Annotated in this window: 56 protein-coding genes, 1 tRNA gene and 1 riboswitch (1 of these 58 running past the window's edge); of the genes, 45 read left to right on the top strand and 12 right to left on the bottom strand. The window is 47.0% G+C overall.

The features are described from left to right. From KTH89_RS18760 to KTH89_RS18735, 6 genes are all read left to right on the top strand, one after another. On the top strand, positions 1–77 hold the 3' portion of the coding sequence (locus tag KTH89_RS18760; protein WP_238722718.1) for an SOS response-associated peptidase. It extends 517 nt beyond the left edge of the window; the window shows 77 of its 594 coding nt (coding positions 518–594); the start codon falls outside the window, past its left edge; it ends in the stop codon at positions 75–77. Between the two features lie 97 nt (positions 78–174). Next, entirely contained in the window at positions 175–1,440 is a 1,266-nt protein-coding gene (locus tag KTH89_RS18755; protein ID WP_238722717.1) for a DNA polymerase Y family protein, read from the top strand. After that, on the top strand, positions 1,437–1,724 hold the full coding sequence (locus KTH89_RS18750; RefSeq protein ID WP_158343121.1) for a hypothetical protein: 288 nt from the start codon (positions 1,437–1,439) through the stop codon (positions 1,722–1,724). Before KTH89_RS18755 ends, KTH89_RS18750 begins: the two co-directional genes overlap by 4 nt. Positions 1,725–1,791: 67 nt before the next feature. Further along, complete coding sequence (locus KTH89_RS18745) at positions 1,792–3,078, top strand: hypothetical protein (RefSeq protein WP_238722716.1); 1,287 nt, start codon at positions 1,792–1,794, stop codon at positions 3,076–3,078. A gap of 79 nt (positions 3,079–3,157) precedes the next feature. After that, positions 3,158–3,469 carry a thioredoxin gene (trxA, locus tag KTH89_RS18740; protein WP_158343117.1) on the top strand — a complete coding sequence of 104 codons (312 nt, stop codon included), beginning with the start codon at positions 3,158–3,160 and terminating at the stop codon, positions 3,467–3,469. A 128-nt stretch (positions 3,470–3,597) separates the two neighbouring features. After that, positions 3,598–4,302 carry a Crp/Fnr family transcriptional regulator gene (locus KTH89_RS18735; RefSeq protein WP_238722715.1) on the top strand — a complete coding sequence of 235 codons (705 nt, stop codon included), beginning with the start codon at positions 3,598–3,600 and terminating at the stop codon, positions 4,300–4,302. Here the strand turns inward: KTH89_RS18735 and KTH89_RS18730 are convergent. Then, the gene (locus KTH89_RS18730; RefSeq protein WP_158343113.1) at positions 4,238–4,738 is read right to left on the bottom strand and encodes a YbaK/EbsC family protein; all 501 of its coding nucleotides are present in this window, start codon (positions 4,736–4,738) and stop codon (positions 4,238–4,240) included. The two genes, KTH89_RS18735 and KTH89_RS18730, sit on opposite strands and share 65 nt — an antisense overlap. Positions 4,739–5,233: 495 nt before the next feature. On the opposite strand from KTH89_RS18730, the gene abc-f reads away from it, so the two are divergent. The 8 genes from abc-f (at position 5,234) to KTH89_RS18690 (ending at position 13,551) form a co-directional block, all read left to right on the top strand. Next, on the top strand, positions 5,234–6,718 hold the full coding sequence (abc-f, locus tag KTH89_RS18725) for a ribosomal protection-like ABC-F family protein (protein WP_238722720.1): 1,485 nt from the start codon (positions 5,234–5,236) through the stop codon (positions 6,716–6,718). A gap of 111 nt (positions 6,719–6,829) precedes the next feature. After that, positions 6,830–7,759, top strand: a complete 930-nt coding sequence (locus KTH89_RS18720) for a magnesium transporter CorA family protein (protein WP_158343109.1) — start codon at positions 6,830–6,832, stop codon at positions 7,757–7,759. Between the two features lie 13 nt (positions 7,760–7,772). After that, positions 7,773–9,476 carry a GGDEF domain-containing protein gene (locus tag KTH89_RS18715; protein ID WP_238722714.1) on the top strand — a complete coding sequence of 568 codons (1,704 nt, stop codon included), beginning with the start codon at positions 7,773–7,775 and terminating at the stop codon, positions 9,474–9,476. A 49-nt stretch (positions 9,477–9,525) separates the two neighbouring features. After that, positions 9,526–10,359, top strand: coding sequence for an amidohydrolase family protein (locus KTH89_RS18710; protein ID WP_238722713.1), 834 nt, complete (start codon positions 9,526–9,528; stop codon positions 10,357–10,359). A gap of 10 nt (positions 10,360–10,369) precedes the next feature. After that, positions 10,370–11,824 (top strand): tRNA (N6-isopentenyl adenosine(37)-C2)-methylthiotransferase MiaB, encoded by a 1,455-nt coding sequence (miaB, locus tag KTH89_RS18705; protein ID WP_238722712.1) that lies wholly within the window; start codon positions 10,370–10,372, stop codon positions 11,822–11,824. A gap of 93 nt (positions 11,825–11,917) precedes the next feature. After that, positions 11,918–12,469: a 16S rRNA (guanine(966)-N(2))-methyltransferase RsmD gene (gene rsmD, locus KTH89_RS18700; protein ID WP_238722711.1), complete on the top strand. Its 552-nt coding sequence runs from the start codon at positions 11,918–11,920 to the stop codon at positions 12,467–12,469. A 12-nt stretch (positions 12,470–12,481) separates the two neighbouring features. Then, positions 12,482–12,982: a pantetheine-phosphate adenylyltransferase gene (gene coaD, locus KTH89_RS18695; protein ID WP_158343101.1), complete on the top strand. Its 501-nt coding sequence runs from the start codon at positions 12,482–12,484 to the stop codon at positions 12,980–12,982. After that, the gene (locus KTH89_RS18690; RefSeq protein WP_158343099.1) at positions 12,979–13,551 is read left to right on the top strand and encodes an ATP synthase subunit B family protein; all 573 of its coding nucleotides are present in this window, start codon (positions 12,979–12,981) and stop codon (positions 13,549–13,551) included. The genes coaD and KTH89_RS18690 overlap by 4 nt, the downstream gene beginning before the upstream one ends. On the opposite strand, the gene KTH89_RS18685 is transcribed toward KTH89_RS18690, so the two are convergent. Next, positions 13,484–14,446, bottom strand: a complete 963-nt coding sequence (locus KTH89_RS18685) for a transporter (RefSeq protein WP_238722710.1) — start codon at positions 14,444–14,446, stop codon at positions 13,484–13,486. The genes KTH89_RS18690 and KTH89_RS18685 overlap by 68 nt on opposite strands. A gap of 144 nt (positions 14,447–14,590) precedes the next feature. Here KTH89_RS18685 and KTH89_RS18680 point away from each other — a divergent pair, with 144 nt between their 5' ends. Continuing rightward, a complete protein-coding gene (locus tag KTH89_RS18680) occupies positions 14,591–16,039 on the top strand; it encodes an aminoacyl-histidine dipeptidase (RefSeq protein ID WP_158343094.1) in 1,449 nt (482 codons plus the stop codon). A 431-nt stretch (positions 16,040–16,470) separates the two neighbouring features. Here the strand turns inward: KTH89_RS18680 and KTH89_RS18675 are convergent, their stop codons facing one another. Continuing rightward, positions 16,471–16,797: a PPC domain-containing protein gene (locus KTH89_RS18675; RefSeq protein ID WP_158343092.1), complete on the bottom strand. Its 327-nt coding sequence runs from the start codon at positions 16,795–16,797 to the stop codon at positions 16,471–16,473. A 924-nt stretch (positions 16,798–17,721) separates the two neighbouring features. On the opposite strand from KTH89_RS18675, the gene KTH89_RS18670 reads away from it, so the two are divergent. From KTH89_RS18670 to KTH89_RS18590, 18 genes are all read left to right on the top strand, one after another. Beyond that, a complete protein-coding gene (locus KTH89_RS18670) occupies positions 17,722–18,687 on the top strand; it encodes a helix-turn-helix transcriptional regulator (protein WP_238722709.1) in 966 nt (321 codons plus the stop codon). Positions 18,688–18,885: 198 nt separating this feature from the next. Beyond that, the gene (locus KTH89_RS18665) at positions 18,886–19,752 is read left to right on the top strand and encodes a M23 family metallopeptidase (RefSeq protein ID WP_238722708.1); all 867 of its coding nucleotides are present in this window, start codon (positions 18,886–18,888) and stop codon (positions 19,750–19,752) included. 81 nt (positions 19,753–19,833) lie between these two features. Beyond that, entirely contained in the window at positions 19,834–20,646 is an 813-nt protein-coding gene (locus KTH89_RS18660; RefSeq protein WP_158343088.1) for a GTP pyrophosphokinase, read from the top strand. 16 nt (positions 20,647–20,662) lie between these two features. After that, the gene (locus KTH89_RS18655; protein WP_238722707.1) at positions 20,663–22,045 is read left to right on the top strand and encodes an RsmF rRNA methyltransferase first C-terminal domain-containing protein; all 1,383 of its coding nucleotides are present in this window, start codon (positions 20,663–20,665) and stop codon (positions 22,043–22,045) included. Further along, the gene (locus KTH89_RS18650) at positions 22,042–22,767 is read left to right on the top strand and encodes a pseudouridine synthase (protein WP_238722706.1); all 726 of its coding nucleotides are present in this window, start codon (positions 22,042–22,044) and stop codon (positions 22,765–22,767) included. Before KTH89_RS18655 ends, KTH89_RS18650 begins: the two co-directional genes overlap by 4 nt. Further along, entirely contained in the window at positions 22,752–23,456 is a 705-nt protein-coding gene (locus KTH89_RS18645; protein ID WP_238722705.1) for an HAD family hydrolase, read from the top strand. The genes KTH89_RS18650 and KTH89_RS18645 overlap by 16 nt, the downstream gene beginning before the upstream one ends. After that, on the top strand, positions 23,446–25,563 hold the full coding sequence (locus tag KTH89_RS18640) for a YgiQ family radical SAM protein (RefSeq protein WP_238722704.1): 2,118 nt from the start codon (positions 23,446–23,448) through the stop codon (positions 25,561–25,563). The genes KTH89_RS18645 and KTH89_RS18640 overlap by 11 nt, the downstream gene beginning before the upstream one ends. Positions 25,564–26,032: 469 nt before the next feature. Then, on the top strand, positions 26,033–26,794 hold the full coding sequence (locus KTH89_RS18635; protein ID WP_238722703.1) for an SDR family NAD(P)-dependent oxidoreductase: 762 nt from the start codon (positions 26,033–26,035) through the stop codon (positions 26,792–26,794). Between the two features lie 47 nt (positions 26,795–26,841). Further along, on the top strand, positions 26,842–27,399 hold the full coding sequence (locus KTH89_RS18630; protein WP_238722702.1) for a hypothetical protein: 558 nt from the start codon (positions 26,842–26,844) through the stop codon (positions 27,397–27,399). Positions 27,400–27,415: 16 nt separating this feature from the next. After that, on the top strand, positions 27,416–28,363 hold the full coding sequence (locus KTH89_RS18625) for an RluA family pseudouridine synthase (RefSeq protein WP_238722701.1): 948 nt from the start codon (positions 27,416–27,418) through the stop codon (positions 28,361–28,363). Between the two features lie 161 nt (positions 28,364–28,524). Continuing rightward, the gene (locus tag KTH89_RS18620) at positions 28,525–29,682 is read left to right on the top strand and encodes a cell wall hydrolase (protein WP_238722700.1); all 1,158 of its coding nucleotides are present in this window, start codon (positions 28,525–28,527) and stop codon (positions 29,680–29,682) included. A gap of 361 nt (positions 29,683–30,043) precedes the next feature. Beyond that, a complete protein-coding gene (locus KTH89_RS18615) occupies positions 30,044–31,813 on the top strand; it encodes an ABC transporter ATP-binding protein (protein WP_238722699.1) in 1,770 nt (589 codons plus the stop codon). Then, positions 31,806–33,593: an ABC transporter ATP-binding protein gene (locus tag KTH89_RS18610; protein ID WP_238722698.1), complete on the top strand. Its 1,788-nt coding sequence runs from the start codon at positions 31,806–31,808 to the stop codon at positions 33,591–33,593. The genes KTH89_RS18615 and KTH89_RS18610 overlap by 8 nt, the downstream gene beginning before the upstream one ends. 6 nt (positions 33,594–33,599) lie before the next feature. After that, the gene (locus tag KTH89_RS18605; RefSeq protein WP_238722697.1) at positions 33,600–33,857 is read left to right on the top strand and encodes a hypothetical protein; all 258 of its coding nucleotides are present in this window, start codon (positions 33,600–33,602) and stop codon (positions 33,855–33,857) included. A 226-nt stretch (positions 33,858–34,083) separates the two neighbouring features. Next, positions 34,084–34,239: riboswitch (FMN riboswitch) on the top strand. Between the two features lie 225 nt (positions 34,240–34,464). Further along, the gene (locus tag KTH89_RS18600; RefSeq protein ID WP_158343059.1) at positions 34,465–35,115 is read left to right on the top strand and encodes an ECF transporter S component; all 651 of its coding nucleotides are present in this window, start codon (positions 34,465–34,467) and stop codon (positions 35,113–35,115) included. A 284-nt stretch (positions 35,116–35,399) separates the two neighbouring features. Next, a complete protein-coding gene (locus KTH89_RS18595) occupies positions 35,400–35,774 on the top strand; it encodes a hypothetical protein (RefSeq protein WP_238722696.1) in 375 nt (124 codons plus the stop codon). Next, on the top strand, positions 35,746–35,856 hold the full coding sequence (locus KTH89_RS25250; protein WP_408639969.1) for a hypothetical protein: 111 nt from the start codon (positions 35,746–35,748) through the stop codon (positions 35,854–35,856). Before KTH89_RS18595 ends, KTH89_RS25250 begins: the two co-directional genes overlap by 29 nt. Before the next feature lie 110 nt (positions 35,857–35,966). Then, on the top strand, positions 35,967–37,853 hold the full coding sequence (locus tag KTH89_RS18590) for an SEC-C metal-binding domain-containing protein (protein WP_238722695.1): 1,887 nt from the start codon (positions 35,967–35,969) through the stop codon (positions 37,851–37,853). 185 nt (positions 37,854–38,038) lie between these two features. On the opposite strand, the gene KTH89_RS18585 is transcribed toward KTH89_RS18590, so the two are convergent. The 4 genes from KTH89_RS18585 to KTH89_RS18570 form a co-directional block, all read right to left on the bottom strand. After that, complete coding sequence (locus tag KTH89_RS18585) at positions 38,039–38,395, bottom strand: molecular chaperone Hsp90 (RefSeq protein WP_238722694.1); 357 nt, start codon at positions 38,393–38,395, stop codon at positions 38,039–38,041. Between the two features lie 74 nt (positions 38,396–38,469). Continuing rightward, positions 38,470–39,288, bottom strand: coding sequence for a hypothetical protein (locus KTH89_RS18580; protein WP_238722693.1), 819 nt, complete (start codon positions 39,286–39,288; stop codon positions 38,470–38,472). Positions 39,289–39,371: 83 nt separating this feature from the next. Continuing rightward, positions 39,372–40,163 carry a hypothetical protein gene (locus KTH89_RS18575; RefSeq protein WP_238722692.1) on the bottom strand — a complete coding sequence of 264 codons (792 nt, stop codon included), beginning with the start codon at positions 40,161–40,163 and terminating at the stop codon, positions 39,372–39,374. A gap of 8 nt (positions 40,164–40,171) precedes the next feature. Next, positions 40,172–40,537: a hypothetical protein gene (locus KTH89_RS18570; RefSeq protein ID WP_238722691.1), complete on the bottom strand. Its 366-nt coding sequence runs from the start codon at positions 40,535–40,537 to the stop codon at positions 40,172–40,174. A 524-nt stretch (positions 40,538–41,061) separates the two neighbouring features. Between KTH89_RS18570 and KTH89_RS18565 the strand changes: the two genes are divergently transcribed. From KTH89_RS18565 to KTH89_RS18555, 3 genes are all read left to right on the top strand, one after another. Next, complete coding sequence (locus KTH89_RS18565) at positions 41,062–42,309, top strand: collagen-like domain-containing protein (RefSeq protein ID WP_238722690.1); 1,248 nt, start codon at positions 41,062–41,064, stop codon at positions 42,307–42,309. Between the two features lie 307 nt (positions 42,310–42,616). Beyond that, positions 42,617–43,522, top strand: coding sequence for a DUF6731 family protein (locus KTH89_RS18560; protein WP_238722689.1), 906 nt, complete (start codon positions 42,617–42,619; stop codon positions 43,520–43,522). Between the two features lie 5 nt (positions 43,523–43,527). Further along, a complete protein-coding gene (locus KTH89_RS18555) occupies positions 43,528–44,067 on the top strand; it encodes a hypothetical protein (RefSeq protein WP_238722688.1) in 540 nt (179 codons plus the stop codon). A 579-nt stretch (positions 44,068–44,646) separates the two neighbouring features. Here KTH89_RS18555 and KTH89_RS18550 read toward each other — a convergent pair. Beyond that, positions 44,647–44,719: transfer RNA gene (locus KTH89_RS18550), tRNA-Thr, on the bottom strand. Between the two features lie 243 nt (positions 44,720–44,962). Here KTH89_RS18550 and KTH89_RS25245 point away from each other — a divergent pair. Beyond that, on the top strand, positions 44,963–45,244 hold the full coding sequence (locus KTH89_RS25245) for a helix-turn-helix domain-containing protein (protein WP_408639968.1): 282 nt from the start codon (positions 44,963–44,965) through the stop codon (positions 45,242–45,244). Positions 45,245–45,488: 244 nt separating this feature from the next. Here the strand turns inward: KTH89_RS25245 and KTH89_RS18545 are convergent, their stop codons facing one another. Beyond that, a complete protein-coding gene (locus tag KTH89_RS18545) occupies positions 45,489–45,674 on the bottom strand; it encodes a hypothetical protein (RefSeq protein ID WP_158343041.1) in 186 nt (61 codons plus the stop codon). Positions 45,675–45,914: 240 nt separating this feature from the next. On the opposite strand from KTH89_RS18545, the gene KTH89_RS18540 reads away from it, so the two are divergent. From KTH89_RS18540 to KTH89_RS18510, 7 genes are all read left to right on the top strand, one after another. Next, entirely contained in the window at positions 45,915–46,733 is an 819-nt protein-coding gene (locus KTH89_RS18540) for a hypothetical protein (RefSeq protein ID WP_238722687.1), read from the top strand. A 92-nt stretch (positions 46,734–46,825) separates the two neighbouring features. Then, positions 46,826–49,003 carry a DNA topoisomerase III gene (locus KTH89_RS18535; RefSeq protein ID WP_238722686.1) on the top strand — a complete coding sequence of 726 codons (2,178 nt, stop codon included), beginning with the start codon at positions 46,826–46,828 and terminating at the stop codon, positions 49,001–49,003. Between the two features lie 198 nt (positions 49,004–49,201). Continuing rightward, positions 49,202–50,773 (top strand): efflux RND transporter periplasmic adaptor subunit, encoded by a 1,572-nt coding sequence (locus tag KTH89_RS18530; RefSeq protein WP_238722685.1) that lies wholly within the window; start codon positions 49,202–49,204, stop codon positions 50,771–50,773. A 4-nt stretch (positions 50,774–50,777) separates the two neighbouring features. Further along, on the top strand, positions 50,778–51,527 hold the full coding sequence (locus KTH89_RS18525; RefSeq protein ID WP_238722684.1) for an ABC transporter ATP-binding protein: 750 nt from the start codon (positions 50,778–50,780) through the stop codon (positions 51,525–51,527). Position 51,528: 1 nt separating this feature from the next. Further along, a complete protein-coding gene (locus tag KTH89_RS18520; RefSeq protein ID WP_408639970.1) occupies positions 51,529–52,740 on the top strand; it encodes an ABC transporter permease in 1,212 nt (403 codons plus the stop codon). Positions 52,741–52,777: 37 nt separating this feature from the next. Beyond that, positions 52,778–53,473, top strand: a complete 696-nt coding sequence (locus KTH89_RS18515) for a response regulator transcription factor (RefSeq protein ID WP_158343035.1) — start codon at positions 52,778–52,780, stop codon at positions 53,471–53,473. Then, positions 53,466–54,821 (top strand): sensor histidine kinase, encoded by a 1,356-nt coding sequence (locus tag KTH89_RS18510; protein WP_238722682.1) that lies wholly within the window; start codon positions 53,466–53,468, stop codon positions 54,819–54,821. Before KTH89_RS18515 ends, KTH89_RS18510 begins: the two co-directional genes overlap by 8 nt. A 442-nt stretch (positions 54,822–55,263) precedes the next feature. Here KTH89_RS18510 and KTH89_RS18505 read toward each other — a convergent pair whose 3' ends face one another. The 3 genes from KTH89_RS18505 to KTH89_RS18495 are packed head-to-tail and all read right to left on the bottom strand — an operon-like array spanning position 55,264 to position 56,306. After that, a complete protein-coding gene (locus KTH89_RS18505; protein WP_158344266.1) occupies positions 55,264–55,527 on the bottom strand; it encodes a hypothetical protein in 264 nt (87 codons plus the stop codon). Between the two features lie 13 nt (positions 55,528–55,540). Next, positions 55,541–55,930, bottom strand: coding sequence for an SHOCT-like domain-containing protein (locus KTH89_RS18500; RefSeq protein WP_158344265.1), 390 nt, complete (start codon positions 55,928–55,930; stop codon positions 55,541–55,543). 4 nt (positions 55,931–55,934) lie between these two features. Further along, a complete protein-coding gene (locus KTH89_RS18495) occupies positions 55,935–56,306 on the bottom strand; it encodes a DUF2089 domain-containing protein (protein WP_158344264.1) in 372 nt (123 codons plus the stop codon). 278 nt (positions 56,307–56,584) lie between these two features. Between KTH89_RS18495 and KTH89_RS18490 the strand changes: the two genes are divergently transcribed. Further along, positions 56,585–57,181, top strand: a complete 597-nt coding sequence (locus KTH89_RS18490) for a hypothetical protein (RefSeq protein WP_238722681.1) — start codon at positions 56,585–56,587, stop codon at positions 57,179–57,181. Positions 57,182–57,671 lie beyond the last annotated feature (490 nt).

Here is a 57,671-nt window from a genome sequence, read left to right as displayed (position 1 = left end):
GAGGCATGCTGGCCCAGGAACCCTATCCGCTGGAGAAATTCTGCGAGTTCGAACAGGCCAGGCTTCCGTTTTTATAAACGGAAACGTCTATAAACAGAATCTTCCACTTCACAACAGAACATATGTTTGCTATGCTATAAATAGTAACGCTCATAGCAAAAAGGAAGTGAACATATGTGTGAAAAAATTATTTTCCATATCGATGTCAACGCAGCCTTCCTTTCCTGGGAGGCTGTTTACCGTCTGCGGGTACTGGGAGGAACGAAAGATCTGCGCGAGATCCCCTGCGCGGTGGCGGGGGATGTGAAAAAGCGCCATGGAATTATTCTGGCCAAATCAACGCCGGCGAAAAGATACGGCATTCAGACCGGGGAGCTGGTCGCAGAGGCGCTGAAGAAATGTCCCGGACTGGAGCTGGTTCCTCCCCACTATGATCTTTATGACACCTGCTCGGCGGCCTTCATGGAGATTCTGAGACGCTTTTCGCCTATAGTGGAACAATATTCCATCGATGAAGCTTACTGTGATATGACCGGGACCTGTGGGATGTACGGCTCGCCGGCAGCGGCCGCCCAGCTGATACGGCGCACGATCCGCGACGAGCTGGGATTTACCGTAAATGTGGGGGTATCCTCCAACAAATTGCTGGCGAAGATGGCCTCGGATCTGAAAAAGCCGGATATGGTCCACACCCTGTTCCCGGATGAGATCCGCCGGAAGATGTGGCCGCTGCCTGTCTCAGAGCTCTTTTTTGTCGGCCGGGCCACCACGAGAAAGCTGTTTTCTCTGGGAATCCGCACGATCGGGGAACTGGCGCAGGCGGACCCCTGTCTGCTGAAAGCACATTTAAAAAAGCACGGGCTTTTGATCCATCAGTTCGCCAACGGAATCGATAGCTCGGAGGTGCTGGAGGAGATCCCGGCCAACAAAGGATACGGGAACAGCATGACGATGCCCTTTGACGCACAAAGCCATGAGATGGCGGAACATGTGCTGCAGGCGCTGTGTGAAACCGTGGGCAGCAGGCTCAGAAAAGACAAGGTGCTCTGCGGCGTGGTGGCGGTGGACATCGTATACGCGGATTTTGAAAGGATTTCCCATCAGATGCACCTGGAGGAGCCGACCGACGTGACCCGCATCCTTGTCCGGGCGGCCGCCCGGCTGTTTCGGGAGAGCTGGAACGGTATGCCGGTCCGGCATCTGGGCATACACACCTCCGGGATCATTCCGAAGCCGGAGGAACAGCAGATCCTGTTGTTTGGGTGGGAGCGCTTGAAAAAGCTTCAGGATATTGACCGCACAGCCGATGAGATACGGAACCGGTTCGGGGAAGACTCCCTGAAGCGGGCCGTATATCTGAACAGCCCGATCTGCCATATGGCAGGCGGCATCAGCAGGGAAAAAAAGAGTGTAAATTATCAGGAGGTGAACGTTGAGTGAGAATCCCCATTGATGTGATCGCCACATTCAATACACTGGGGAAGATAAAACCGAATTATATCCGCCTGGAAGACGAAGAACATCAATTACGGACTTTCCGGGTGGAACAGGTGGAATATACAAAAGAGGAAAAATGGGCGGGAATACCGGTGATGGTATTCCTTTGTGATATCATAACCGGAGGCCTGAAAAAGCAGATCACCCTTTTTTACTACCGGGAGCAGCATAAATGGATGATCGACAGGGGAGAAAAGAGTTGGATGTGGGAGGAGAATCTGGTATGATGGAGAGCATACAGAGGTTTGGCAGCCAGGATGCGGGAGTAAGATTGGTAAGGAGGATAAAAGCGGCATGGAAGATAAGAGCGGCATGGAGAGATGGAAGAGCGCGCTGGGAAATGAAGGATTTGGAGTGAATGAGGCTTTGGAACAGGTGCTGGAGCTGTGGAAAGGAATTCCGGCACAGATAAGAACAGAAAAATTCCGCCTGGTCCCGGAAAAGCAGAGGGAAGAGAATGCGAAGAGGGGGGCGGCGGCCCTTGGCCGGATGAGGAAGCATGTGAAGGATTTCCCCCAGGCGATGGCCGCTCAGAAGAAATGGAAGGAACAGGGAGAGCGCACGGTGCTTGAGGCTATGGAGCATGATGTGATCTTTCAGATGGGAAAGCTTCCGGCGGAGGTAAGAAAACAGTTTCTGGAGGCGACGAAGGAATATTTCCGTCAGACCCGGCGGTATGACCGGGAACTGGGGATGGAAGAACTGGTGCAGGGGCTTAAGAATTATTTCGTCTATTTTATGCTGGCGCTGGCGGCGGGGGAAGGGGAATGGTTTCAGCGGGCCATCTGGAGCTACAGTCTTCTCTATCCCTATACGGATAATTTCCTGGATGGAGATTACAGCCCGGCGCAGAAAAAAAGGTTCAATGATATGCTGGTAAGAAAATTACTGGGGGAAGAGGTGCAGGTACAGGATGAGCTGGAAAAAAAGGTGTGCGGGCTTATCGATGTGATTGAGGAAGTATATCCCAGAAAGGATTTTGAAGACCTGTATGATTTTTTGATGATTATTTATGACGCCCAGTTGGGCAGCCTTTCGCAGCACGAAGCAAAAAAGCTTGGGGAGGAAGAATTGCTGCGGGTGTCTGTCTATAAAGGCGGCGCTTCCATCTATGTGGATCAGTGCCTGATAAATGGGTGCATGGACAGACGGGATATTTATTTTTTGACCGGGTTTGGGTTCTTCTTGCAGCTGGCGGATGATCTGCAGGATGTGCAGGAGGATCTGGAGAACGGGCATCAGACGTATATGACGAAGCTGGCGGAGAATGAAAAGCTTGCGGAGGCGGCCGGGCGGCTTCTTGGGTTTGCGGCGCGCCTGTTTGCGGATGACTGGCGGGGGAGCGGGGATGTCCGGGAATTTATGTTTGATAATTGCGTGCAGCTGGTATGTACGGCGGTGTTGCAGAAGCCCCGGTATTATACCAAGGCGTTCCTGGAGGAAATCGAACAGTTAGCGGTGCTGCCGGCTGAGTTCTTAAAACAGATGGAAAACGAGGGAAATGAGATGGCCGGCGAATGGGCAAGAGAGTCCATGGACCCGATGAAAATGCTGGATGTATGGGCGGATTGCGATATGTGACTTAGTTACAGAACCTTTTTCTCCTTTTGCGCTATTATAACAGTGTAAAATAAATTTATTCATAAAGGAGAGAACGATTATGGCAATCAAACATATTACGAAACAGAATTTTAAAGAAGAGGTACTGGAGAAGGAAGGAACCGTTCTGGTGGATTTCTGGGCAACCTGGTGCGGCCCCTGCAGAATGCTTTCGCCTATCGTGGATCAGGTGGCGCAGGAAGTGGAAGATAAAGCGACGGTGGCGAAAGTCAATATCGATGAACAGCCGGAATTGGCCGAGGCGCTGGGAATCATGAGTATCCCCACCCTTATGGTATTTAAAAACGGCAAAAACGTGGATAAATCCGTGGGAGTGCGTTCCAAAAAAGCAATCTTAAATATGATCGGCTAAAAACAGCCGTTTATGTGCGAATGGCAAAAAAATATCTTCTGACAGTGTTTTTCTGGCAATGTATCTGAATATGTTATATAATAGGTAACAGATTGATTGCCGGAATTCGTAAAAGGTGTGATGAAAAAATGCTGTCGGAAGCAGAGCTTGTATATGTAAAGGATACGCTTCCCTTCTGGGAAGAATTGAGCGGGCAGGATCAGAAAGAATTGGCTGACGCTATGAAACTGCAGGAATTCAAAGCCGGGACCTGGCTCCACCGGGGAGATCAGGATTGCTCCGGCTTATTCCTGTTAAAGAGCGGCCAGATCCGGACTTATTTTATCTCGGAGACCGGACGGGAGATTACGCTGTACCGCCTCTTTGAGCGGGACGTCTGCATCATGACCGCTTCCTGCATGATGAAAAATATCACATTTGAAGTGCACATCGAGGTGGAGAAGGATACGCAGGCGTATCTGCTTCCCATGACCATTGTATCAGGAATGTCGGATACGCTTCTTCCGGTGAAAAGCTTCCTGAACGAGCTGATGGCCTCCAGGTTTTCGGACGTCATGTGGGTGATGGAGCAGGTATTATTTACCAGCTTTGACAAACGGCTGGCTAATTTTCTCATGGAACAGATCGCCATCGAGGATTCCCTGACCTTACATATCACCCAGGAAAAGATCGCGTCTCATCTGGGGTCCGCCCGGGAGGTGGTGACCAGAATGCTGAAATATTTCCAGCAGGAGGGAGTCGTCCGGCTGTTCCGGGGAGGAATAAAGGTCATAGATGAGGAGCAGCTGTATCGGATGACGGATCCCAATTCTTACAGACATCGACCCAGCTAATGCTGTTGGCGCAGGCAAAAAGCTCGTCGCAGGTGAGTCCAACCGCGCTGTTGGCGCTTCCGGCCGCGGGATAAACGGTATCAAAACGCTTCAGGGAAATATCGGTATAAATTTCCGCCTTGGGTCCAACGCCAAAGGGGCAGACTCCGCCGATTGCATGATTGGTGTATAAAACGACTTCTTCCGGTTTCAGCATTGTGGCTTTCCGTCCAAACGTGTCCTTAAATTTACGGTTGTCAATCTTGGCGTCCCCGGCGGTGACCACCAGGATGCAGCCGTCTTCTTTTTGAAAGGAGAGGGTTTTCGCAATTTTGGCCGGAATGCAGTGAACGGCTTCGGCGGCCAGCTCTACGGTAGCGCTGCTAACCTCAAATTCCTGAATCCGGCTGTCCAGATTCCATTTTTTCAGATATTCCCTGGCAATTTCAATAGACATGATAGAGACCTCTTTTCTGTAGTGAATGTAGAACGCTCTGGAGCGAATATAGAACGCTGAATATAGAACGTTGAATTTATAGACCATTAAACCATATTTTGCGAAATATGACAAGACAGGGGTTGGGGAAGGCATGGAAAACGTATAGGAAAACAGGCAGTTGACAAGGGGAGTAGGGGAGTTTATAATCGTGATAGATTCTAAAATAGAACGGGGTGGAAAGATGCGGATTACTTCTTGCTAATAAGTAGTTGAATAAACGGAATATGTCAGGAACCGGTGAGAACCGGTGTTTTTGGCTGTTTCGGGCAAGAAGGCTGTATTCTTTTCCTCTTTTTTATTGATCGATATCATATGGGTCTGTTCGGTTCGCCGGGAAGTTTTTCAGGCGGGCCCGGACTGCGCTGGTATGGATGCGGGAAGCGGCTTTCTTGCATCATTTTTTTGCGTAAAAATTAGGGTTATGCGCACAGGTGCAGGAAACGGAGGTATATGATGTCATTGATACGTGTGACAAATTTAACGTTTGAATATGAGGGGAGTTACGACCCCATTTTTGAGAATGTGTCGTTTCAGATCGATACGGATTGGAAGCTGGGTTTCACAGGCAGGAATGGCCGGGGAAAGACCACATTCCTGAGGCTGCTCATGGGGCAGTACGAATATCAGGGGACGATTTCTACTTCGGTGGCGTTCGATTATTTTCCATTTGAAGTGACGGATTATGGGATGGATACGCTGGAGCTTGTGGAGGAAATCCTGCCGGATTATGAGTACTGGAAACTGAGCCGGGAGCTTTCGCTGCTGGAACTGGAGGAGGATGTGTTGTACCGTCCTTTTGGCACTCTGAGCAACGGGGAACAGACCAAGGTCATGCTGGCCGTTTTGTTTCTGCGGGAAAATCATTTTCTGCTGATCGATGAACCGACCAATCATCTGGATCTGCATGCCCGGGAGGTGGTCAGCGCTTATTTGGATAAAAAGAAGGGCTTTATTCTGGTATCCCATGACAGGGCGTTTCTGGACCGCTGTATCGATCACATTCTCTCGATCAACAAGACGAATATTGAGATTCAGCAGGGGAATTTTTCCAGCTGGCGGCAGAATATGGAATATCAGACCAACTATGAGCTGGCGGAAAATGAGAAGCTGAAAAAAGAAATCCGCCATCTGACCGAAGCGTCCAGACGAAGCGCAGGCTGGTCTGACGCGGTGGAAAAGACGAAGTACGGTACCCGGAATTCCGGGCTTCGGCCGGACCGGGGATTTATCGGGCACAAGGCGGAAAAGATGATGAAGCGGGCGAAGGCGGCGGAGGCCCGCAGGGAGAAAGCGGCGGAGGATAAGGCCGGCCTGCTGAAAAATGTGGAGAAAGCTCCTGAGCTGATCCTTCATCCGTTACCGCATCACAGCAGGAGGCTGATGGAAGCGTCGGGGATTGAGATCGCCTACTCTCAGAAGCAGGTATGCGGGCCCTTGGATTTTACCGTAAACGCCGGCGACCGGATTGCGCTGACCGGACGCAACGGAGCCGGAAAGTCCAGCATACTAAAGCTCCTGGCCGGTTATGAGATTCCCCACCGGGGACAGCTGACAGAAGCAAACGGGCTTATCATCTCTTATGTGGAGCAGGATACTTCTTTTTTAAAGGGGGAACTGGCGGACTTTGTGGAGCAAAATAATCTGGATGAAACTCTTTTTAAAGCTGTTCTGCGTAAATTGGATTTTTCAAGGGGGCAGTTCGAAAAACGGATCGAATCATTCAGCGCGGGCCAGAAGAAGAAAATACTCCTTGCCAAAAGTCTGTGTACGCCGGCGCATCTGTATATTTGGGATGAACCCCTTAATTATATCGACGTGCTGTCCAGGATTCAACTGGAGGAGCTGATTTTAAAATTCAAGCCGACCATGATTTTGGTGGAACACGATAAAACGTTTCTGGATCACACCGCTACCGGTTCCATAAGTTTGGACCGGTAAGGTTCACAAATCTGACCGGTAAGGCGGAATTGACTTTTACAGGCCCAGGAGATAAACTGAAATAGTATTGTTTGCGGAAAAACAGGATGACACAAAAAAGGAGCGGATCGTATGGCTGTATTCCGGCCGAACCATTATTACGGTATAAAAGATAAAATATACGAGACAGAGCGCTTTCCAAGTCCGGAGGCGGCGGTCAGCATCGCCGTAGTTGACGAGCCGGAGGCGGAACGGTTAAAGGTGATGACGGGAGAACAGCAAAAGCTGCTGGAAGCCGGTAATGCGGTCCGCTTTATAAAGTTTACGGATTATGAAGATTATTTGTTCTGCACCTTTCATATTCCCCTGCAGAAAAATATCCGGAAAGAGTATGCCAAGCTTACCATGCTGATCAGACAGAAGCTCCTGGTAATTGTGGTGCAAAACGAGGCGGCGGCCGTACTGCTTTCCTCCTTCACGCCCAGATACGGCGGGCGGCCGCTGACACTGGAGCGACTGCTGGCAGAACTTCTGGAGAGCTTTGTGCAAAACGATCTGGAATATCTGGGAGAGCTGGAGGACCGGATTACGGAGCTGGAAGAGCGTGCGATGGATGGGGAGGTGGCGGATTTTAACCATCAGATGGTACATATCCGCAAGGAACTGCTATATCTGCATAATTATTATGCCCAGTTTCAGGATCTGGCAGATTGTTTTCAGGACAGTGAGAACGATTTCTTCGCGGAAAACCGTTACTTTCGCTATCTGTCGGACAAAATGAGCCGTCTGTACGGCGAATGCCAGATGCTGCGTGAATATTCCATGCAGGTCCGGGAATTTTACCAGGCCCAGGTGGATGTAAAACAGAACACGATCATGAAGTTCCTGACCGGCGTAACGACGATTTTCCTGCCGTTGACTTTGATTACCGGCTGGTACGGAATGAATTTCGCGGGGATGCCGGAGCTCAGCTGGAGGTTTGGATATCCGCTGGTTATATTCGTCAGCGCATTGATCCTTCTGATCTGTATTTGGATATTTAAGAAGAAAAAGTTCTTCTGAAGGGATGACATCTATGATAAAAAATAAAAAAGAGCGGGTCATGCCCTTCTTAATCGGAATTGTCTGTATAGCGGCCATAGCGGTGCTGTTGTGGGTGGCAGGCCATTTTCAGACTCAGAATGTGCAGCTGATACAGGACGGCGTGGAGCCGCTTTCGAAAGGCTGGACTTATACCGTGGGAGAAGAATCCCATGCTATTACCCGGTTTCCTTTTTCCTTAACCCTGGAAGAAGGAGAAGAAGTCCTGCTGTCCTGCCTCCTGCCCGATGAACTGCCGGCAGAAGGCGTCATCATGTATATCGCCGATCACCAGAATATACAGGTGTATCTGGAAGGGCGGCTGATTTACGAATATGGAAACCGGGATCACACGCCGTTTGGGGATGTCTTTGGATCGGTGACGAATCTAATTCCGGTCCCCAAGGACGCGCAGGGGAAACAGCTCAGTATCCGCGCGGTCTGTCCCGGTAAATTCCGGCATTATAATTACAATTTTTATCCGGTGTACCTGGGTACCAAAAGCGCGGCGGTTTTTAACTTATTCCAGCAAAATTTCAGTTCCCTTTGTTTTTGTTTTATCATCGTCCTGCTGGGGATTACCTTTATAGTTGCCGGCGTATATATGAATACAAAGAAATATCCGTCCAATGGAAGCAGTTTCTTTTATCTGGGAGTATTTTCCCTGCTGGCCGCGGCCTGGATTCTGACCGACTCCAATGTTATGCAGCTGTGGTACGGAAAAGCGCCGGTCATCTATATCGGTTCCTTCTTTGCTTTTATGCTGATGACCATTCCGTTTCTGCAGTATATCCGCCAGATATTTGTGGGCGGAAAGCGTCTGTTAAATGTGCTGAGCCTGCTGTTTGTATTGAACTTTGTCCTGTCAACCATTATATATATTCTGGGGGCCGCGGAACTGTTTGAAACCAATCTAATGACCCATCTGTTGATGCTGTTCAGTATCGGCTGTATCGGGATTCTGTGTTATCGGGAGAAAAAGGTGTATCATAATCGTGAGATCCGGGGATTGCTGACCGGACTGGTGATTTTATGCGCGGCGGGTATTTTCAGTATTGTAAAATTTTATTTTTCATCCCACGATAACAATTCCCTGTATTTCAGAATCGGCCTGTTAGGGTTCATTGTCGTGCTGGGATTTTCAACTTTGAAAAAGAGTTTGCTGCTTGTGAATACCAGGGCGGAAGCGGCCGCTTACCGGAAGCTGGCGTACCTGGATTCCATGACGATGCTGGGAAACCGGACGGCTTTTGATGTCCAGACTGAAAAAGATTTACAGGAGCAGGAGGGCATAGAAACGGTAGCGGTCGTTGTCTGTGATCTGAATGATCTGAAGAGCACCAACGATACCTATGGGCATCGGGTAGGCGATAAAATGATTATCGGTTTTGCCAAATGCCTGATGGAGGCTTTTGAAGGCCTGGGAAAGACTTACCGTATCGGCGGTGACGAATTCGCGGTATGGTTTGTAAATCAGCGGGAAGAGTCCATACAGGAGGGGATCAGGATTCTGCGGGAAACCGTGGAGAAGCAGGAACCAGATTCCAGGTTTGAGTTAAAATATGCCTGCGGGTATGCCTTCGAAACAATGGAAGAAGGAAAAGAAATTAAATTCAACCGGCTGTTCAGCAGAGCCGATGCGAACATGTACCGGGAAAAATTAGAAATTAAAGGGCTGGATCAGCGCCTTTTTGATTGAAATGCAGGGCATTCCTGTGTAAAATAGGAAATTGTAAAGGTGGTACCGGATGATGAAGATAGATTTTCATACACATATTTATCCCGATCGGATTGCCGGGAGTACCCTGGAGAAGCTGGCGGGGAATTATGGATTAAAACCGTATACGGATGCCACGGTTTCGGGACTTAAGGCGTCCATGGAAGAGGCGGGCGTACACATATCGGTGGTGCTCCCTGTGATCACCAGGGCAGGACAGGTGCAGTCGATTAACCGGTTTGCCCGGGAGGTTACGCCGGAGGCTTTCGATCATTCCGTGGGGCAGATCCTGTCCTTTGGGGCGGTGCATCCACTCAGCGAGCATTATAAAGAAGAGCTTAAGATGGTGAAGGCGCTGGGGCTTAAAGGCATTAAGCTTCACCCGGAATATCAGCAGCTCTATATCGATGATATTTCTATGCTGCGGCTGATTTCCTACGCGTCGGAGCTGGGGCTTGTCATTGTGATTCACAGCGGTTCGGAGAGTGACCGGGAACAGACGCTGCACTGCCTTCCAAGAATGGCGCGCCGGATGCTCCATGAGGTACAGCCCAAGAAACTGGTGCTGGCCCATCTGGGCGGATTCCGGGAATGGGAGGAGACCATGGAATATCTGGCCGGTGAGAATGTCTGGCTGGATACCGGGTTTGTGGCCGGACATATGCCGGCGGATCAGGTGGAGATGTTAATACGGGCCCATGGGGCGGACCGGATATTGATGGCTTCGGACAGCCCCTGGAATGGACAGAAAGATACGGTTGATTTTATAAACGGACTGTCCTTGACGGAGAAAGAGAAGCAGATGATATTTTCTGAGAATGCCCTGGGGCTGCTGGGCCTTACCATACACGACAGTATTGCATAATGGAGGAAAAATGATGGATATCAATGATAGAAACGATAGCGGATGGAAAAATGGCGGCGGACAGCCGCCCCAGAGCGAGCCGCAGCGCCAATATTATTATATGGCAAGGCTTAGGGCGTATGTGGAGGAAAAGAGCCTTGCGCTTGGACGGCCCCTTACCGCGTCGATCCAGACTTTCGGCTGTCAGATGAATGCCCGGGATTCGGAAAAACTGGCCGGGATTCTAAGGGAAGCGGGATATGAGCAGATTGATTCGGAGGAAGCGGATTTTGTATTATATAATACCTGTACCGTAAGAGAGAATGCGAATCAGAAGGTATACGGAAGACTGGGTACCCTGAATCACTGGAAAAAAGACCATCCCCATATGATGATTGCCCTGTGCGGCTGTATGATGCAGGAGCCTGAGGTCGTGGAGAAGATCCGCAAGAGCTACCGCTTTGTGGACATTTTGTTTGGAACGCACAATATATTCAAGCTGGCGGAGCTGATGGTAACCAGGATCGAGGCGGCGGACATGGTCGTCGACATCTGGAAGGACACGGACCTGGTGGTGGAAGATCTGCCCAACCGGAGAAAATATTCCTTTAAATCGGGCATCAATATTATGTTTGGCTGTAATAATTTCTGCAGCTACTGTATCGTGCCCTACGTACGCGGGCGGGAGAGAAGCCGGGAGCCGGAGGATATCTTAAATGAAATCCGGCGGATGGCCCAAGACGGCGTGACCGAAGTCATGCTGCTGGGACAAAATGTGAATTCCTATGGGAAGACCCTGGATACGCCGATGACGTTCGCCGCCCTGTTGCGGGAAATCGAAAAGATAGACGGTTTGAAACGGATCCGCTTTATGACCTCCCATCCAAAAGATCTGTCGGATGAGCTGATCGAAGTGATGGGGAGTTCGGATAAAATCTGCAAGCATCTACATCTGCCGCTTCAGTCCGGCAGCACCAGAGTGTTAAAAGAGATGAACCGGCGATATACGAAGGAACAGTATCTGGATCTGGTGGAACGTATCCGGGCCGGTGTGCCGGATATCTCGCTGACCACGGATATTATCGTGGGATTTCCGGGGGAGACGCAAGAGGATTTCCTGGAAACGATGGATGTAGTTCGGAAGGTGCGCTATGACAGCGCCTTTACCTTCCTGTATTCCAAGCGGACCGGAACGCCTGCGGCTTCCATGCCGGACCAGGTGCCGGAAGATGTGGCGAAGGAACGGTTTGACCGGCTGTTAAAAGAAGTGCAGGAAATTTCCCGCCAGGTAACGGCAAGACATGTGGGGACCGTACAGCAGGTTCTGGTTGAAGAAATCAACCGTCAGGACGCCTCCCTGGTAACCGGGCGGCTTTCCCACAACACTGTGGTGCATCTGCCGGGGGATGCTTCCATGATCGGCAAGATCCTGGACGTGAAACTGACCGAGTGCAGAGGATTTTATTACCTGGGGGAACCGGTGTAAAAACTTGACAGCGGCCATGGGCAACCATATAATGGAAACAGGCGAAAAGTTTTCTAAAAGCCAACTTTTATTTTTGGAAATGGAACCGAAACGATGCGAGTGATAGCAGGAACAGCGAAAAGGCTGCCGTTAAAGACGGTGCCGGGCATGGATACCAGGCCCACCACCGATAGAATCAAAGAGACTCTGTTTAATGTGATAGCTCCGTCTCTGGTTGACAGCCGTTTTTTGGATCTGTTCAGCGGAAGCGGGGCGATAGGAATCGAGGCTTTAAGCCGGGGGGCCGCGCAGGCTGTGTTTGTGGAAAATAACAGACGGGCCCTTGCCTGTATTCAGGAAAATCTTTTGTTTACGGGGCTTTCAAAGCGCGCCAGGGTGCTGCCCATGGATGTGCTTGCCGGAATCCGGTCTCTTAACGGACAGCCGGCGTTTACCGTGATCTTTATGGACCCGCCCTATGGTAAGGAATATGAAAAGCAGGTATTGCAGGCGTTAAAAGGTTCTTCTCTGGTGGATGCGGATACGCTGCTTGTGATCGAAGCGTCGCTCGAGACCGATTTTTCCTACATGGAATCGTTGGGATTTCAGATGATAAAAGAAAAAAGATACAAAACCAATAAGCATATTTTTGCGGAGCAGGTATAAGGAGAACAATATATGATTCGAGCGATTTATCCCGGAAGCTTTGATCCGGTGACCTTCGGGCATATGGATATTATCCAGAGGTCGGCTAAGCTGGTCGATGAGCTGATCGTCGGAGTCCTGAACAACCGGGCGAAATCCCCCAGCTTTACGATCGAAGAGCGGGTGGAGATGTTAAGGGAAGTAACGTCAGGGATTCCGAATGTGGAGATTACCGCATTTCAGGGATTATCCGTGGATTTTGCCAGAGACTGCAAGGCCAACGTGATGGTTCGGGGCCTTCGGGCCGTAACCGATTTTGATTATGAGCTGCAGCTGGCCCAGACGAATAAAATCATGTGCCCGCAGGTGGACACCATGTTTCTGACGACCAGTCTGGAATATGCCTATTTAAGCTCTACCACGGTGCGCGAAGTGGCCGCTTACGGCGGTGATATCACCCGTTTTGTGCCGTCGGTGGTGGTAGAGAAAGTAAAGACAAAAATGCGGAAATTAGAAAAGGAGAATGCGATATGAGCAGCAGAATCGAACAGATTATAGAAGAAATCGAAGAATACATCGACAGCTGTAAATACCAGGCGTTGTCCAACAGCAAGATCATCGTAAACAAAGACGAGATCGAGGAATTGCTTCGGGAGCTGCGGATGAAGACGCCGGATGAGATCAAAAAATACCAGAAGATTATCAGCAACCGGGATGCGATTATCGCAGACGCCCAGGAGAAAGCCAACGCGATCATCGCGGAAGCGACCGTACATACCAACGAGCTGATCAATGAACACGAGATTATGCAGCAGGCCTATACCCAGGCCAACGAGATCATCGCCAACGCCACGAATCAGGCCCAGGCGCTGTTAGATAACGCGACTGTGGACGCCAACAACATCCGCCTGGGAGCGATCCAGTATACGGATGAGATGCTGGCGAATCTGCAGAAGATCATCGCCCATACCCTGGATACCTCCGGGGCAAAATATGAGAATTTTATCAATTCCCTGAAAGATAATTACGATATTATCAATGCCAACCGGGTAGAACTGCACCCATCTGAGGAAGAAGAAACAGAGCAGCCAGAAGAAGAGTGATTCCGGTGGATAAGATCTTCGCGCCGATATAACGTAAGATGGAGAGCCCGGAGTCCTTGATCATGCTTTCGGTCTGCGCGATACTGGACAGTCCTCCGAACGAGGTGACGCACAGGATCATCAGGCATTGCACCGGAACGGGAAGAGTAGTTAACGCGATGGCCTGAATGCCGTTGGTGATTTCAAAAATCCCGGTAAAGAGGGATTTGATCCAGGCGGGCGAGAGCGGCAGTGAGGACACCATACCGGCGATGATCGCAAATAAAATGATATAGCCGCCTAACTTGGTGACCGTTTCGAAACCATTCATAATAGAGGTATCAATGATTTTGAAATTGATTTGAAGTCTTGATGCCTTTTTCTTTTGATCCGGCCGCAAAGCGTTACGCATGCGGCGCCGGTAAAATGGGTTCAGAATAAAAGCGGTAAATAACGGGGCCGCATATAAAATGACCAGAAACGGGATAATAAGGCTTGGATCTTTCAATGTGACCGTAACGATGAAGCTGATGATAAACATGGGGCTTACATTATTACAGAAGCTCAAAAGATACTGTCCTTCTACGGCGGAGATCTGCTGTTCCATGACTAGGTCCGCCGTGACCTTACTGCCCATGGGATAACCGCAGAGAAAGCCGGTAATCACGGCGTAGCATCCATTTTTGCTGATCCCCAGCAGTCTGGTCAGGACGGGAGAGAGAAACCAGGTCAGATAGGACATGGCATCCAGCCGGATGATGATATTCGACAGGATGATAAAAGGCAGCAGCGTGGGAATAATGGTATGAAACCACAGCAGCAGGCCGGTGGTGGAAGCCTCCACCGCCTGTATGGGGCGGAAGAACAAAAATAGAACCAGTAAAAGTACGAGAAAGGTATAGCAGGCTTTTTTCATAGCATCCCCATAATTTTGCGGTTTTGGTTACTATCATTTTATGGACGGCGTTCAGGGATTATGCCTTTGTTTCTTAATATGGTTTTATAAGGATTACAGTTAAAAATATAACAGTTAAAAATAAACGAAATTGGAGGAAAACATATGAGTAAGCTAAGTCAATTAGAGCCGCAGTCTGTTTTTTACTATTTTGAAAAAATAGCAGGAATACCGCACGGTTCGGGAAACACCAAAGCCATCAGCGATTACTGCGTGGAATTTGCGAAGGAGCATAACCTGCGCTATATACAGGATGAGAGCAATAATGTGATTATATTCAAAGAGGCGTCCGCGGGATACGAAGACGCCAAGCCGGTGGTCCTGCAGGGGCATCTGGACATGGTATGTGTAAAAGACGCCGACGCCGATATCGATATGGAGAAAGACGGACTGGATCTACAGATCGACGGGGATTATGTCTATGCAAAAGGGACGACTTTAGGCGGAGATGACGGTATTGCCGTAGCTTACTGCCTGGCAGTGCTGGCCGACAACACGCTGGCCCATCCCCCCATCGAGGCGGTATTTACCACAGATGAAGAGATCGGGCTTCTTGGGGCGGCAGACCTTGACGCCTCTGTCCTGCAGGGAAGAAAATTAATCAATCTGGATTCAGAGGAAGAGGGCATCTTCCTGACCAGCTGCGCGGGAGGCCTGACCGCGACTTGCAGCCTTCCTGTCCGGTATAGGGAGCAGACCGGCCTGGTCTATGAACTTAAAATCAAAGGGCTTCTGGGCGGCCATTCGGGAATCGAAATTCACAAGGAACGGCTGAATGCCAATAAGCTGATGGGTCGGTTACTCTACACCGTCGGAGACGAGATGGAATTTTCTCTGGCCGCCTTAAACGGCGGAGTAAAAGATAACGCGATTCCTTCCTCTGCACGTGCCACCCTTGTCATAGAAGAGGGGGAAGCCGAGCATCTGGAGAGCGTCGTCACCAGACTGGAGAAAATCGTACAGCACGAATACAAATCCAGCGATCCAGATCTCGAAATAGAGATCAAAAAAATCGGAACCGACACGAAAAAAGTCCTGAACCTAAAGAACCAGGAATGCGTCGTGTTCTTCCTGATGCATGCGCCGAACGGCGTGATCCGCTGGAGCATGGACATCGAGGGGCTGGTGCAGACCTCCCTGAACCTGGGCATCATGGAGCTGACCGGCGAGTGCTGTAAGTTCAGTTTCGCGGTCCGCAGTTCCGTAGAGACGGAAAAAATATTCCTGGCTCAAAAGCTCCAGTATCTGATCGAATTCCTGGGCGGAGTATACGAGGAGTCCGGAGACTATCCGGGATGGGAATTCCGCAAAGAGTCGCCGCTGCGGGATATGATGGTTCGGACCTACGAAGATCTCTTTGGAAAGAAACCGGCGGTAGAGGCGGTGCATGCCGGTCTGGAATGCGGTGTGTTTATCGGAAAAATTCCGGATATGGATTGCATTTCTCTGGGCCCGGATATGCTTCACGTGCACAGCCCGCAGGAAAAACTGAGTATTTCTTCTACAAAGCGGATGTGGGATTTCCTGGTCGAGGTTTTGAAAAATTGTAGGTAATATGGATGTTCTTCCTTGGGTTTGGGTATGCCCGCTGCTTCGGGCCGGGGTGAGCGCCGGTGTCCGGGGGTGCTTTCGGCGGCCGGGGGATTTTGTGGCTCCCCGGGAGCGCGGAGGGCTTACGCTGGCATACGCTAAGTGGAATTGAAAATCCGGGTTCAGAAACCGAGCCTATTCACCAGGAACACATGATGTGTTCCCGGTTCAGAGGCTCTTGCCCGTCGGACGTGAAGTCCGCCGTGCATCCTGAACCTGGCTTTTCAATTTCACTAAGCGTATGCACAGCCGCCCTATGCGCTCCCGGGGAGACACAAAATCCCCCGGCCGCCGAAAGCACCCCCGGACACCGGCGCTCACCCCAGCCCGAAGCAGCGGGCATACCCAAACCCAAGGAAGAACCAGGATTGGTACCCGCCTTTTTAACGGTTTGTTTATTCGATCGCGATAGATATAGCGCCGCCAGATTTGACTACTGACAGATCTACGGTATAAGTTCCGCTCTTGTCTACGGGAATTTTTTTTGTGTTTTCATCCGTTGATCCGGCGCTCATATTCTCTGCCGTGTACAGAGATTCCTCTTCTTCATCATATATATGGATATCCACGTTTCCCTGTACTTCGGACAAATCGATGACAAATATATCTTGATCCTGCATTTTAAAGTAATAACGCTGTTCTCCTTCCTGGTCCAATTTTGCATGGCAGGAACTGCCTTTTCCTTCTGTATAAGGATGTGTTTCCTCTGCTGTTTTTTCCATATTGTCAGACGAACTCTTACTGCCACATGCGGTACATAAGAAACAAATTGTGCATAATAATAGGAATAGCAGTACCTTTTTAATGATTGTTGACATAAAACCACCACCTGTTGACATAAAATTTTTCATAGTTTGCATAATGCTATTTTTATAATGAAACGTGTGCTCGGATATTGATGCTATCAATGAATAGTAATTACGTTGGGTGCAACCCGATTTAATTGAGAAAATCGTGTGTCGGAATTTAGTGTATTCTCATTCTGAGGGGGCACCGATTACTGATTAAAATTTACACTGAATATAAGTGTTCTAAAGTCAATTTTAATATGTTCCAACAGCAGTGTCAAATAATACTGGCTTAATGTTCGCTCAGGTTGTTTATTATATATAAACCGAAACGGGCGACTGACGAAATTGAAAAAGAGGACTTGAAAAATTCAAGTCCTCTGTGTATAATTTACTTAGAAGTAATCAAAAGACTTTCGTCGGTCTGATGATTGCACTTCGGATAACTGGATAATTTATAGTTACAAGCTATCCTCTATTGCGAGTAGAGGATAGCTATTTTTTATTCTGATGATTATCTATGTAAGCGAGTGCTGCAAAAATTACCAACACCAATGTCAACACTTCAAGTGTATTCATGCTACATTTCCTCTTTCGATTATTTCCGAAGGAAACCACCAGACTATCCTCTGACTTCTGTTCAACTATACATAAATATTTTATCATGGTGAAGAAGCAAATACAATGATAATTACATAGTTTACACCACCAGTTTAGGATTTATAAATATCGTATGATTAACATAATATGTTAATTTTTGAACAAAATAGGCATTAAAGATAGCAAGTAAAATCAAGCATTTCTTTCATTATTTCTCTATAATAAGGGTCAGAGAGGTCGAAACGAGGAAAAAGTCGAATGTACGAGTGGCAGAAGCAAATTCAAATAATCGTGGATGAAATTGACTGTTGTATTAAGAATTATAAGGATGAGGCTCTGACGCTGCGCCAGCTGTCTCAAAGCCTGGGTTATTCTGAATTTTATACGACGAGAAAATTTAAGGAGATTTCGGGGATGCCATTCCGGGATTATCTTAGGCTTAGAAAATTGGCGTTTGCGCTTAAGGAGGTGCGGGACAGTAAAAAAAGCTTTTTGGATATCGCCTTCGATTATGGATTTTCATCTCATGAGGCTTTTACCAGAGCTTTCAAGGGAACGTACGGCGTCACCCCGAGCGAATACCGGAATAAACCGAAGCCTGTTGTGCTTCGCACAAAAATAAATCCTTTCGATCGCTACTTTTTTGGATTTGGAGAGATAGGCATGGTAAAATCTACGGACGATGTTAAAATTTATTTTGTAACGATTCCCGCCCACAAATTTTTGCATATTAAAAATTATGAGAGTAACGGATATTGGGATTTTTGGCAAAAGCAAAGCCTGATTCCCGGGCAGGACTGCGAGACCATCTGCGGCTTACTGGACAGCATCAAGGGAAAATTGGATGACGATGGCGGAAGTGAATCCAACAGCAGCAGCGGACAGATTATGGCATACATTCTTGACCCGGAGGGCCGGCTGTGTGATTGGGGGATTCCGCGTACGGAATGTTATGGCGCGCGTCTGCCTTTTGATTATAAAGGAGAGATACCACCGCAGATGCTCATGATGGACGTCCCGGAAGCCGAGTATATTGTGTTTGAACATGGGCCCTTTGATTATGAGCAGGAAAACCGCAGTGTGGAAGAAAAGATGGAAAAGGCCATGGCGGAGTTTGATTTCGAAGGCACCGGTTATTGTTATGATACTTCCCCTGGCCGGATTATTTATTTTTATCATGATCCGGAGAGGTTTTGGAAGTATATCAGACCGGTGCGTAAGTAAGCAGAGGGAAGTGTTTCTCCCCTTCAACAGCGGCGGGCCCGGGCAGGGTGCTACAGATTCTGCCCGGGCCGCCGCTGTTTTTATCTGTCGGGATAGGAAGCTATTAAGCATTTAATAAAAATCCTGTGTTACTATAGTTCTACCAGGACAGGCCCCGACATATAATAATAAGGACGGACTTCGAAATCAGGGAAATGCATGAAGCGATCTTTACTGTTGTACCTACTTGGAATCTTTTTTCTGGGCATCCTGACCGTGATGGGCACGAATTCCCTCCGCGAGTACGCGGCCCTTTCCCTTCTGCATGACGCGGTAAATGAAAGCGAAGGCTTCCGAAACCAATGGCTCAGCGAAGAAGTAAGCCGGGAACTGGATACATTTTGCGGTGAACAGGGGGTATCCAGAGGGGATCTGCTGACGGTTCTCATGCTGGACCACCGGTTTGACTTGACAGGCGTGGATCTGAAAGACTACGGAAAAGAACAGTATTCCGACAGCCTGAACCGCCAATGGGGGCGAAAACCGGAGGCTTTGCAGGCGCTTCGGGAAAGCTATGAAGCGATCTGGGATGACCTGGTATATTTTCCGGTACCGGAATCCACCGTGAACGAGGAGGCGACGGTGGCTTTTGATAATTCCTGGATGTTTGAGCGGACCTTCGGCGGAAAGCGGGGGCATGAGGGAACGGATGTGATGGCCGGTATAAATCAGAGAGGCTATTACCCGGTGGTCAGTATGACGGACGGCGTGATCGAAAATATAGGCTGGCTGACTAAGGGCGGTTATCGGATCGGAATCAGGGGACCCCATGGCGCGTATTATTATTACGCCCATCTGGCAGAATTCGCCAGGGATTTTCCCAAAGGGACCCAGGTCCGGGCCGGGGAGCTGATCGGCTACATGGGAGATACCGGTTACAGCGAAATCGAAGGTACCACCGGTAATTTTGATGTCCACCTGCACGTGGGAATTTACATACGAACGAAAGACTCACCGGAGATGAGTGTGAATCCCTATTGGATTTTGAAGTACCTGGAAAGCCATAAGCTTTCCTATGCATTTTAATGCTTATTTATGCAAATTTTTCGCCAACAGTGGCGGAAGCTATGCAACCATGTTATACTATAGGCTGAAGGAGAGGGTAGTATGGAAATACAATTATGGAGAGAAATATTAGATCCTTATGAACTGGCAGTCAAGGAGCTGGTGATTAAGTTTAAGCACCTGATCAAGGAACACAGAGACAATAACCGGTATTCCCCCATCGAACAGGTGGAGGGCCGGGTGAAAACCATATCCAGCATCCTGGAAAAATCTTTGAAAAAAGGAATCCCGCTGGAAGATATCGAAGAGAAGATCGAGGATATCGCGGGGATCAGGATCATCTGCCAATTTGTGGAAGATATCGACCGGGTAGTGGAACTGATCCGGGGCCGGGGCGATATGGAAATAAAGAGCGAAAAAAATTATCTGGCGCACAGCAAAGAGAGCGGTTACAGAAGTTATCACGTCATCGTGTACTATCAGGTGGAGACCATAAATGGGCCGAAAAAATTACAGGTGGAGATCCAGATCAGGACACTGGCCATGAATTTCTGGGCTATTATTGAACATTCTTTGCAGTATAAATATGAGAAAAATATACCGGAACACATCCGTAAGCGCTTAAGCGCGGCAGCGGACGCGGTGGATATGCTGGACAACGAGATGTCCAGTGTGCGCAGCGAGATTATGGACGCCCAGAATTCTTTCCAGATCCAGGCGAACATTGTGGCGGATATCCTGAATAATATTGAAAACTTATATAAAGTATTGAATAAACGGGAAATTAAAAAGATTCAAGATGAATTTTACCAAATTTACACGATGAATGACTTAAACCAGCTGGAGCGTTTTGACAAGCAGCTGGACCAGGTGGCGGAGGGCTACCGGGCACAGGCATTATCGGGATTACGATGAGATAGGAGCAAAGCGGATGCAGTTACCAAGTACGTTTGCCGGGCGCATGGAGAAGATCCTGGGAACGGAATACGATGAATTTATGAGAAGCTACGAACAGAAACGCCTGTATGGTTTGCGAGTGAATAACCGGAAGATCAGCACGGAGCAGTTTTTAAAAATTGCTCCGTTTCATCTGACCAGGATTCCCTGGATCGAAAACGGGTTTTATTATGAGGAGCAAGACCAGCCGGGAAAACATCCCTATTATTCGGCGGGTCTTTACTACCTGCAGGAGCCAAGCGCCATGACGCCGGCCAATATCCTGCCGGTGAACCCCGGGGAGCGGGTGCTGGATCTGTGCGCCGCACCCGGCGGGAAGTCGACCGAACTGGGTGTGAAGCTTAAGGGTCAGGGCCTTCTGGTGGCCAATGACATCAGCGCCTCCAGGGCGAAAGCCCTGCTTAAAAATATCGAATTATTCGGTATACCGAACGCATTGATTACCAGCGAGCCGCCGGTGAATCTGATGCGTTATTTTGGCGCTTATTTTGATAAAATATTGATCGACGCGCCCTGTTCCGGGGAAGGAATGTTCCGCAAGGATCCGTCCATGATCAAGAGCTGGGAGAAAAACGGGCCGGAATTCTATGCGAAGATCCAGCGGGAAATTATCCTGCAGGCGGCCGCTATGCTAAAGCCCGGCGGGCAGATGCTGTATTCCACCTGCACCTTTTCCGCGGAAGAAGACGAGGGTACTATCGAGTATCTGCTGTCGGAAGATCCCTCTTTCCATGTGATACCGATCGCCGGACGGTATGAAGGTTTCGCGCCCGCCAAGCCGGAACTGGTCGGCGGACGGGAGGAGATCCGGGGCTGCGTACGGATCTGGCCTCACCGGATGAACGGGGAAGGCCATTTTGTGGCGTTGCTGCAAAAGGATGAATCCGGCGCTTCGGAGGCTTCTTTGGAAAATTCGGAGGCCCGCAGGATCTTTGAATTCCCGGAGCTTGCAGAGTTTTTAAAGCCGGTGCGGACCGGCCTTAATCTGGAACGTCTGGAAGCGCGCCAGGAGAAGATATCCGCCCTCCCCGCAGAAATGGGGGATTTAAAAGGGCTTCACTATTTAAGAACGGGGCTGTATCTGGGCGAATTGAAAAAGAAACGTTTTGAACCCAGTCAGGCATTCGCCATGGCGCTTGAGAAGGAAGCCTTTCCGGCCATAATCTCTTTGCCGTCGGAGGATATCCGGGTCCGGAAATATCTGAAAGGGGAGACCATCGATGTGTCCGGCCTGCCGATTTTAGCGTCCGGCTCCTGGCAGCTGGTCTGCGTGGACGGCTATCCGCTGGGCTGGGGAAAACTGACCAACGGAAATCTGAAGAATAAATATCATCCGGGATGGAGATGGCAGTCATGAAGGCGCTCCGTCTGGACAAATATCTGGCCGACCTGGGCTGCGGGACCCGTTCCCAGGTAAAGGGCTTCATACGGCAGGGGCGTGTGGCGGTAAACGGAGCCGTGGAAAAAGGCGCGGACCGGAAAGTGATGCCGGGAACCGACGTGGTGGCGCTGGACGGCCTGCCGCTTGCCTATGAAGAGTTTGAATATTATATGCTGAACAAACCGGCCGGTTATGTTTCGGCTACAGAAGACCCGAAAGATCCCACCGTGGTTGGGCTGATTACCGGTTCCGGCCGCAGGGATCTCTTTCCGGTAGGAAGACTGGACAAGGATACGGAAGGGCTGCTGCTGATCACCAATGACGGCGAACTGGCCCATCGGCTGCTGTCGCCGAAACATCATGTGCCGAAGACTTATTTGGCCAGGATCGACGGGCCGGTGACGCAGGAACATGCGCGGCTGTTTCAGGAGGGCGTCGATATAGGGGAAGAACGTCCGACTCTTCCGGCCTGCCTGCGGATTCTTCAGTCGGAAGAACAGGGTGCCCTGGTGGAACTGACTATCTGTGAAGGTAAATTCCACCAGGTGAAAAGAATGTTTGAAGCGGTGGGAAGAACTGTGGTATATTTAAAGAGACTTTCGATGGGAAGCCTGCAGCTGGATCATGAGCTGAAGCCAGGCGAGTACCGGAATTTAACGGAAGAGGAAAGGAACGAATTGCTTTGCTACAAGAAATAAACGCGGTTATTTTCGATCTGGACGGAACCCTGATCGACTCCATGTGGATGTGGAAGGAAATAGATATCGAATACCTGGACCGTTTCGGTATTCCGCTGCCTCCAGGGCTTCAGGATGATATAGAGGGTATGAGTTTTACGGAAACAGCCGGATATTTTAAGGAGGTAATCGGGATTCCGCTGTCACTGGAAGAGATTAAGGCGGACTGGATCCGGATGGCTATGGGTAAGTATGAAAGCCAGGTGCCGCCCAAGGACGGTGCTTTCCGCTTTCTGAAATATCTGAAAGAACACAATATCAGGACCGGCATCGCCACCAGCAATTCCATGGATCTGGTAGATGCGGCGATGAAAGGGAACCGGATGGGGGAGTTTTTTGACGTGATCCTGACCGGATGCAGCGTGGCCCGGGGGAAGCCGGCTCCGGACATCTATCTGAAGGTGGCCGATGAGCTTAAGGTGGAGACAAAGAGCTGCCTGGTATTCGAGGATGTGCCCAAAGGGATTCTGGCCGGAAAAAATGCAGGTATGCGGGTTTGTGCGGTGGAGGATGAATTCAGCGCCCATTTAAGAACCCAAAAAAAGCAGCTGGCCGACTATTATATCCGCACCTATGACGACATCTTTGATCAAACCTATGAGGTACTGACACATCATAATACGAATGAGGTACTAACGCATGATCAATGAAAAGAACTATCTGCCGGTTTCCAGAGCCGAGATGGAGGCAAGAGGAATCCGGCAGTTTGATTTTGTCTATATTATCGGGGACGCCTATATCGATCACCCGTCTTTTGGTTCCGCGATTATCAGCCGGATTCTGGAGGCCCACGGCTATCGGGTGGGTATCATTTCCCAGCCTGACTGGAAAGACAAAGAGAGCATCGCGGTTTACGGGGAGCCAAGGCTAGCATTCCTGGTGTCGGGCGGCAATATGGATTCCATGGTGAACCATTACACAGTGTCGAAAAAACGGCGGAGCACGGATTCCTACACGCCGGGCGGCGTGATGGGAAAAAGGCCGGACTATGCGGCGGTGGTCTACTGTAATCTGATCCGGCAGGTCTATAAGAAAACCCCTGTGATCATCGGCGGGATCGAGGCGAGCCTTCGAAGGCTGGCTCACTATGATTACTGGTCCAACCGGTTAAAGCGCTCCATACTGCTGGATTCCGGCGCGGATCTCATCTCTTACGGGATGGGGGAGCGCTCGGTGGTGGAAATCGCGGATGCCCTGAACGCGGGAATCGCGGTGAAGGACATCACTTATATCGACGGGACGGTCTTCCGGACCAAAGATCTGTCCGGCGTATATGACTATGAGCTGCTGCCTTCCTTTGAGGAGCTGACCGCGGATAAGAGGAAATATGCGGAAAGCTTTTATACACAATACTGCAATACAGACCCGTTTACCGGAAAACGGCTGGCGGAGCCATATTCCGATCATCTGTACGTGGTACAGAATCCGCCCTCCAAGCCCCTGTCCCAGACGGAGATGGATGATATCTACGCGCTGCCTTATATGAGATCCTATCATCCTTCTTATGAAAAAGACGGCGGCGTGCCGGCGATCGCGGAAGTAAAGTTCAGCCTGATCAGCAACAGGGGCTGCTTCGGGGGCTGTAATTTCTGCGCGCTGACCTTTCACCAGGGGCGTATCGTACAGACCAGAAGCCATGAATCCATTCTTAAGGAAGCGCAGGATCTGACCCGGGAGCCGGATTTTAAAGGGTATATCCATGATGTGGGCGGCCCTACCGCTGATTTTCGACAGCCTTCCTGTGAAAAACAGCTGACCAAGGGAGTCTGTAAGGAGCGCCAGTGCCTGTTCCCGAAACCATGCCCGAACCTGAAGGCCGATCATTCGGATTACCGGACGCTTTTGCGTAAGCTTCGTGAGATTCCAGGTGTGAAAAAGGTGTTTATTCGCTCAGGCATCCGTTTTGACTATGTGCTGGCGGACCGGGACGAAGGTTTTCTAAAGGAACTGTGTGAATATCATGTCAGCGGCCAGCTGAAAGTGGCGCCGGAGCACGTGTCCGACGCGGTGCTGGCGAAGATGGGGAAACCGTCCCATGAAGTTTATGTCCGTTTCGCCGACCGGTACCGCCGGATTAACGAGAAGCTGGGGAAGAAGCAGTATCTGGTTCCCTATCTGATGTCCTCCCACCCGGGATGTACTATGAAGGAGGCGGTGAAGCTGGCGGAATTCTTGCGGGATCTGGGCTATATGCCGGAGCAGGTCCAGGATTTCTATCCGACTCCGTCCACACTGTCCACCTGTATGTACTATACAGGGATCGATCCCAGAAGGAAGGAACCGGTATATGTGCCGGTAAATCCCCATGAAAAGGCGCTGCAGAGAGCTTTGATTCAATATCGGAACCCGAAAAACTACGATCTGGTGGAAGAGGCCTTGACAATTGCAGGGAGAACCGATTTAATCGGATATGAGAAGCATTGTCTGATCCGGCCGCGAAAGTACGGGCAGGAGGGCAGGAAGCCTGCGGGGGCTGGGGAAAGGAATCCGGGAAGAAATACTTCCGGGAGGAAATCTCCGGGAAATAGAGCTTCGGCAGGGAAGGCTTCAAAAAATGGAACTGCAGGAAGTAATAGTATGGGAAGTAAATCTGCTGGAAGTAAATCTTTCGGTAGTAAATCTGCTGGTAGTAAATCTGCTGGTAGTAAACTTGCAGGTGGGAACGTGCAGATAGCAGATCACCAAGGTGGAAAGACACAAGGGGTGAAAAGTCAGAATAAAAAGACGATTCGGAACGTTCATAAAAAGAAATCCTGAATAAGGAAAATGGATTAACATAATAATATTATGACAACTTATGAGGCTGGTAATGTTGGTTTACGTGTCAATATAGATATGGTTTACATGTGTGATATAGGATTTATGGTTAACAAAAATATTTAGAACAATAGGTCAGTATAATATGTATTTCATTTACCCCATAATATATATGTTATTTCATAACCTATGAATAAGCAAGGAACTATGAATAAGTAATGAACTATGGTTAAGCAATGAACTATAGTTGAGCAAAGAACTATGGTTAAGCAATGAACTATAGTTAAGCAATGAACTATGGTTAAACAAGGAATCTATGGAATCATAAGGAATCTATGTAAGCGTAATGAATCTGTGAAAATGTAGTTAATTTGTGGAACTTAGTTAATTGCGGAAACTTTAATTAATTTATGAATGCGTATTGAATCTGTGAAGCGGAATCTAAAAAAAGTAATCAGGAGGTGTTCATATGGCGATAGCGGTAATAACAGGTGCGTCTTCCGGTATGGGACGGGAATTCGTACGGCAGATTGCTGAAAAATATCCGAAGCTTCAGGAAATCTGGGTGATTGCGAGAAGAAAGGAGCGGCTGGAGGAGTTAAAATCGATGACACCGGTACGGCTTCGTATTTTCGATTATGATTTGACGAAAGAGCGTTCGATCTGGGACCTGGAGAGAGCCCTGTATGAAAAGAAGCCGAAGATTAAGCTGTTGGTCAACGCGGCAGGTTACGGAAAAATCGGGCATTTCCGGGAGCTCACCTATCAGGATAACGCAGGGATGATCGAGTTAAACTGCCGGGGGCTCACGGCCGTCACCTACGCCTGCCTGCCCTATATGCTTCCCAACGGCCGGATTATCCAGCTGGCCTCCTCCGCAGCGTTTTTGCCCCAGCCGAATTTTGCGGTCTATGCGGCCAGCAAATCCTATGTGCTCAGTTTTTCCAGGGCGCTGGGGCGGGAGTTAAGAGACCAGAAGATTACGGTCACTGCGGTATGCCCTGGGCCGGTGGACACGGAATTTTTCGATGTGGCGGAGCAGAAAGGGCAGACGGCTTATGTAAAAAAACTGGCGATGGCAAAGGCACCCCAGGTGGTAGCCAAAGCATTAAAAGATGCCGCCTGCGGAAAAGAAATGTCCGTGTACGGAGCACTGATGAAAGGCACACACCTGGCTGCGAAGATCCTGCCGCACAGAGTGCTTTTATCCCTGATGGGAATTATATTTTAGTATAGAACAATATAGACAGAAATACTGAAACGAAAGAGGAGTTCCAATTGAAAATTCAAAAAGGTGATTACGGTTATATTAAACATCAAAAAAAGATAGAGATACTAAAGACGTCCATTATGTTCGCCCTGGTCATCATAATATTTACCGCGGGCTATGTGACAACCAAGTCCAGGCTTAACCTGTTTACGCTGGTTGCCGTGCTGGGCTGTCTGCCGGCCAGCAAGGAACTGGTATCCCTGATTATGATTCTGCCCAGAAAAGGCCTTGAGCCCGGAGTGTATGAGAAGATCAGCCCGGTAGCGGAAAAGTCTTCCGTTGCTTATGAAATGGTCATGACATCCTACGAGAAAACCATGCCATTGGACTGCCTGGCGGTTCTGGGAAATACGATGATCGGTTATTCCGGTAGTGAAAAAGCGGATGTCTCCCTGTTGGAAAAACACATCCGGGATATCTGCAACGGCAATAAATATAAGGTGACGATCAAAATATTCCGGGACCTGGACGCTTTTCTGGAACGGTTGTCGCAATTGGAAGAGAAAGGAGAGCCTTCCGAGCTGCAGGATACAGTTTTAAATACGATGAAGGCCGTCTCCTTATGAGGCATATAGGGAAGATATGAGAGAAGTGAAAATAAAAGCGAATGAGGCCGGGCAGCGGTTTGACAAATGGCTGGCCAAATATATGAACCAGGCCCCGAAAAGCTTTTTCTATAAAATGCTCCGCAAAAAGAATATTACCCTGAACGGGAAAAAAGCGGACGGCAGCGAGCGGCTGGCCGAAGGGGATGAAATAAAGCTGTTTCTCTCCGAGGAAACGCTGGAAAAATTTTCAAAGTCGGATATTTTATATGTCAAGCCCCAGCTATCCATCATTTACGAGGATGAACATATTCTGATACTGAATAAACCGGCCGGAATGCTCTCCCAGAAGGCGGAACCCCAGGATATCTCCATGAACGAGCATATCTTGTCCTATCTGACGGATACCGGGCAATGCACAATCGAGAGCCTGCGCCATGTACGTCCCTCCGTCTGCAACCGTTTGGACCGAAATACCAGCGGCCTGATCGTGGCAGGTAAGACTATTCCGGGACTGCAGGCCATGTCCTTGGTTTTAAAAGACCGAAGCCTGCACAAGTTCTATCACTGCATTACAGGCGGGGAACTGTCTGAATCCAGCAGACTGGAAGGGTATCTGATCAAAGACAGACAGACGAATCAGGTCAGGGTGACGCGGCAGGAGACGCCGCAGGCCGCCTACATACAGACGGAGTACAGGCCCCTGCTTCATACGAAAGAATGGACCAGGCTGGAAGTCCGGCTGATCACCGGACGTTCCCATCAGATCCGCGCCCATCTGGCCTCCATCGGGCATCCGATCATCGGGGATTACAAATATGGGGATGACAGAATCAATCAAATTTATAAAAGAAAATACAAGATTACGCATCAGCTATTGCATTCCGCCAGGATGGAATTCCCGCAAATAAATGGAGAATTGTCCTATCTGTCCGGTCGGGTGTTTGAAGCGCCGGAGCCGAAAGAATTCCAATATTTTTCCTGAATTTTATTCTGCCGGATCATTTTCAGGGATGGTACGCAAAGAGCAGAATTCAGCAGAAAACTTGTCAGAACGCTTGTTTTATAGTAGTATAGGATTGGAACAGATATTGTTCACCAACCCTTAAATTTATGGCGCAGTTCATGAGCCACTGGAGGTAACGAATGAAAAAATGGAAAAGGGCGGCGACTCTGCTGCTCGTATTCGTTTTATTTATCATAAGCTCCCTGACAGCATATGCGACCAGCAGCACATCCGATAAGATCGAGCAGACGGAAAAGGAAAAGAAAGATACGGAATCGGACCTGCAGGATACAAAGGACCAGATCGACGATCTGAAAAATCAGAAAGGCGGTCTGGAAGCAGATCTGAATAATCTAAACAGCGAGTTGTCCAAAGTCAACAATAGGATCGAGGAGTTAAGCGGGCAGATTACAGACAAGGAAGAGGAAATCCGAATCACCCGGGAAGAGCTGGAAGCCGCCAAACAGACGGAAGAAGAGCAGTACGAAGCCATGAAAAAGAGAATCCAGTATATGTACGAGCACAGAAATACCAGTATGCTGGAGATTCTCGTAGAGGCGGACGGCGTGGCCGATCTTCTGAACCGGGCGGATTATTACACGCAGATGGCTGCCTACGACCGGGCTATGCTGGAAAAATTCCAGCAGACCAAGGCGGATATCGCCCAAAAAGAAGCCGACCTAACGCAGGAACAGGCAGATCTGGAAAGCCTGAAAGAAGAGGCGGATCAACAGCAGAAAAAAATCAAGACACTGGTGGACAGCACTTCGAATAAGATCTCCCAATATAAAGGAATGATCACGGAGGCGGAGCAGAAAGCCGAAGCGTATGAGCAGCAGATCCGTGAGCAGGAAGGTACGCTGGACGAGCTTCGCCAAAAATACGAGCAGGAACTGGAAATAGCCCGGCGGGCCAGAGAACAGGATAAAAACAATCCGAATAACGATTATGTGATCGATCCGGGAAGCGACCTGGCTGCCCTGGCTGCGATCATCGAGTGCGAGGCCGGAGGGGAGAGCTACGAAGGAAAAATCGGAGTTGCCAACGTTGTATTAAACCGGGTGCGCAGCAGTTCTTACCCCAATACGGTCATGGCGGTCATTACGCAGCCCCGGCAGTTCACCCCGGTATCCAGCGGCCGTTTCTATATGGTGCTGGAGCGTGGAGCGGCGGGAAGCTGCATCCAGGCAGCCCAGGATGCTATGAATGGAACCAATACGGTAGGGGACGCTCTTTATTTTCGAACGGTTATCCCCGGCATTGACGGACAGATTATTGGAAATCACATTTTCTACTGATTCATTATTTTGTTGAAAAAATGTAAAACGGGAACTGGGAAGTGCCGGTCTGCACAGACCGGAAACGTCCTCTATCCTGAAACATGCTGCGGCGCGAACTGCCGGAGGGAATACCTTCGCAGTCCGCGCCGCTTTACGCTGTAAACGAATCCTCCTGCAATGGAGGAATCCACTAACCAATCAAACCATACCACAAATCGTGTAAGAGTAAAATCATCAAACACGAATTTAAAGGGTGAAACAAGAATTAACTATTACATTTTAGGGAGGCAAGGAAAAAATAACTTGACTATCGCCCAACCCGATAGTGTATGCTATAAGATACATGTAAAATTTGCAATAGATACGGGAGTAGGATGACATGAAGCTGATTTTGAATTACCTGAAAAATTATAAGAAAATATTCTTGTTAAATGTGATCTCTGTGTTCGGTTTTGCACTGGTGGAACTGGGGATTCCTACCATTGTGGCCCGGATGATCGACCGCGGCATATCGGGCCGGGATGCGGCTTATATCTGGAAGATGGGCGGAGTGATTTTGGTGATCTCCCTTGTGGGCGTGGCCGGGACGATCCTGTTGGGTTACTGCTGCGCCTATTTGTCCACTTCGGTGGTCAGAGATCTGCGAAATGATATTTTCCGAAAGACTCAGACATTTTCCCACAGCGAGTTTAACCGGTTTGGCACCTCTTCTCTGATTACCAGAACCAATAACGATGCGTTCCAGATTCAGATGTTTATGAATATTCTGCTGCGTACGGCTTTGATGACGCCGGTGATGATCGTAAGCAGTATCGTTCTGGTGCTGAAAGCCTCCCTGCGCCTTTCCATGGTGATCCTGGCAACGATTCCCCTTATTATTCTGGGAGTAATCATCGTGGCTAAAATATCGGAATCGATCAGCGAAAACCAGCAGAATTCCCTGGAGTGGATCAACCGCATTTCAAGAGAAAATCTGAGCGGAATCCGGGTAATCCGGGCATTCACAAATGATAATTACGAAAAGAAGAGATTTGATGAAGCGAATTTGTCATACATGAAGTTTTCAAAACGGCTTTTCAAACTGATGTCGGTGACTCAGCCGGTCTTTTTCCTGCTGATGAATCTGGCCGGTATGCTGATCTACTGGATTTCCAGTATTCTGATTAATCAGAATTCGCTTCAGGTCGGCCAGCTGGTCGCGTTTATGGATTATCTGTTCCACGTGATGTTTTCGATAATGCTGTTCTGCCTGGTGTTTATGATGTATCCGAAGGCTCAGGTCAGCGCCCGGCGAATTACGAAGGTCCTGAAAACCACCCCTTCCATCCCCACGCAGATTACCGAACATGGAGAGGGAACGGAAGGCGGGAATAGGGATTCCGGTGATTTAAATAAAATAGATATCAAAGAGATTCGGTTCGAACATGTTACCTTCGTCTATCCTGATGGGGAAGAAGCGGTGCTAAAGGATGTGTCTTTCGCTGTGAACAGGGGCGAGACGATTGCTTTTATAGGAAGCACCGGGTCGGGAAAAAGCACTTTGATCAATCTGGTTCCGCGGGCTTATGATGTGACGGAAGGCAGCATATTGATTAACGGTGAGGATATACGCAAGCTGCCCGCCCAGGAGCTGAGGCAGTCGATCGGTTTTATTCCCCAGAAGGCTATGCTGTTCGGAGGCACCATAGCCGAGAATATCCGCTACGGGAAAAAAGACGCGTCCATGGAAGAAGTGGCCCATGCGGCCAAAGTGGCCCATGCCTATGATTTTATCATGGAAAAAGGTGGATTTGAGGAATTGATTACGGAGAATGCCACGAATGTGTCCGGAGGTCAGAGGCAGAGATTGTCCATCGCCCGGGCGCTTGTAAGGCGGCCGGATGTCTATATCTTTGACGACTCTTTCTCCGCGCTGGATTTTAAGACGGACGCAAAGCTTCGCGGGGAGCTTAAGAAAGAGACGAAAGAAGCGATCGTTATGATCGTAGCACAGCGTATATCCAGTATTGTGGACGCTGACCGGATTGTGGTGTTGAACGAGGGCAGTGTGGTAGGAATCGGAACGCATCAGGAACTGATGAAAGGCTGCCAGATTTATCGGGAAATTGCATTATCTCAGTTAAGTGAGGAGGAATTGGCCAATGCTTAAAAAAATCAAACATATGGCTGAGAATGTCCTGAAACTCAAACCCTTCATAGCTCCGTATAAATGGAGCTTCTTAGGGGCTATGTTCATGGCGGTATTCGGCGTGGGTGCTATGACGCTGGCGCCCACGGTGGAAGGTATGATTACGACGCAGCTGGCGAAGGATACCTCCCATATATTAAAGGGGGAGCCGGGCGCGGGGGTGCATTTTGATGTGATTTTAAGAATCCTGGCGGTACTGCTGGTCATCTATCTGATCAAGACGCTGGCCCAGATTATCGGTACTTTCTGGCTGACGAACTCGATTCAAAATGCCATGCATGATATGAGAAATGAGGTTCAGAACAAGATACGCCGTCTGCCGGTACGCTATTTTGACAATCATAAATTCGGGGATATCTTAAGCCGCGTCACGAACGATGTGGAGACGGTATCCAACGCGCTTCAGCAGAGCTTTATACAGATTGTGACAGGAATTCTGACGCTGGCCCTGGCTATCACCATGATGTTTACCATTCAGCCGCTGATGGCCTGCATCTCGATTCTGATTATCCCGATCAGCCTGCTTATTACCCGGGGCGTGGTAAGCCGCAGCCAGAAGCAGTTTAAGGCGCAGCAGGATTCTATGGGAGCGTTAAATGGAACCATCACGGAATTATATGGGGGTTACAATGAAATCCTGCTGTTCGGAAGGCAGGAGGATTCGATCCGGCAGTTTGAAGAGGTCAATGATGAACTGCAGAAACATGCGTTTAAAGCACAGTTCGTATCTTCTTTGATGAATCCGCTGATTTCCCTGACGACGTACCTGTGTATTGGAAGCATCGCCGTACTTGGATGTTTTCAGGTGATATCCGGAACAATTACCGTGGGTAACCTACAGGCATTTATCCGTTATATCTGGCAGATTAACGATCCCCTGTCCCAGGTGTCCCAGCTATCGACACAGCTCCAGGCGGCCTTTGCTGCCTTAAACCGGATCTATGAGGTGCTGGAGGAGGAAGAGGAAGTGCCGGAAGCGGACCCGCCGGTTCAGCTGAGCCAGGTTAAGGGAAATGTAACATTTGATCATGTAACTTTTGGCTATGGGGATACGCCTGTGGTGCAAAATCTGGACGCCCAAATTAAAGCTGGACAGATGGTTGCTATCGTCGGCCCGACCGGAGCCGGAAAGACCACGTTAATCAACCTGCTGCTTCGGTTTTATGACGTGGAGGGCGGGAGTATTCGGATCGACGGCGTGGATATCCGGGATATGAGACGGGAAGATTTAAGATCGCTCTTTGGCATGGTGCTTCAGGATACCTGGCTGTTCTCGGGAACGATCTATGACAATATCCGCTACGGCCGGCTGGATGCCCGGAAGGATCAGGTGATCAATGCCGCCAAGCTGGCGAATGTCCATCATTTTATACGTACCCTGCCAAGAGGATATGATATGATGATCAACGAGGAGGGCAACAATATTTCCCAGGGGGAAAAGCAGCTGCTGACCATCGCCCGGGCGATTCTGAAGGACCCGAAAATCCTGATTTTGGATGAGGCTACCTCATCTGTGGATACAAGGCTTGAGAAAATGTTACAGAACGCGATGCATAAAGTGCTGGAAGGGCGCACCAGCTTCGTCATTGCCCATCGTCTGTCGACGATTAAAAATGCGGATATGATTATGGTGCTGCATGACGGTAATATCGAAGAGGTAGGGACGCATGAAGAGTTGATGAAAAAGCGGGGGTATTATGAGCAGCTGTATAACTCACAGTTTGCGGCGGCACAGGAGTAGAGGACTGTGCGGGTGCCGGTGCTGGGGGAATGGCGTAGGGTTCAAAAATCGAATTTACAAAAGGACCTTCAAAAAGAGTGGATGGACACTACGCTTTTTAAGGGAAAGTATAAAGTCGTGAGTGGTAAGAAAGTTAAGATCGATAGTTTCGGAAGCGGATATCAAACCTATACGGTTAAGTTTAATGATGAAAAGTCGGTTATGACAATTATACCGGCGGTAACCAGCGCAGATAGCAGTGAAAAATGGTATAATCTGCATTAAAGAAAAGCGATAAACAGAGCAAGTCGCCTGCGGGTATTATTCGATACAGGTGACTTGCTCTGTTATAGTTCAGATGCTACTGTAATGGACATACTGGAATGGACATGTCCCAAACCGATATGGACATGTCCCAAACTGGAATGGACATGTCCCCTTTTGACTTTTGTATTGAGGGATTGACAGCCGGCCGGCAGCGTTTTATAATTAGCTCAAACATTTGAATATTGGATGTCTTCAGGGCAGGGTGACTTTAAGTGAATCTCACTTTTAGAATTCCCGATCGGCGGTATAGTCCGCGAGCGTGTAAGCGCAGGTGCTTTCGGGCACAGGATTTGGTGAAATTCCAAAACCGACAGTATAGTCTGGATGGAAGAAGGCGTGTTGAAATATTAAGAAAAAAGCCGGCCGGCAAGGAAGCCGGAGTTTTCGCAAGCTGGAATTTTAACACCTGGAAGACAACTCTTTCAGGTGTTTTTTAATTCCATAGGGTAAGCCATAGGATAAGTATAAGTGCTCCTATAGAATTAAATATCCTACCGGCGAGAGCGGCGGAATGGAAGATGCCGCGCTCCTGTTGATTAAACTTTTTTTCAGAGGAGGACGAAAGATGAATGTGAGAACAAAGAAACTGACAACGGTGGCAATGCTGTGCGCAATTGCGTATTTGGTGATGGTGATCGGGAGGATTCCGGTCGTGCTATTCCTGAAATACGATCCCAAGGATGTTATTATTACGATGGGTGGGTTTATGTTCGGGCCAATAGCCTCACTGGCCATCTCAGTGATTGTATCCCTGGTAGAGATGTTTACGGTTAGTGACACGGGATTGATCGGATGTATTATGAATATTTTATCGTCCTGTTCTTTTGCGTGCACGGCCGCGGTGATCTATAAGAAGAAGCATACGGTGGGCGGAGCCGTAGGAGGACTGGCCGTGGGACTTGTTTTGATGACAGGAATTATGCTTCTGTGGAATTATTTCGTCACGCCGATTTATATGGGGTATCCCAGGGAAGCGGTGGCGGAATTACTGGTTCCGGCTTTTTTGCCCTTTAATCTGCTGAAAGGCGGGTTAAATGCCGCGATTACGATGCTGATCTATAAACCGTTAGTTACGGCTTTGCGAAAAGCAAGACTGATCCCGGAATCCACCGGACATTCGAGTAAGAGGTCCGGAAAGATCGGGATCGTACTGGTTTCGGGGCTGGTACTGGTCAGCTGTATACTGCTTGTACTGGTAATGAAAGGTGTGCTGTAATTATCTTTAACTGCTCAATTTGAGGATCGGAGAGTGGAGTTATAATAGCGAATACTGCCAGTCCCCGGTCCTCAGATTTTTTGTCAATTGGTCAGCAAGTTAGCGGTCAGCTTTGCGCCAATTCATATGCCCGAATCTTATCCACCTTGGGCTGAGACGCGCCTCCGTATTCGAATTCGGAACTAAGATAAATATCCAAAAGTTTCTCAATATTACGGATTCCCAGTGTAAAGGCCCCAAAACAGGCAATATTAGCGGTCAATGAAATCGCAAGCTGCTTTTTTTTGATTTTAAATGAACTGATGGGTAAGAAGCCGGAATATACCGGTGTGATCCAGGGCCGGGTACTGGTGATGATCAGTTTGCTGAAGAGGCTGTTTCCCATTACAGAAGACAGCAAGAGCGACATGCTTCCTGCCACCTCTCTGGTTATGATGCAAAAAGCGCTGTCCTATATCGATGCCCGGTTCCGGGAGGATATCTCTTTAGAGGAGGTATCCGAATGGCTGTCTGTCAGCTCCTGTTATCTTTCCCGGATGTTTTCTACGATCACAGGACAGACCTTCAAGTCATACCTGGCGCAAAATCGAATACGCGGTCAATCTCATACGCAATACGAACAGTTCTATTTTGGATATCGCGCTGGACAGTGGATTTAACAGTATCCGGACATTTAATCGATGCTTTAAAACCGTGACGGGATGCATCCCGACCACGATTCGTAAAGATAGGGAATCATAAAGGTAAAGGAAGCTGGAATACGGTATTGTTTGAGTGGCAGATCTAATTGTGATATAGTTTGATCAGAGGTTACAATTTATTGGAAGAATATGTGGATCGGAGTGCAAAAGATGAAAGGGTATCAATTAAAGGCAGTAATCAAAAAAACAAAACCTCCTATGTGGAAAAGGTTCCAGATCCCGGCAGGAATTACGTTTGCACAGTTAAGCATTGTTTTGGAAGAAATCTTGGAGCAAGACCACACAGACAGGTATGAATTCGAATTTTTTCAAGGCCATGTGCATTTGAGGGAATGGCGCGGAAAAGAAAAAGCTACTACCAAATATGATTTTGACTATAAATGTTCTGCAGATACGTTTATTGATCTGCATTTTGATAAGGAGAAATGGTTTACTTTCCGCGCAGAGGATTATGAGTTGGAATACCGGGTTACCATTGAAAAGTGCTTGGAGGATATGGAGTTTGACTTTCCGGTTATCATAAAGCAGACGGAACATTCACAGACTCAAAAATGGACGGAATTAGAGGAGCAAAATCTGAATTTGAAAAAGTTACGAACGGTAAAATACGGGGAACCGGATTACAGGAGCCATTCTGAGATAGTAAAAGAATTGGAGAAGAAAGTAACTGCGGGACTGCAGGGAAGTCACGAGGCCGTTAGCCGGGAGGAGCGTAATGAAAAATCAGCGTTTACTCTGTTGAACGAGTTTGCCCAACAATTTTCCAAGATGATTGAGAACAAAGAGATAGATATGGAAAAAATAAACATGCTCATGGGGCAAAACAGAGAATCCATACAGGAGGAAGAACCGGAATCCAGGTATCCAAAGGTTAAGGAGCAATTGCTATATTATGAAAAAAAGGATTTATGGAAAATGGCGGAAGAGTTACATCTGCTGCGGTACAAATCCCTCACGAAAGATGATCTTGCAGAAAAAATTAAAAATGAGATTCTTAGACCGTCCGTTATGAAGAATCGTATGCTTATCCTGCAAGATGAGGATATGGATGCATTCGAAGAGGCCATCCGTTCGGACTGCGGTTATTATCCGGAAGAGGCTTCTATGAAACGTCTGGAGAAGTTTTTCAATATTGGTTATCTTGTTATATATAGAGACGATTATGTGGAAGTGCCGGACGAAGTAGTTAAGATATATCAGAGAATCAACACAACCGATTTTCAGACATTGCGAAGAAAGGTCTCCTGGATGTACGAATGCCTGCGAATCACGAATTATTTTTATACGGTAGCTCCGGTTCGGATCGTATACCGTATGTATAGAAAACGCCAGGGTTATAGGGTGAGTTTTGATGAATTTCTGGAGATTTTCAAACAGGTTCCGGAGGAAAGAAATCCCTGCTTAATTTGTAGAGACAAGATAATTGATAAAGTGGCTTTTAAAAATGACTTATATCTGAATATTGAACGGAGTCAGGAGGGAAAAGAATTTTATATTCCTGATCCGGAGGAAGTCCTGGATTATGCGGAACACGGATATCCTTCACAAGATTTGCACTATCAGAAATTAAAGACGTTTTTGAGAGAGAAACTGGGAATAAAATCTGGCGATACAGAGGATTTGATGCGGCTTATATGGAATGTAACAACTTGGGGGAAGAGTATGTCATTCCTACTGGATGAACTGAAAGATTATGGCGCCGAGATCCCGGATGACGTATTCGAACAGTTCGAATCAATCATGATGGATGTGAATAACAATACCAGAATGCATATATACAGAGGTCATACTCCTCTTGAAATAGTTGGAAGTATGGCGCCTCATAAGGATGGGCAGCAGCCAGCCGTTGTGCCGATGTGCAGCATGGCGGCCGGAATGTCTAAGGAGGACGCTTCGAATGCAGATGACATAACGGTTGCATTGATGCCAAACAGAATGTCGGGAGAGGCAGCCGGGGCACACAGGAAAATATATCCCAATGACCCGTGTCCCTGCGGTAGCGGGAAAAAATACAAAAAATGCTGTGGCAGGAAGTAGTATCTGTTCAGTCTGAGGATCGGAGAGTGGAGTTATAATAGCAGATTTTATCTGTTTTCACAGTGTACAGTCTGAGTCTATTATTTTATACGGATTCAGACAAGATATGGACGATAAAAGGCGGATGCAATAGCATTAAATTGCATCCGCCTTTTTTGATCATTACGCCTATTCTTTAAAAATAACTATTTTAACAGATCCTCTTTTCTTTCTAAAATTGCCTCCACAGCCGCACAAGCCGGACAGTCACAATACTTTGCCCCAGCGGATTTTATTTCCTTCGCATGGGAGGCGACATGAGGTGCATTCTCTCCAAAGACCTGGGTTCCGGCATCCGATTCGGCAAAGCTGATTAAAGTATCAATTGGCATAATATCAGCTTCCAGCTCGCCAATATAGTTTTGGGTTTCTGAGGCTTGCATTTCCGTTCCGATAGAATTTAGCCATGCCTGAGCCGCCGCCTTGGTTTCTGCACTGCATGAAAATGCATTAATCAATTCATGTGTCTTTTCAATCGTAAATTCCAGGACATCCTGCTTCATTGTAGCTACCTCTCTTTCTGTAATTTACTTTATTTTATCATAATTATGCAGCCATAAGCAATTCAATCTTGACATCATTTTTTACGCGGTTTGGCGGTTAAGGATAAGTAAATAAATACGCCTATTAAAGCTATAAAAATCACATAGTTTTTCAAAGATTTAATATTTTGAGTGGTTTTACTATTATTTTTAACAATCATATGATTTAAATTTAATTCTGTATATTCTGCTGCATGATTATAGTTATGATAGTAAGTGAAAGTTCCATCATCCATGGAATCCTCTGTTACACGATAAGTTAAAAGAAAACTCCCAAAAATCATTGTGTGGGGCATTAATCCGTATTTTGAAGGGGAGCTTAGACTAATGCTGTTTAAATCTATCTTTGTAGGAGCTGAAGTTTCAATCAAATTTTTTACATGAGTTTTTGTTTTGGAGTATGTAGCGCCGTAGAATTCAATTATCTGAAAATATGATGCATTTCTAATGTTATTATTATAGACAATGAGATCTTCATTTAATAAATGAATCAGACTATTGGTTTTACACCAATCATAGAAGAATACTTTGGTAATCTCATGATTATCTGCATTATCTGTATTAATAAAGGATAAATTAATGAGCCGCAAATCCGGATCTATATCGTCAACTATAACATTTCTATTTTTATCAAATGTAACATTCAAAAATTGTGCGGAATCATAGATCTTATGATTATCGATTCTTTCATATATTAACTGTTTTTGATAATCGTTTAATTCGTCTATAATGTCTGTTGGAACTTCAAGATTTTCCAAATGATAATCATAATCGATGAAAGGATCAGCTTTTATTTCTAACTTATTATATATGACGGTTAAGAACAAAAAAGTAAAGTATATAAGCTTTTTCAATATTGTCCCTTCTATCTTTCTTTAAAATAATGGTACTGCTATCTATCCCCGCTTTCCGATTAGCGTCGGAAGCGGGGGAAACGTTATTGTACTATCGCAGCTCTATTTAGTGTAAGGTACTGGCCGTCTGAAACAGTGACATACTTGTCGCCCTCAAAGTTATCATTCATAACTATACTTCTAAACTGGTGTGAACTATCTGAAGAAACTTCTACATAACCGGATTTGTTGGCATGTATTTTATATTCCCCTGCCGGAAGGTCAATGCCTACTCGGAACATTCCCTCATCATAAATATCCAGATCCGATACCTGATCACTCGGGTAAGCAGTGGCTCTGTTTATAGTCAGGTACTGTCCATCCGATACTGTTATGATTGTATTGGTTTTAAAATTATCATTAACAATTATACTATCAACAGTACCAGTGGAATCAGAACACAGTTCAAAATATCCATGGGAAAAAGTCTTTATTACATATTCACCGGCAGGCATATCTACCCCAATTTTATACATTCCATCAGAATAAGACAATGATGAGGTATCGGATGAATAGTCGGAAGTTTGTTCTGAGTCATCTGACTCTGAGTCATCCTGCGCTAAGTCATCTGGCTCTGCGGAATCCGGTACTGAACCATCCTGCCCGGAGGCATCTTGTACGGAGTCCTCCAGTTCGTCATCACTACCCCTTATACTATGAATGATTTTATCATAATCTTCAAAATAGTTGTATTTTGAATTATCACTCTGAACCAGGCTGATTGAAATAAGTTTCTTATCCGTTATAAAAAATACATTTTTCCCTGTAATATTGAAGTCGGACGTTGCGGCATTGAAATCAAGAAAAACACTATCTATATTACCTAATTGGATCATACCATAATTTATCTAAAGTTATCCAAGACCCGATCTATTTGTTCCATAAATTCATCAATTGAATCAACCGGAGAACTTGAGCAGTTTAACTGCAACATGACGACACTATCACCTGTCTCAGCATAATAACACTTTAGATCGGACCTGTTCTTGCCCTCTGTCCAATATGCAGGAATAGAATATTTATAACCATAAAAGTCTAATTCCACGTTGGTTGCTTCATTGAAGTCGTTCTTGTCGGTTTTATTTGCCGATTCATTTTGAGTTGGTTTCGTAGTGTTTGTTCTTTCCGCAGTAGGCCGATTTCCGCCACAGGCTGTTAAAGCTGTAGCCAATAATAAAAGTAGACTGATTGATAAAAGTTTCTTTATCATAAAACCCCTCTTTCAAAATACGTATTTATATAACAAAACTGATGGCGTACTATTAATACAATAATTATACCATTTATTAATTATTGAAACCATAGAAATCAGAAAACTATATATTTTATATGCTGCTAGAAGCACTTATGAAATATATAGAAATAGCAATTTATCCTCAGCATAAACGCTGTTAATGGTGGGACATACACATTTACTGCGAATGGAGTTTTTAGCGTTTTTGTTCGCAATATATTATCAACTCCGGCATCATCTTCGTATTTTTTGCCAAATCAGATAAAAAAGTGATTGGCGAATAATGTGTAATGTTACTTACGATTATTATGATTCGCGAGAGACCTTGTAAATTAAGGGGAAAACTTACATTAGTATTGCAAATTTGTCCGAAGCAAGCACGACACTAAATGTGTCTTTTTGATGGATATACAAAATGTAGGACTATTAAAAATCGAACAAATGTTCTATAATAAAGACAGAACAAATGTTCTAATATAATTCTTAAGGAGGACACATAAATGTCTGATCAAAGCACTTATACACTGTTTCTTCCCGAAATCGGGGCAAACGGAAACTGGTACATCAACGGTATTGATACTGGAAAACCCTCTAAAGGCGAGAATGGCGTTACACCTCGTATCGGTGAAGACGGATTCTGGTATATCGGAGATGAGAAAACAACCGTATACGCAAAAGGTAAATCAGCGTATGAAATTGCAGTGGATTATGGATTCCAGGGGAGTATGGTTGACTGGATGGACGGCCTGAAAGGTGAGAAAGGTGATACAGGAGAACAGGGAGTTGCCGGGCCGGCGGGACCAAAGGGTGATGCTGGTGAACAGGGCTTAAAGGGAGAGAAAGGTGATCCCGGCGAGCAGGGACCTGTTGGGCCTAGAGGACCTCAGGGATTAAAAGGAGATCCCGGTGAGACAGGACCAGCAGGTCCGCAGGGGTTGAAAGGGGATAAGGGCGATGCTGGGGCTGTTGGTCCACAGGGGCTTAAAGGCGACACAGGAGCACAGGGCCCTCAGGGCGAAACTGGTGCGCAGGGTCCCAGAGGCCTGACAGGGCCGGAAGGACCACAGGGCGCAACGGGGCCGAGAGGATTGACCGGACCGGAAGGACCACAGGGACCTACCGGCGCTATGGGCCCGAAGGGAGATGTTGGCCCGAAAGGAGATCCAGGAGTGCAGGGACCGAAAGGTGACACCGGCGCGACAGGGCCACAGGGACTAAAAGGTGATAAGGGAGATCCCGGGGTGCAGGGGCCCAAAGGCGACAAGGGTGATACAGGTGAAGCTGGTCCGATGGGACCGCAGGGTTTAAAAGGAGATAAAGGAGATCAGGGAGCCGTTGGACCTCATGGCCCGAATGAGGCAAACTTGATTTATATGTCAGACAAGGAAACCACTGTAGAGCAGGCTATCAATAATGTCAATAATAATTTATTCATGGTAAGGACTACTTTACATACTACTACAACGCCTACCGTATCAACCACTTTTTCCATTGATGACTTATACAAATACCGTAAAATAGTATTTGCGGTATCAACAGGCAGCGCTACAAAATATGTGCTGTACAACTCATTTGATACAGCTTTGGCAAAGGGCTATGAAGGCAGTAATATCCAGTTAAATCAATGCCAAAATGCTGATTATCGATACTTAATCACTGCAAAGTTTACACAGACATCCATTACTTTTACCGTTGCCGGGGTAGTAGGATATACGATAAACTCTGCAACCGTTATAGGCATAGCTTAATTGTTACAATGCAATGTCAAAATCGAATTGCTGACGGAGGACGGGTGATTTGGCAACGACACCCGTTTGGCAATCGGTCTGTGGCAGGAGTTGCGCGGACTTATGGTAGATTTCATCTGCGGGCGGCGACAATCACGAGACTGCTGTAATATGTGCGATTTCCCGGCCAACACTGGCCGGAAAGTAAAAATCCTCTTGCAAATATCGAACAAATGTTCTATAATAAAAATTATCTCCACTTATATATTTTGTTGTAATTTATTAAATAAAGGTATAAAATGTAGAAAAATAAGTGGGGGAATTGGTCATGTCTTATAAAAAATACGTTCAATATCAGTATTGTCAAATTAAAAGTAGAAGGTATGAAAATGAAGAATGGGGAGAATTCAGTTTGTTTAATATGGTAGACTGGATTACTGCAATTGATGATAATAAGTTACTTAAAAAAACAATAAAAATCGGGCCAATCAAAGCTCGTATCGATTTTATTTCTTATGATAAAGAATCTGATTTATGGGGAATAAGATTTATGAGATTAAGTGATACAGACATTCCTACAAAAGTAAAAGAAAATCAGGAAGCTGAAGCTATCGAGTTAGACGATGATGAATATATCGGCTTAGACGTTAATATGCTTTATGAGAAACGCAGTGGTATATTAATGGTTCAAAAAAATAGAAATGCCTTAACAATTCAAAAAATAGAAGAAGTATTTCAAAATACGAGCAAGAATAGTATAGTTGAAATAAGCATAGATCCTATTTTAGATCTTTCGAAAGATAAAATAACTAGATCCAATTATAAATATATTAATATTTCTTTTGCAAATTTATCAGAATGGAGCAACCGTGGGAGAAATAAACATTCATTATCAAGTATAATAACTCCGATGAAGAAAATGGGAGGGTATGGTGGAAATGTGAAAATTAGCGTAGGACGTAGAAAGACCTCCTTAGAGCGGTCTGAAATAGCTGAGCTTATTTCTGAGATATGGAAACATGATAAATTTATAAAAAAAGCAGAAGTGAAAGTTGATGACGAGGAAGGTTTGGATATTATTGATCTATTTGATAATATTCATCAAGAAAAGATTGAGTATGTATTAGAAGCTAAAGAAGCGCTTGCATATGAAGAGGCTATTAAGAAAATGATTTATTGTTTTAATATGAAAAAAGGGAAGTTATATGAAGCAATTAATTTTAGTGAGGGGTGATTAGTATGGAAATCTTTAAGTATTACATAGAAAGATGTTATCCGCATATTATGTCTCTTATAGTTGTTTTTGTTTTATATAAAATGGGAATAAATTTTATTAATAACACGAATTTCAATAGTGCTCTGGATAGTGTTAATACAATTGCGGCTTTAATAATCGGATTTTTAGGTGCAATACTACCCGTTATATTAGGAATGAAGAATGAATCTAAATTTGTAAAATATGTTTTTGAAAAGGACGAGCGAAAATTGTTTTTAAAATACATTAAAATAACAATATCAGTTGGGCTAACCTTAGTTTTCATTACGGTTGTTTTGTATTTTAAAGAAGAAATTACTAATCTAAAGATAAAAAACGTTTTATTCTATTTATGGACTTATTTAGGTATCTCTTTTTTATTATGTACTTATAGGAGCTTATCAAATATGCTGAACCTTATCTTTACTGATGATAATGCTTTGAAAAATAAACTTTATAATAATGTTCAATATACGAATAAATCAGAAGCAGAAAAGAATATTGAAGAAAAATATAAGCTATAGCCAGAAGTATATCTAATTCTACAAGTTTTTCCAACTAATACTATAAATTCGACAGAGCAGCACTATATCCCTGATCCTCGGCTCCCGGCTACCAGAATCCCAATTACCCAGACATTGTCTGGGTACATGTTTCATATCTACAACCTCCCGCTGCGTCAGGCCAGCAGTACCCCGGGATTAAGCCAGTTTTTTCCGATTACAAGCGAGAGCATCGTGCTCTTTCCTTTTAACGAGTATCATCTAACAAACTTGATACTTTGAATCGAGTAAGCTAAAGTTGAAAAAAACAAGATATAGAAAAACCATCTTTACCATACTTTAAGTCGATATAAGATTGTGATGAAATATGAAGTAATTCTGCCATATGCTCTTGTGTATAGTGAATGGTTGTTTATAGTATTCTGTCCGAAAGAAAGTCTTGAAGCAGCAATTTGTATTGGCGTATCATAAAACCTTCTCCCATAAATCGATAATTATAGAAAATTTTACCATTTTACTAAATTGCCACTATGTGATATACCTCACGTATGTTATCACTAAAATTCAAAAAACCCCTGATAAAATCAGAGGTTTCCAATCAGCTGGAAATCAGATTTGAACTGACGACCTACGCATTACGAGTGCGTCGCTCTACCGACTGAGCTATTCCAGCATATTCCATTTTTCCAGGCTGAAAACAGCCACATCCATTATTATACTCATTTTAGAAAAATATGCAAGACTTTTTTTACAAAATCGCTTAATTTTCTCAACCTCCTAAATTTTCAAAGTAAATGCAACCCGCATATACATTACCAGTTGCATTTACTTTGAAAATATACAAGGTTGCATTTAGTGTGACAAATTTTGTATCATCCTCCTGTCGTGTCTGGGAATACAATTGGAGGATATCATCATGAACAAAACACATTTATCATTGGAAGACAGGTTCACCATCTCCCTAATGCTCTCACAGCAGTCTTCCTTTAAACAGATCGCCAGCGCTGTAGGCAAGAACTGCACCTCCATCTCTCGGGAGGTCAGAATCCATTTGGAGTACAGACGGTCCGGTGGGTATGGACGTTCCTATAATGCCTGCCTTCACCGCAGGGACTGTTCTATCAGCTTCCTGTTCCTCTGTCAAGAGAAAACGCTGCTCCCTCTGTGTAAAATGCAACTCTCACTGTCCGGACTTTAAAGAAGAAAGGTGCGGCAGGCTGGAAAAGCCTCCTTATGTCTGCAATGGCTGTCCCGACAGGCGCAGCTGCACCCTGGAGAAACGTCTTTATCATCCTTCCCATGCTCACAAGGAATACCTTGACTTGCTTTCTGAAGCAAGAACACAAGCCATACAAAGCTAAGAAACCATAACTGTATATCACTAAGCGCATTTGTCATAAAAATGCGCTTTTACTACAGGCTATAATAATTCCCCTGCACCCTTATAACTCTGAAGGACCATCCATCTGATTCGGTTCCATATTGTCCAATGCATACTCACAGCATTGTACCACCAGCTGATTAAAACTGATATCATTTTCAAAGGCAAGCTTCTCCAAATTTTGTATCAGATCATTGGGCATCCGGATTGTTTTGTTCGATGATTTCATTTTTTTTATTTCAAACATATCATCACCTCCATTAGGGTAATTTTATAAGGAAATAAACATTTATAAATACAAGCAAATTTGAAAGTAAATATGCAAGCAAAATAATATTGCATATAACTTGAAAAAAGTTTATACTTCTAATAGCTTAATCAACTTCAGACATATTTTATAATATAGGAATCAAATTATTTTTATGTTCTCCTGAAATACCGGGTACCATACCGGCTGTTTCACTGAATGTCAGGAGGTAAGTAAAATTTGGATACAAAAGAAAATGCATTGTTTTTTCGGAACGCATGCACGATGGAGCTGGCCCTGCGGGAAATGCGAAAAAAGAATCCATATAACAGGGGACAGCGAGATAAAAAACAGCAGGAGAGGGATATCTGTTGGAAAATAGAACCTAAAAAACCCGGTATCCTGCTGTTTATAACAGGGTGGGCCACAGTCAGCCTATTCTTAATCCTGTTCGTTTTTGGTATGGGAATCCTGGCGTCGTTTACCGGAGAGGATACCGGTTTTGCGGTTACAAAAGAAATTTACCGGCTGGAATGGCTCCCAATCAGACTCTATGGGTGGGTTCATCAGGTCGCTATAAATGTAAATAACTATCTTCCAATTCTGGGATTTACGCGTATTTTTATATTATATCCGCTGCTGCCGGCAACGATCCTTTGGGGGATTCTCTACCTGTGCGGTATATGCTGCTACGTCTGGAAAACCCGTGGGATTGCAAAGCTGCATATCCGATCAGGAGAAAAATTATTAAAAAAAATATACGCATCCGGTCCAATGGAAACGAAATACCGGAATGCCCAGAACGTCTGCCGGCTTCATCTGTGGTTCAGGACTCATAACGGGACGAAGTGGAGAGAAGTCCTGGCCCAATTTCAGAGCAGTAAGCTCCAATATAACCAGGAAGAACTAAACCGCGCTTACCAAAAGCTTATGGACGAGTGGAATGCGATAGCGCTTGAGGCAAAACTGGGGAATAATAGCCCTGGTTCCGGTCAGGCAAATTTCTATAGCCTGTCGGTTCTTCAATATCTGAGAAAATGTAAACTCATAGAGAACTGAAAAATGAACCGAATTGGACGGAAAGTATTGACTTCTGTGGATAGGGAATGCGATACTGGAATACAGTGAGAATGAAGACAAAGGAGTATCGTATGAAATCATTAGTCATCGCTGAAAAGCCATCGGTAGCCAGGGATATCGCGCGTGTGTTAAAATGCGGCCAGAATCAGGGCGTATTGGAGGGGAGCCGCTATGTGGTGACCTGGGCTTTGGGACACCTGGTCACTCTGGCCGATCCGGAAGCATATGATGGAAAATATAAGGAATGGAAATTAGAAGACCTTCCGATGCTGCCAAAGCATATGGAGCTGGTCGTCATCAAACAGACTGCGAAACAGTATCAAACGGTAAAAAGCCAGATCAACCGCAAGGACATCAACGAAATCATTATTGCCACCGACGCCGGAAGAGAAGGGGAACTGGTAGCACGCTGGATTCTTGAGAAGGCCAGAAGCCAAAAACCGGTGAAACGTCTCTGGATCTCGTCTGTCACCGATAAGGCGATCCGGGAGGGATTCGCGCATCTGCATGACGGGAAGGAATATCTGAACCTGTATGCCGCCGCCCAGTCCCGGGCAGAGGCCGATTGGCTGGTGGGGATTAACGCTACCCGGGCGCTGACCTGCAAATATAATGCCCAGCTGTCCTGCGGACGGGTTCAGACTCCGACACTGGCCATGATCGCCAAAAGAGAGGAAGAAATTCAGAACTTTAAACCCCAGGAATACTACGGAATGACCGTTACCGCCGGAAAAGTGATCTGGCACTGGCAGGAGGAGTCCAGCGCTTCCATGCGGACCTTTCAAAAAGAACGGATTGAGAAAGCCGCCGGTATGGTAAAGAATCAGAAACTGACGGTAACCTCGGTTGAAAAGACGGCCAGGAAAACTGCCGCTCCGGGATTGTATGATTTAACGGAGCTGCAGAGGGACGCAAGCAAACGTTTTGGATTCTCGGCCAAAGAAACACTGAATATTATGCAGCGCTTATATGAAAACCATAAGGTTTTGACCTATCCACGGACAGATTCCCGCTATATCAGTACCGATGTGGTGGATACCCTGCCGGAAAGAATCCGGGCCTGCTCCTTTGGGCCTTATAAGAAACTGGCGGGACCGCTCATTACAAAGCCGGTAAAAGGAAACAAGTCCTTCGTGGACAATGCCAAAGTAAGCGATCATCATGCCATCATCCCGACCGAACAGTTCGTGCAGATGGAGCATATGACCAACGAAGAAAAAAAGATCTACGATCTGGTCGTGCGGCGCTTCCTTGCCGTCTTATACCCGCCCTTTGAATATGAACAGACCATTATGAAGGCGGAAGTATGCGGCAGCCTGTTTCAGGCCAAGGGTAAAGTGGTAAAAAAAGCCGGATGGAAAGCCGTCTATGATACCATGGAACTGGAAGAAGACGAAGACGCTGCCGGTTCCCTGCCTGATCTGCAAAAAGGAGCAGTGTTCCCGGTAGAGGACGTACGGATCACGACAGGAAAGACAACGCCGCCGCCCAGATTCGATGAAGCGGCTCTGCTGACCGCAATGGAGAATCCTGTAAAATTCATGGAAACCAAAGACCGGGAAGCGGTAAAAACCATCGGGGAAACCGGGGGATTAGGAACGGTTGCCACCCGGGCAGATATTATTGATAAACTGTTCCATACGTTTCTGATGGAAAAAAGGGGAAAAGAAATCTACCTGACCTCCAAAGCGAAGCAGCTTCTGGAGCTGGTACCGGACGATCTAAAAAAACCGGAACTGACCGCCGCCTGGGAAATGAAGTTATCTGATATCTCCAAGGGAAAGCTGAAAAAAGAGCAGTTTCTAAAGGATATCCATTCTTACACCCAGGCGTTGATCGCGGAAATAAAAACCGGGGAAGGGACCTTCCGCCATGATAATCTGACGAACACCAAATGTCCGGTCTGCGGTAAGCGGATGCTTTCCGTCAATGGAAAAAACAGCAAGCTGCTGGTCTGCCAGGACCGGGAATGCGGCCACCGGGAAACCATATCCAGGACTTCCAATGCCCGCTGTCCCAAATGTCATAAAAAGATGGAGCTGGTAGGAAAAGGGGAGCAGGAAACCTTCATCTGCGCCTGCGGCTACAAAGAAAAGATGAGCGCCTTTAAGTCACGGCGGGAAAAAGAGGGCGCGGGCGTTTCCAAGCGTGACGTTCAGAACTATATGAAAAAACAGCAGCAAGAGGCAGGCGGGCCCATCAATAATTCCCTGGCGGCCGCGCTGGCTAAGATAAAGGATCAGTTATAATTTTTTTGAGTTTTTGATGGGGGCCGGATGGTACGGGCCCCCTTTCTTTAGGCCCTGGCCCGGGGATCTGCTTTTTGCGGACTGTTTAAGAATCTTTAAGAAATGTTGTTGCTTTCTGATAAGATTCTTTTTTTATACTCTTTAACAGGAACCGGATTTACCGGTCTAAATTATAGAGACGCAGAAAGGAAACAACGCATGCGAAAAAAAACTTTGATAATTACAGGAATCGTTGCTGTTGCGCTATTGACCATATCTGTGGCGGTTGGAAAATATTATCTGGCAGGGAACAAAGGGGCGCAGATTCCCACAGTGGAGACATCCGGAGTAAGCAAAAAGCAGGTGGAGACGGCAGTGAATACAAGCGGGACGGTACGGAGCGAGCATTCGGCCAAAATAACGACCGCGCTGACCTCCAATGTAAAAGAAATCTACGTGAAACCCGGAGACAAGGTAAAAAAAGGAGAGCCCCTTTGCGATTTTGATGACTCCATGATTAAAACCGAGCTGGAGGCGGCGCGCAAAAATTTAAAGACCGCCCAGGCGCTTAACGAGAATCAGAATGGGGTGAACCGGAGGAGTTTGGAAAATGCGAAAGAGGAGCAGGACCGTCAGTTAAATAAGGCGGATTCGGATATTCGGGATGCCCAGGATGCGCAGAATAACGCCAGAGTCCGGGCGGATCAGCTGAAGGACCAGCTGGAAGAACAGAAGAAAGCCCTGGAAGCGGAGAAAAACGCGCAGGCGGGTATCACGGACGAAACACAAAAGGCGGAGAGCGACGCCAGGATCGCGGCGATCGAAGGGAAAATCCAATCCCTGCAGGCAGATATCGAGTCGGCAAATAATGAGGCCAACGCAGCTAAAAAGCAGATCAAAGATTTAGAAGCCAGCAAGGAAAGTATTATGGCATCTGCCAAACAGCAGGTACAGGCGGCCCAGGATGCCATAAATACCGCAAAGCTTGAGAAGAACACAGATGCCCAGGAGACGGAGGTTAAGAAGCTGGAGGCCAATCTGAAAAATGCGACAATCCTGGCGCCCTTTGACGGGACAGTAACGTCAATCAGCGCGGAGGAGGGTTCTCCGGTAACAGGTAATACCGTGATGGTGATCGAAGATACGGAGACCATACATATTACGGCCAGGATCAAGGAATTTGATATATTGAAAATAAAAGAGGGCATGAAGGCAAAAATCATACTGGATGCTCTGGGCAGTGATGAGCTGGTTGGTAAAGTGAGCAAAATCTATATGACACCGATCAAAAACGGGGACGGGGGTAATAATTCCGGTCAGGGCAGCGCCGCCGAATACGAGATCGAGATCACCCTGGACCAGAAGAATTCAAATGTTCTGATCGGCATGAACGCAAAAGTAAAGATCATTCTGGAAGAAGGAAAAGGCGGGTATACGGTGCCTTATAGCGCGGTGACGGAAGGTGAGGATGGAAATTCCTATCTGTATGCGGCGGTGCCGTCCGAGGGGGATCTGTACCAGGTCCGGAAAATTCCCGTGACCAAGGGGCTGGAAAATGATTACTATGTGGAAGTTCATTCCGACCAGCTGACGGAGGATATGCAGATCGTCAACTCTCCGGAGACGGTGTCGGAGGGAATGAAAGTGCAGATACAGCCGGTGGATACGTTGGTCGGAATACCGCAGGAGGCAGGATCCGGGGGACAGACGGAGGCCGCGGCTTCGGATGATACGGCAGGGGCTTCGAACATGGGCATACAGGCCGACGGCGCTGCCGCTGGAAAGGAATAACCATATGGAAAATAATGTAATCTCAATGAAACATATCAGGAAACTCTATTATATAGGAAAACCAAATGAACTGGAGATATTAAAAGGAATTGACTTGAATGTAAAAAACGGGGAATTTCTGGCGGTTGTGGGGGCTTCCGGATCGGGAAAAAGTACGTTGATGAATATAATCGGAGCGCTTGACCGGCCCACAGAAGGGGAATATCAACTGGATGGTTGTGATATCCGGTCTCTGAGCGATAAAGATCTGAGCAGAATACGAAATCAAAAGATTGGCTTTATCTTTCAGACCTTTAACCTGATCGCTAAGACTACGGCGTTAAAGAATGTGGAACTGCCTATGCTGTACCAGGGGATCGGCAGAAAGGAACGCAGGGAGCGGGCGCTGGAGCTGCTTCGGATGGTGAAAATGGAAGACCGGGCGGATCACCACCCCAATGAGCTTTCCGGCGGCCAGAAACAGCGGGTGGCGATCGCCAGGGCTATGGCAAATCAGCCGGATATCTTACTGGCGGATGAGCCTACCGGAGCGCTGGATTCCAAAAGCGGGCGTATGGTTATGGACCTGTTTCACTCGCTGCATGAAGAACAGAAAAAGACCATTGTATTTATCACGCACAGCCGGGAACTGGCGGAAGAGACGCAGCGGACCGTAACGATCAAGGACGGTCAGATCATCCGGGAAGAAAGGAGGGATGGCCTTGGATCTTTGGGAGAATATCGCACTGGCTGTGAATGGGCTTCTGGCCAATAAGATGAGAGCCGTCCTGACGATGCTTGGAATCATCATCGGAATCGGTTCCGTCATAGCGATTGTGACGGTGGGAAATTCTATGACAATCGCCTTTGCCGAGTCCATGAAGGAGATGGGCACGAATAAGATCATGGTGTCGGTCCAGGAAAAGAATTCGAATTACGAAGAAGGAACCGGAATATTCCAGGAACCACAGGCTGAGGATCTGGTGACGGATGAAATGATCCGTCAGTTTTCCGCCCGCTACGCGGATACGCTGGAAAGCGTATCCCTCATGGAGTCTGTTGGCAGCGGTAAAGCGCAGCTGGGGGATAAAACGGTAAATGTGGACATCAAAGGGGTGAATGCGGATTACGCCAAAGCGGAGGATAAGGAGCTTTTGTACGGAAGATTTATCACGCCACGCGATATAGAAGGAAAAAAATATCTGGCGGTTGTGTCCGAGTCCCTGGCGTCGGAATTGTTCCGGGGAAAATCCCCCATTGGGGAAGAGATTTTTGTGAAAGTGAACAATGACGTTATTTCATTTACCATTGCTGGTGTTTATAAAAAGGCTGCTTACATGGGAGGCTATATAGACACCTACGTGTCGGGAAAAGACGTGCCTACAGACTTATTCATCCCGCTGTCCGTGGCACAGAAACTCAAACAGAAGCAGGGAGGATATCTGAGCTTTTCGATCGTTACGAAAGCCGGAACAGACCAGAACGACTTTACGGAAAAGACAAAAAGCTTTTTCCAGCCATACTATGCGAAAAATGAAAGCTTTGGGATTTATGTGGAAAACATGCAATCCTTTATCAAGGAAATGAACAACATGAATAATACCATGACCCTGGCGATATCCGCTATCGCGGGTATTTCTCTCCTGGTTGGCGGTATTGGGGTGATGAATATCATGTTGGTTAGTATCACGGAACGGACCCGGGAAATCGGAACGAGAAAGGCGTTGGGAGCTCAAAACTGGGCGATCCGGCTGCAGTTTATCGTTGAATCCATCTTTATCTGTCTGATCGGAGGCGGAATCGGGATTCTGCTGGGCCTGGGCGGAGGCGCGCTGGGCGCGAAAGCGCTGGGATATCCGGCTGCCCCTTCCGTTGGCGCTGTGCTGGCAGCCGTCATTTTTTCTATGGCGATCGGTGTTTTCTTTGGTTATTATCCCGCCAATAAGGCGGCAAAGATGGATCCCATCGACGCCTTGCGTTATGAATAGAAACACTTTATACTATTTACAAAGGGGGACTTAAAAAATGGATAAGAGGCAGATATTAGTAGTTGATGATGAAGATGAAATCCGGGAGGTGATCCGGATATTGCTGGAGAGCGAGGGCTTCGAGATCCGGGAGGCCAGAGACGGAGATGAGGCGCTTCAGATGGTGAGTCCCCAGACTGATCTGATTATTCTGGATGTGATGATGCCCGGAATCACGGGATATAAGACCTGCCAATTGCTGCGGGAAAAGACCATCGCGCCGATTTTGTTTCTGACGGCGAAAACAAGGGAATCGGATCTGACCATGGGGTTCTCATCAGGCGGAGATGATTATCTGGCGAAGCCTTTTTCCTACACGGAACTGGTCGCAAGGGTAAAAGGGCTGCTGCGCCGTTATTATGTATATAAAGGAAAAGATACGCTGGAACGAAGCAGTTATATCCAGATCGGTGAATTAGTGATAAACCGGGAGATCAATGAAGTACAGAAAAACGGAAAAGAAATCCTGCTGACGGATCTGGAATACCGGATTCTCCGGTTGATGGCAGCAAACCGCAGGAAACTGTTTTCCGCCAGGTATTTGTATGAAAGCGTTTGGGATGAACCTTACCTGAGCACTTCCAACAATACGATTACGGTACACATCCGGAAGATCCGCGAAAAGATCGAGGATGACCCGCAGCACCCGAAGTACATCAAAACCATCTGGGGAAAGGGGTATCGGATTGAATAAGGAAAAACGCGTGGCCTGGCGCACAAAGCTTGGCACGAAGCTGCTTGGAAGGGTCAGCGTCTCGCTGATTATCTCGATCATTTTATTTGCGGCAATGGCGGTTCCGGGTTACCAGATGATGACGGACCTGATCTACAGTCCGGCCCATTTACAAAAACAAGCCTACAAACTGGGAGATGATTTTCAGAAATATTTGGAAGATAACAATATTTCGATACGCGACCGCAGCGCCTTGTTAAAATGGATAGACCAGTACCCGGATATGGTGATTTACCTGTTTCTGGACGGTTCACCGGTGATCCATGCAGGTCCACTCGCATATGATAACGAGGATTCGGAGCCTTTGACCGTACAGGACATTTCCGATATTTCCGACGGATACGTGAAATTGGAATATCCGGAAGGAACAGTGGAGATCCTGCTCTTTTATTTCGGTGGAACGGTTTATTATGTATCTCTTTTAATTGGCTGTTTTCTCGTAGCGTTTATATTTTTCCTGGCCCTGTTCTTATGGATGATCAAGGGCAGAATCTGGTATATCGGAAAACTTGAGCAGGAAATGCAGGTGCTGGAAAGCGGCGACCTGAACCAGCCGGTGACGATCCTTGGCAATGACGAGCTGGCGGATCTGGCCCAGAGCATCGAAGACATGAGAGTCTCCGTCATGGAACGGATCGATAATGAGGACCGTGCCAAACAGGCGAACAATGAGCTGATTACCGCTATGTCTCACGATCTTCGCACGCCGCTTACGAAACAGATCGGCTTTCTGGACATTATTTATTATAAGAAATACCAAAGCGAAGAGCAGTTATTCGAATATATCGGGAAAGCCAGGGAGAAGGCCTATCAGATCAAAACCATGTCCGATAAACTCTTTCAGTATTTCCTGGCCTTTGATATGGAGGAGGAAGAGGTGGAATTAGAGCTCCTGGACGGCCGCGAGGTTCTAAACCAGATGATTGCGGAACAGGTGCTGGATTTGAGAAGCGCGGGCTATCATGTGCTCTTTACCCAGTTTGAGGATGAATTCTGGCTGGAAATCAATCCCGACGAGCTATACCGGATCTTTGACAACCTTTTTTCCAATATCCGAAAATATGCGGACCCGAAAGAACTGGTGGAAATCTGGAATGAAATACACGAAGATCACATCACGCTTACCTTTACCAACCACATCCTCCGAAATAAAATACAGCCGGAGAGTACCAGAATCGGCCTCAAAAGCGTGGAGCGCCTTCTGGAACACATCGGTGGTAAGCTTCAGACAACCATGGAGGCGGATATCTTCCTGCTGAAAATGGAAATCTCATCCGGGCATTTTAAAAATTCGCCTGCACGTAAATAAAGTAAAACTTAGCGTTCTTCCTGGGGGCTTCGTATGCCGCTGCTTATGGCTTGGAACCGCGGGCGGTATAAACGGGGACGCTCCGGGCGGCCGGGTTCTTTTGTATCTCCCTGGGGACGCGGAGGGCTTGCGCTGGAATACGCTAAGTGAAATCGAAAAGCCGGGTTCAGGAACCGAGCCTATTCACCAGGAACACGTGATGTGTTCCCGGTTCAGAGGCTCTTGCCCGTCGGACGTGAAGTCCGCCGTGCATCCTGAATCCGGCTTTCCGATTTCACTAAGCGTATTCACAGCCGCCCTATGCGTCCCCAGGGAGATACAAAAGAACCCGGCCGCCCGGAGCGTCCCCATTTATACCGCCCGCGGTTCCAAGCCATAAGCAGCGGCATACGAAGCCCCCAGGAAGAACGCTAAGTGAGTGCGTCAGCCCTCAGCCTATTTCTTATAGTTTGATAGACACGAAGGTTCCGTCGCTTGCTTCGATATGGACAATTTCCAGTCCACGGTAATCCAGAAGTATAGAGATACATTCCCGTACCAGATCCCTTAAAATCTGTTTGGTGACAAATTCCCCATAGGGAGCCGGAACACTTTTCCGCATCTCCAGAAAAACGGACTCCGGGATCAGGGAGACGGCGGCGCCGGCCATCCGAAGCGGAATGGGAAGCCAGAGATTCACATCCTTGGAGCGGACAATAATACGCATAGGACCATCCCTCCTAGCTGATGTAGATCTTGACAATACTGCCGTCAGCCGCATTTACATCTACGATATTGCCGTCTGTCTGCGTCTCCAGGCAATCGATTACAGCACTGGTGATTTCTTTCAGATCCACGCCCTGCAGAGATTCCTCCGGAATCGGAAGCTTACCGGTAGCGTTTAACAATTTACGGATCGCGATGACCGGCAGCTGAATATTTACTTTATCGCCGTCGGTGCTGTCCACCTGAATCCGAAACATTTTCTTATCATAAGAATTGGATACCGGTTCAATATCATAAGCGGCTTCCTCCTTTTCAGGTCCTATGGCTTCCAGCAGTCCCGCAGCCTGTTCGGCAGTGATTTTTCCTTCTTCCAGCATCTTTAAAACTCTCAATTTTTCTTCCATCTTATTATTCTCCTTTTTCATTCATTTGGGCCAGCGCTTCTTCCGGGGTGATTTCCCCTTTCTCCAAAGCGTCCAGTATCTCTTTTTTTCGGTCCGCCGAGGGAGCCGCCAATGTTGTGTAACCGAGTTTCCCGATCACGCCGTCCAATTTAGAGCGGACGGTAGGATAGGAGATCCCCAATTCTTTTTCCACTTCTTTGATGTTACCTCTGCATTTTAGAAAGGTCTCCACAAAATGCAGGTCGTCCTCGGACAGATAATCAAACTTATTCAGATAAAAATCATTTTCTATCACCGTATCGCATTTTTCACATTGCAGCTTAACGACCTTCAGTTTCCCTTTGCATACAGGACATTGACTGATGACTTTAAACATATATTTCTCACCTTCCTTCGTTCTGTTATCACTATATTCCCGAAACTTAAAAATGTCAATACGAAAATTAAAATAATTAATATTAAAATTAAATAAATTAATAGTTAAACATCAAAATATAAAAAATAAAGCTAAAAACATAAATATAATCAACCTCCACCACACACATTCACAACAATTACGTCCGCCACCCCACTAAAAAACCCGAAATTAAAAGATTTTTACAGAATTCAACTGATATACTGACCCGGTAAGAAAAGGAAAGGAGAACGCAAAAAATGAAAAAAGGAATTACAAAGAAAAACACGTATTTACTGGCCGCAGTCCTAAGTGCCGCTCTATTAGCCGCAGGCTGCGGCGGACAAAAAGAGCCATCCTCTCAGGCCCCCTCTTCCCAGGAAGCATCACCCAGTACCCAGGACCAGAACAATCCGGATTCCGATGTCCCGGACGAAGACAGCCATGACGCACAGCCATCCCAGAACCCCTCAGCCTCCGATACAAACGGCAACAATGCAAGCACCCAAAATCAGGATGAACCATCAGCCTACGATCATCCGGACCTGGAAGGCTCGGTAGTGACGATACAGGACAAGCAGTTTGAAATCACCGAAATTTTCGTCGAGGAATCAGAAGATGGGGTAAGCAGCATCGCCGTCTCAGAACCCGAGAAAAGTGAAAACAAGATTACAGTTATCGTCACAGACCTGACCCAATATAAGATTCGAAAGGTCAACAGCGACCGCCTGACATCCACGATGTCAGAGGGAACCAAAGAAGACATAAAAAAAGGAAGCACCCTAAACCTATGGGGAACCTCCGACCAGGGCACCTTCTACGCCGACACCGTAGTAATATGGGTCATGCCGGACTAACTCCCGTCGGTTCACTGCAGGACTCCAGCGTGGCTGCATTCTGATGTAGGGCCGGGAAGAGAGGAAAGCGGCAGCGCTCCTTCGGGGTGGGGACGATCCACTGGGACAAAACCGCATCGGCCGGACCTAAGAACAGATAACTCCGATGATGGGAGAACCTCTTATTCGCATGGCCTGGAACAAACTCGCCGAAAAACGGCTCGAACAGTGTTCCAGGCCATGCGAGGTTCTCCCATCATCTGCGTAACCTGTTCTAAGGCCCGGCCTCAAGCGGTTTTGTCCCAGTGGATCGTTCCCGCCCCGAAGGAGCGCTGCCGCTTTCCGCTCTTCCCTACTGTTCAGCAGGCCGGCTGCCATGTTCTAAAGGAGAGTACCTGTAAAGATTGAAGATCTCAGACATTACCAAAGTAGGAGCGGACAGTCGCAGGGAGCGGTTCCGGGGGAGGGCCGGCCTTTCACGGGAGCCTGGCCGATGCGGTTAGGCTCCCGT

It is taken from the genome of Diplocloster agilis (genome assembly GCF_019042275.1).
Taxonomy (GTDB): Bacteria; Bacillota; Clostridia; order Lachnospirales; family Lachnospiraceae; genus Diplocloster; species Diplocloster agilis.
The sequence above is the reverse complement of the archived record's forward strand: the minus strand, read 5'-3'. Positions and strand labels throughout refer to the sequence as shown.

Excerpts from the sequence above, each read along its gene's own strand:
- KTH89_RS18665 (WP_238722708.1), top strand. The coding sequence starts at position 18,886 with ATGAAGCGATCTTTACTGTTGTACCTACTTGGAATCTTTTTTCTGGGC.
- KTH89_RS18710 (WP_238722713.1), top strand. The coding sequence starts at position 9,526 with ATGATGAAGATAGATTTTCATACACATATTTATCCCGATCGGATTGCC.
- KTH89_RS18565 (WP_238722690.1), top strand. The coding sequence starts at position 41,062 with ATGTCTGATCAAAGCACTTATACACTGTTTCTTCCCGAAATCGGGGCA.
- KTH89_RS18615 (WP_238722699.1), top strand. The coding sequence starts at position 30,044 with ATGAAGCTGATTTTGAATTACCTGAAAAATTATAAGAAAATATTCTTG.
- KTH89_RS18545 (WP_158343041.1), bottom strand. The coding sequence starts at position 45,674 with ATGTTTGAAATAAAAAAAATGAAATCATCGAACAAAACAATCCGGATG.
- KTH89_RS18525 (WP_238722684.1), top strand. The coding sequence starts at position 50,778 with ATGGAAAATAATGTAATCTCAATGAAACATATCAGGAAACTCTATTAT.
- KTH89_RS18655 (WP_238722707.1), top strand. The coding sequence starts at position 20,663 with ATGCAGTTACCAAGTACGTTTGCCGGGCGCATGGAGAAGATCCTGGGA.
- trxA (WP_158343117.1), top strand. The coding sequence starts at position 3,158 with ATGGCAATCAAACATATTACGAAACAGAATTTTAAAGAAGAGGTACTG.
- KTH89_RS18685 (WP_238722710.1), bottom strand. The coding sequence starts at position 14,446 with ATGAAAAAAGCCTGCTATACCTTTCTCGTACTTTTACTGGTTCTATTT.
- KTH89_RS18560 (WP_238722689.1), top strand. The coding sequence starts at position 42,617 with ATGTCTTATAAAAAATACGTTCAATATCAGTATTGTCAAATTAAAAGT.
- KTH89_RS18640 (WP_238722704.1), top strand. The coding sequence starts at position 23,446 with ATGATCAATGAAAAGAACTATCTGCCGGTTTCCAGAGCCGAGATGGAG.
- KTH89_RS18585 (WP_238722694.1), bottom strand. The coding sequence starts at position 38,395 with ATGAAGCAGGATGTCCTGGAATTTACGATTGAAAAGACACATGAATTG.
- KTH89_RS18620 (WP_238722700.1), top strand. The coding sequence starts at position 28,525 with ATGAAAAAATGGAAAAGGGCGGCGACTCTGCTGCTCGTATTCGTTTTA.
- KTH89_RS18660 (WP_158343088.1), top strand. The coding sequence starts at position 19,834 with ATGGAAATACAATTATGGAGAGAAATATTAGATCCTTATGAACTGGCA.
- KTH89_RS18675 (WP_158343092.1), bottom strand. The coding sequence starts at position 16,797 with ATGGAAAAAACAGCAGAGGAAACACATCCTTATACAGAAGGAAAAGGC.
- coaD (WP_158343101.1), top strand. The coding sequence starts at position 12,482 with ATGATTCGAGCGATTTATCCCGGAAGCTTTGATCCGGTGACCTTCGGG.
- KTH89_RS18590 (WP_238722695.1), top strand. The coding sequence starts at position 35,967 with ATGAAAGGGTATCAATTAAAGGCAGTAATCAAAAAAACAAAACCTCCT.
- KTH89_RS18720 (WP_158343109.1), top strand. The coding sequence starts at position 6,830 with ATGGCTGTATTCCGGCCGAACCATTATTACGGTATAAAAGATAAAATA.
- KTH89_RS18625 (WP_238722701.1), top strand. The coding sequence starts at position 27,416 with ATGAGAGAAGTGAAAATAAAAGCGAATGAGGCCGGGCAGCGGTTTGAC.
- KTH89_RS18635 (WP_238722703.1), top strand. The coding sequence starts at position 26,033 with ATGGCGATAGCGGTAATAACAGGTGCGTCTTCCGGTATGGGACGGGAA.
- KTH89_RS18520 (WP_408639970.1), top strand. The coding sequence starts at position 51,529 with ATGAGAGCCGTCCTGACGATGCTTGGAATCATCATCGGAATCGGTTCC.
- KTH89_RS18715 (WP_238722714.1), top strand. The coding sequence starts at position 7,773 with ATGATAAAAAATAAAAAAGAGCGGGTCATGCCCTTCTTAATCGGAATT.
- KTH89_RS18505 (WP_158344266.1), bottom strand. The coding sequence starts at position 55,527 with ATGCGTATTATTGTCCGCTCCAAGGATGTGAATCTCTGGCTTCCCATT.
- KTH89_RS18575 (WP_238722692.1), bottom strand. The coding sequence starts at position 40,163 with ATGATCCAATTAGGTAATATAGATAGTGTTTTTCTTGATTTCAATGCC.
- rsmD (WP_238722711.1), top strand. The coding sequence starts at position 11,918 with ATGCGAGTGATAGCAGGAACAGCGAAAAGGCTGCCGTTAAAGACGGTG.
- KTH89_RS18690 (WP_158343099.1), top strand. The coding sequence starts at position 12,979 with ATGAGCAGCAGAATCGAACAGATTATAGAAGAAATCGAAGAATACATC.
- KTH89_RS18730 (WP_158343113.1), bottom strand. The coding sequence starts at position 4,738 with ATGTCTATTGAAATTGCCAGGGAATATCTGAAAAAATGGAATCTGGAC.
- KTH89_RS18535 (WP_238722686.1), top strand. The coding sequence starts at position 46,826 with ATGAAATCATTAGTCATCGCTGAAAAGCCATCGGTAGCCAGGGATATC.
- KTH89_RS18495 (WP_158344264.1), bottom strand. The coding sequence starts at position 56,306 with ATGTTTAAAGTCATCAGTCAATGTCCTGTATGCAAAGGGAAACTGAAG.
- KTH89_RS18755 (WP_238722717.1), top strand. The coding sequence starts at position 175 with ATGTGTGAAAAAATTATTTTCCATATCGATGTCAACGCAGCCTTCCTT.
- KTH89_RS18600 (WP_158343059.1), top strand. The coding sequence starts at position 34,465 with ATGAATGTGAGAACAAAGAAACTGACAACGGTGGCAATGCTGTGCGCA.
- KTH89_RS18515 (WP_158343035.1), top strand. The coding sequence starts at position 52,778 with ATGGATAAGAGGCAGATATTAGTAGTTGATGATGAAGATGAAATCCGG.
- KTH89_RS18555 (WP_238722688.1), top strand. The coding sequence starts at position 43,528 with ATGGAAATCTTTAAGTATTACATAGAAAGATGTTATCCGCATATTATG.
- KTH89_RS18530 (WP_238722685.1), top strand. The coding sequence starts at position 49,202 with ATGCGAAAAAAAACTTTGATAATTACAGGAATCGTTGCTGTTGCGCTA.
- KTH89_RS18735 (WP_238722715.1), top strand. The coding sequence starts at position 3,598 with ATGCTGTCGGAAGCAGAGCTTGTATATGTAAAGGATACGCTTCCCTTC.
- KTH89_RS25245 (WP_408639968.1), top strand. The coding sequence starts at position 44,963 with ATGAACAAAACACATTTATCATTGGAAGACAGGTTCACCATCTCCCTA.
- abc-f (WP_238722720.1), top strand. The coding sequence starts at position 5,234 with ATGTCATTGATACGTGTGACAAATTTAACGTTTGAATATGAGGGGAGT.
- KTH89_RS18490 (WP_238722681.1), top strand. The coding sequence starts at position 56,585 with ATGAAAAAAGGAATTACAAAGAAAAACACGTATTTACTGGCCGCAGTC.
- KTH89_RS18500 (WP_158344265.1), bottom strand. The coding sequence starts at position 55,930 with ATGGAAGAAAAATTGAGAGTTTTAAAGATGCTGGAAGAAGGAAAAATC.
- KTH89_RS18570 (WP_238722691.1), bottom strand. The coding sequence starts at position 40,537 with ATGATAAAGAAACTTTTATCAATCAGTCTACTTTTATTATTGGCTACA.
- KTH89_RS18610 (WP_238722698.1), top strand. The coding sequence starts at position 31,806 with ATGCTTAAAAAAATCAAACATATGGCTGAGAATGTCCTGAAACTCAAA.
- KTH89_RS18745 (WP_238722716.1), top strand. The coding sequence starts at position 1,792 with ATGGAAGATAAGAGCGGCATGGAGAGATGGAAGAGCGCGCTGGGAAAT.
- KTH89_RS18670 (WP_238722709.1), top strand. The coding sequence starts at position 17,722 with ATGTACGAGTGGCAGAAGCAAATTCAAATAATCGTGGATGAAATTGAC.
- KTH89_RS18650 (WP_238722706.1), top strand. The coding sequence starts at position 22,042 with ATGAAGGCGCTCCGTCTGGACAAATATCTGGCCGACCTGGGCTGCGGG.
- miaB (WP_238722712.1), top strand. The coding sequence starts at position 10,370 with ATGATGGATATCAATGATAGAAACGATAGCGGATGGAAAAATGGCGGC.
- KTH89_RS18680 (WP_158343094.1), top strand. The coding sequence starts at position 14,591 with ATGAGTAAGCTAAGTCAATTAGAGCCGCAGTCTGTTTTTTACTATTTT.